This is a genomic window from Rhodospirillaceae bacterium (assembly GCA_040219235.1).
Taxonomy (GTDB): Bacteria; Pseudomonadota; Alphaproteobacteria; order Rhodospirillales; family Rhodospirillaceae; genus WLXB01.
Window position 1 is genome coordinate 57,672 of the sequence record JAVJSV010000004.1, and the last position, 57,671, is coordinate 115,342.

Annotated in this window: 55 protein-coding genes and 1 tRNA gene (2 of these 56 cut by a window edge); 29 read left to right on the forward strand and 27 right to left on the reverse strand. The window is 49.3% G+C overall.

The window, feature by feature from the left end:
- The 4 genes from RIC29_01115 to RIC29_01130 all read right to left on the reverse strand — a co-directional run.
- Positions 1-1,292, reverse strand: the 5' portion of a protein-coding gene (locus RIC29_01115) for a DUF4118 domain-containing protein (GenBank protein MEQ8733496.1). Its footprint begins 802 nt before the window's first position; the window shows 1,292 of its 2,094 coding nt (coding positions 1-1,292); its start codon is at positions 1,290-1,292; its stop codon lies beyond the left edge, outside the window.
- 126 nt (positions 1,293-1,418) lie between these two features.
- Positions 1,419-2,228, reverse strand: coding sequence for an iron chelate uptake ABC transporter family permease subunit (locus tag RIC29_01120; protein MEQ8733497.1), 810 nt, complete (start codon positions 2,226-2,228; stop codon positions 1,419-1,421).
- Between the two features lie 20 nt (positions 2,229-2,248).
- Positions 2,249-3,013, reverse strand: coding sequence for an ATP-binding cassette domain-containing protein (locus RIC29_01125; protein ID MEQ8733498.1), 765 nt, complete (start codon positions 3,011-3,013; stop codon positions 2,249-2,251).
- Between the two features lie 7 nt (positions 3,014-3,020).
- Entirely contained in the window at positions 3,021-3,494 is a 474-nt protein-coding gene (locus tag RIC29_01130) for a Fur family transcriptional regulator (protein MEQ8733499.1), read from the reverse strand.
- Positions 3,495-3,577: 83 nt separating this feature from the next.
- Here RIC29_01130 and RIC29_01135 point away from each other — a divergent pair, with 83 nt between their 5' ends.
- Positions 3,578-4,549, forward strand: a complete 972-nt coding sequence (locus RIC29_01135) for a zinc ABC transporter substrate-binding protein (protein MEQ8733500.1) — start codon at positions 3,578-3,580, stop codon at positions 4,547-4,549.
- Positions 4,550-4,557: 8 nt separating this feature from the next.
- Here RIC29_01135 and RIC29_01140 read toward each other — a convergent pair whose 3' ends face one another.
- On the reverse strand, positions 4,558-5,271 hold the full coding sequence (locus tag RIC29_01140; GenBank protein MEQ8733501.1) for a formyltransferase family protein: 714 nt from the start codon (positions 5,269-5,271) through the stop codon (positions 4,558-4,560).
- A gap of 119 nt (positions 5,272-5,390) precedes the next feature.
- Between RIC29_01140 and RIC29_01145 the strand changes: the two genes are divergently transcribed.
- From RIC29_01145 to RIC29_01180, 8 genes are read left to right on the forward strand one after another with little or no spacing between them, the layout of a single operon-like run.
- Positions 5,391-5,873 (forward strand): SUF system Fe-S cluster assembly regulator, encoded by a 483-nt coding sequence (locus tag RIC29_01145; GenBank protein MEQ8733502.1) that lies wholly within the window; start codon positions 5,391-5,393, stop codon positions 5,871-5,873.
- A gap of 2 nt (positions 5,874-5,875) precedes the next feature.
- Entirely contained in the window at positions 5,876-7,330 is a 1,455-nt protein-coding gene (gene sufB / locus RIC29_01150; GenBank protein MEQ8733503.1) for a Fe-S cluster assembly protein SufB, read from the forward strand.
- 30 nt (positions 7,331-7,360) lie between these two features.
- The gene (sufC, locus tag RIC29_01155; protein MEQ8733504.1) at positions 7,361-8,119 is read left to right on the forward strand and encodes a Fe-S cluster assembly ATPase SufC; all 759 of its coding nucleotides are present in this window, start codon (positions 7,361-7,363) and stop codon (positions 8,117-8,119) included.
- Between the two features lie 14 nt (positions 8,120-8,133).
- On the forward strand, positions 8,134-9,483 hold the full coding sequence (gene sufD, locus RIC29_01160; GenBank protein ID MEQ8733505.1) for a Fe-S cluster assembly protein SufD: 1,350 nt from the start codon (positions 8,134-8,136) through the stop codon (positions 9,481-9,483).
- On the forward strand, positions 9,480-10,736 hold the full coding sequence (locus RIC29_01165) for a cysteine desulfurase (GenBank protein MEQ8733506.1): 1,257 nt from the start codon (positions 9,480-9,482) through the stop codon (positions 10,734-10,736). Before sufD ends, RIC29_01165 begins: the two co-directional genes overlap by 4 nt.
- Positions 10,736-11,233, forward strand: a complete 498-nt coding sequence (locus RIC29_01170; GenBank protein ID MEQ8733507.1) for an SUF system NifU family Fe-S cluster assembly protein — start codon at positions 10,736-10,738, stop codon at positions 11,231-11,233. Before RIC29_01165 ends, RIC29_01170 begins: the two co-directional genes overlap by 1 nt.
- A gap of 35 nt (positions 11,234-11,268) precedes the next feature.
- Positions 11,269-11,670 (forward strand): DUF59 domain-containing protein, encoded by a 402-nt coding sequence (locus tag RIC29_01175; protein ID MEQ8733508.1) that lies wholly within the window; start codon positions 11,269-11,271, stop codon positions 11,668-11,670.
- Between the two features lie 46 nt (positions 11,671-11,716).
- A complete protein-coding gene (locus RIC29_01180; GenBank protein MEQ8733509.1) occupies positions 11,717-12,088 on the forward strand; it encodes an iron-sulfur cluster assembly accessory protein in 372 nt (123 codons plus the stop codon).
- A 10-nt stretch (positions 12,089-12,098) separates the two neighbouring features.
- On the opposite strand, the gene RIC29_01185 is transcribed toward RIC29_01180, so the two are convergent.
- On the reverse strand, positions 12,099-12,557 hold the full coding sequence (locus RIC29_01185; protein ID MEQ8733510.1) for a response regulator: 459 nt from the start codon (positions 12,555-12,557) through the stop codon (positions 12,099-12,101).
- Positions 12,558-12,697: 140 nt separating this feature from the next.
- Between RIC29_01185 and RIC29_01190 the strand changes: the two genes are divergently transcribed.
- Positions 12,698-12,874 (forward strand): twin transmembrane helix small protein, encoded by a 177-nt coding sequence (locus RIC29_01190; GenBank protein MEQ8733511.1) that lies wholly within the window; start codon positions 12,698-12,700, stop codon positions 12,872-12,874.
- A 10-nt stretch (positions 12,875-12,884) separates the two neighbouring features.
- On the opposite strand, the gene RIC29_01195 is transcribed toward RIC29_01190, so the two are convergent.
- The 3 genes from RIC29_01195 to RIC29_01205 form a co-directional block, all read right to left on the reverse strand.
- Positions 12,885-13,736: a sulfite exporter TauE/SafE family protein gene (locus RIC29_01195; GenBank protein ID MEQ8733512.1), complete on the reverse strand. Its 852-nt coding sequence runs from the start codon at positions 13,734-13,736 to the stop codon at positions 12,885-12,887.
- Between the two features lie 40 nt (positions 13,737-13,776).
- Complete coding sequence (locus RIC29_01200) at positions 13,777-14,628, reverse strand: hypothetical protein (GenBank protein ID MEQ8733513.1); 852 nt, start codon at positions 14,626-14,628, stop codon at positions 13,777-13,779.
- A 193-nt stretch (positions 14,629-14,821) separates the two neighbouring features.
- Positions 14,822-15,724, reverse strand: a complete 903-nt coding sequence (locus RIC29_01205; GenBank protein MEQ8733514.1) for an N-formylglutamate amidohydrolase — start codon at positions 15,722-15,724, stop codon at positions 14,822-14,824.
- A gap of 189 nt (positions 15,725-15,913) precedes the next feature.
- On the opposite strand from RIC29_01205, the gene RIC29_01210 reads away from it, so the two are divergent.
- Both RIC29_01210 and RIC29_01215 read left to right on the forward strand, forming a co-directional pair.
- Positions 15,914-15,988 (forward strand) — tRNA-Val (locus RIC29_01210).
- Positions 15,989-16,142: 154 nt separating this feature from the next.
- Positions 16,143-17,183 carry an NADP-dependent oxidoreductase gene (locus tag RIC29_01215; GenBank protein ID MEQ8733515.1) on the forward strand — a complete coding sequence of 347 codons (1,041 nt, stop codon included), beginning with the start codon at positions 16,143-16,145 and terminating at the stop codon, positions 17,181-17,183.
- On the opposite strand, the gene RIC29_01220 is transcribed toward RIC29_01215, so the two are convergent.
- The gene (locus tag RIC29_01220) at positions 17,180-18,691 is read right to left on the reverse strand and encodes an ABC transporter substrate-binding protein (GenBank protein MEQ8733516.1); all 1,512 of its coding nucleotides are present in this window, start codon (positions 18,689-18,691) and stop codon (positions 17,180-17,182) included. The genes RIC29_01215 and RIC29_01220 overlap by 4 nt on opposite strands.
- Positions 18,692-19,261: 570 nt before the next feature.
- On the opposite strand from RIC29_01220, the gene RIC29_01225 reads away from it, so the two are divergent.
- Entirely contained in the window at positions 19,262-20,173 is a 912-nt protein-coding gene (locus tag RIC29_01225; protein MEQ8733517.1) for a DUF1838 family protein, read from the forward strand.
- A gap of 23 nt (positions 20,174-20,196) precedes the next feature.
- Here RIC29_01225 and RIC29_01230 read toward each other — a convergent pair whose 3' ends face one another.
- Both RIC29_01230 and parE read right to left on the reverse strand, forming a co-directional pair.
- A complete protein-coding gene (locus RIC29_01230; GenBank protein ID MEQ8733518.1) occupies positions 20,197-20,607 on the reverse strand; it encodes a hypothetical protein in 411 nt (136 codons plus the stop codon).
- A 45-nt stretch (positions 20,608-20,652) separates the two neighbouring features.
- Positions 20,653-22,638, reverse strand: coding sequence for a DNA topoisomerase IV subunit B (gene parE, locus RIC29_01235; protein MEQ8733519.1), 1,986 nt, complete (start codon positions 22,636-22,638; stop codon positions 20,653-20,655).
- 92 nt (positions 22,639-22,730) lie between these two features.
- Between parE and RIC29_01240 the strand changes: the two genes are divergently transcribed.
- Positions 22,731-23,132: an acyl-CoA thioesterase gene (locus RIC29_01240; GenBank protein MEQ8733520.1), complete on the forward strand. Its 402-nt coding sequence runs from the start codon at positions 22,731-22,733 to the stop codon at positions 23,130-23,132.
- A 21-nt stretch (positions 23,133-23,153) separates the two neighbouring features.
- Entirely contained in the window at positions 23,154-24,710 is a 1,557-nt protein-coding gene (locus RIC29_01245; protein ID MEQ8733521.1) for an FAD-binding oxidoreductase, read from the forward strand.
- A gap of 10 nt (positions 24,711-24,720) precedes the next feature.
- On the opposite strand, the gene RIC29_01250 is transcribed toward RIC29_01245, so the two are convergent.
- Positions 24,721-25,929 (reverse strand): GNAT family N-acetyltransferase, encoded by a 1,209-nt coding sequence (locus tag RIC29_01250; protein MEQ8733522.1) that lies wholly within the window; start codon positions 25,927-25,929, stop codon positions 24,721-24,723.
- Between the two features lie 40 nt (positions 25,930-25,969).
- Positions 25,970-26,437 carry a RidA family protein gene (locus RIC29_01255; GenBank protein ID MEQ8733523.1) on the reverse strand — a complete coding sequence of 156 codons (468 nt, stop codon included), beginning with the start codon at positions 26,435-26,437 and terminating at the stop codon, positions 25,970-25,972.
- 243 nt (positions 26,438-26,680) lie between these two features.
- Between RIC29_01255 and serA the strand changes: the two genes are divergently transcribed.
- Together serA and RIC29_01265 are read left to right on the forward strand one after the other, a co-directional pair.
- Positions 26,681-27,916, forward strand: coding sequence for a phosphoglycerate dehydrogenase (serA, locus tag RIC29_01260; GenBank protein MEQ8733524.1), 1,236 nt, complete (start codon positions 26,681-26,683; stop codon positions 27,914-27,916).
- A gap of 228 nt (positions 27,917-28,144) precedes the next feature.
- Positions 28,145-28,750 (forward strand): hypothetical protein, encoded by a 606-nt coding sequence (locus RIC29_01265; protein ID MEQ8733525.1) that lies wholly within the window; start codon positions 28,145-28,147, stop codon positions 28,748-28,750.
- 20 nt (positions 28,751-28,770) lie between these two features.
- Here RIC29_01265 and RIC29_01270 read toward each other — a convergent pair whose 3' ends face one another.
- The gene (locus tag RIC29_01270; GenBank protein MEQ8733526.1) at positions 28,771-29,757 is read right to left on the reverse strand and encodes a hypothetical protein; all 987 of its coding nucleotides are present in this window, start codon (positions 29,755-29,757) and stop codon (positions 28,771-28,773) included.
- Between the two features lie 91 nt (positions 29,758-29,848).
- The gene (locus RIC29_01275; GenBank protein MEQ8733527.1) at positions 29,849-33,556 is read right to left on the reverse strand and encodes a vitamin B12-dependent ribonucleotide reductase; all 3,708 of its coding nucleotides are present in this window, start codon (positions 33,554-33,556) and stop codon (positions 29,849-29,851) included.
- Positions 33,557-33,950: 394 nt separating this feature from the next.
- Between RIC29_01275 and RIC29_01280 the strand changes: the two genes are divergently transcribed.
- The 4 genes from RIC29_01280 (at position 33,951) to RIC29_01295 (ending at position 35,697) form a co-directional block, all read left to right on the forward strand.
- Positions 33,951-34,301, forward strand: a complete 351-nt coding sequence (locus RIC29_01280) for an NADH:ubiquinone oxidoreductase subunit NDUFA12 (protein ID MEQ8733528.1) — start codon at positions 33,951-33,953, stop codon at positions 34,299-34,301.
- Positions 34,294-34,773, forward strand: a complete 480-nt coding sequence (locus RIC29_01285) for an MlaD family protein (protein MEQ8733529.1) — start codon at positions 34,294-34,296, stop codon at positions 34,771-34,773. The genes RIC29_01280 and RIC29_01285 overlap by 8 nt, the downstream gene beginning before the upstream one ends.
- Positions 34,774-34,775: 2 nt before the next feature.
- Complete coding sequence (mlaD, locus tag RIC29_01290; protein MEQ8733530.1) at positions 34,776-35,228, forward strand: outer membrane lipid asymmetry maintenance protein MlaD; 453 nt, start codon at positions 34,776-34,778, stop codon at positions 35,226-35,228.
- A 130-nt stretch (positions 35,229-35,358) separates the two neighbouring features.
- A complete protein-coding gene (locus RIC29_01295; protein ID MEQ8733531.1) occupies positions 35,359-35,697 on the forward strand; it encodes a DUF2155 domain-containing protein in 339 nt (112 codons plus the stop codon).
- Here the strand turns inward: RIC29_01295 and aat are convergent.
- From aat to aroQ, 4 genes are read right to left on the reverse strand one after another with little or no spacing between them, the layout of a single operon-like run.
- Positions 35,643-36,299 (reverse strand): leucyl/phenylalanyl-tRNA--protein transferase, encoded by a 657-nt coding sequence (gene aat, locus RIC29_01300; protein MEQ8733532.1) that lies wholly within the window; start codon positions 36,297-36,299, stop codon positions 35,643-35,645. The genes RIC29_01295 and aat overlap by 55 nt on opposite strands.
- A gap of 11 nt (positions 36,300-36,310) precedes the next feature.
- Positions 36,311-37,657, reverse strand: a complete 1,347-nt coding sequence (accC, locus tag RIC29_01305) for an acetyl-CoA carboxylase biotin carboxylase subunit (GenBank protein ID MEQ8733533.1) — start codon at positions 37,655-37,657, stop codon at positions 36,311-36,313.
- Positions 37,658-37,672: 15 nt separating this feature from the next.
- The gene (locus RIC29_01310; GenBank protein ID MEQ8733534.1) at positions 37,673-38,167 is read right to left on the reverse strand and encodes an acetyl-CoA carboxylase biotin carboxyl carrier protein subunit; all 495 of its coding nucleotides are present in this window, start codon (positions 38,165-38,167) and stop codon (positions 37,673-37,675) included.
- Positions 38,167-38,616 (reverse strand): type II 3-dehydroquinate dehydratase, encoded by a 450-nt coding sequence (gene aroQ / locus RIC29_01315; GenBank protein ID MEQ8733535.1) that lies wholly within the window; start codon positions 38,614-38,616, stop codon positions 38,167-38,169. The genes RIC29_01310 and aroQ overlap by 1 nt, the downstream gene beginning before the upstream one ends.
- Positions 38,617-38,809: 193 nt before the next feature.
- Here aroQ and thiS point away from each other — a divergent pair, with 193 nt between their 5' ends.
- On the forward strand, positions 38,810-39,790 hold the full coding sequence (gene thiS / locus RIC29_01320; protein MEQ8733536.1) for a sulfur carrier protein ThiS: 981 nt from the start codon (positions 38,810-38,812) through the stop codon (positions 39,788-39,790).
- Positions 39,791-39,812: 22 nt separating this feature from the next.
- On the opposite strand, the gene RIC29_01325 is transcribed toward thiS, so the two are convergent.
- Positions 39,813-40,784 (reverse strand): aldo/keto reductase, encoded by a 972-nt coding sequence (locus RIC29_01325; protein MEQ8733537.1) that lies wholly within the window; start codon positions 40,782-40,784, stop codon positions 39,813-39,815.
- Positions 40,785-41,034: 250 nt separating this feature from the next.
- Here RIC29_01325 and RIC29_01330 point away from each other — a divergent pair, with 250 nt between their 5' ends.
- Positions 41,035-42,306 (forward strand): flagellar hook-basal body complex protein, encoded by a 1,272-nt coding sequence (locus RIC29_01330; protein MEQ8733538.1) that lies wholly within the window; start codon positions 41,035-41,037, stop codon positions 42,304-42,306.
- Positions 42,307-42,313: 7 nt separating this feature from the next.
- Here RIC29_01330 and RIC29_01335 read toward each other — a convergent pair whose 3' ends face one another.
- The 3 genes from RIC29_01335 to RIC29_01345 all read right to left on the reverse strand — a co-directional run bounded on the left by RIC29_01335 (position 42,314) and on the right by RIC29_01345 (position 45,069).
- Entirely contained in the window at positions 42,314-42,868 is a 555-nt protein-coding gene (locus tag RIC29_01335) for a DUF2786 domain-containing protein (protein ID MEQ8733539.1), read from the reverse strand.
- 17 nt (positions 42,869-42,885) lie between these two features.
- On the reverse strand, positions 42,886-43,668 hold the full coding sequence (locus tag RIC29_01340) for a DsbA family protein (GenBank protein ID MEQ8733540.1): 783 nt from the start codon (positions 43,666-43,668) through the stop codon (positions 42,886-42,888).
- A 99-nt stretch (positions 43,669-43,767) separates the two neighbouring features.
- Positions 43,768-45,069 carry a M48 family metalloprotease gene (locus tag RIC29_01345; GenBank protein MEQ8733541.1) on the reverse strand — a complete coding sequence of 434 codons (1,302 nt, stop codon included), beginning with the start codon at positions 45,067-45,069 and terminating at the stop codon, positions 43,768-43,770.
- A gap of 315 nt (positions 45,070-45,384) precedes the next feature.
- Here RIC29_01345 and RIC29_01350 point away from each other — a divergent pair, with 315 nt between their 5' ends.
- Complete coding sequence (locus tag RIC29_01350) at positions 45,385-46,563, forward strand: gamma-glutamyltransferase (GenBank protein MEQ8733542.1); 1,179 nt, start codon at positions 45,385-45,387, stop codon at positions 46,561-46,563.
- Between the two features lie 2 nt (positions 46,564-46,565).
- Positions 46,566-47,726 carry an aminotransferase class I/II-fold pyridoxal phosphate-dependent enzyme gene (locus tag RIC29_01355; protein ID MEQ8733543.1) on the forward strand — a complete coding sequence of 387 codons (1,161 nt, stop codon included), beginning with the start codon at positions 46,566-46,568 and terminating at the stop codon, positions 47,724-47,726.
- Positions 47,727-47,736: 10 nt separating this feature from the next.
- On the opposite strand, the gene RIC29_01360 is transcribed toward RIC29_01355, so the two are convergent.
- Positions 47,737-50,493, reverse strand: a complete 2,757-nt coding sequence (locus RIC29_01360; protein MEQ8733544.1) for an Rne/Rng family ribonuclease — start codon at positions 50,491-50,493, stop codon at positions 47,737-47,739.
- 537 nt (positions 50,494-51,030) lie between these two features.
- Between RIC29_01360 and RIC29_01365 the strand changes: the two genes are divergently transcribed.
- The 4 genes from RIC29_01365 (at position 51,031) to prfB (ending at position 56,889) form a co-directional block, all read left to right on the forward strand.
- Positions 51,031-52,374 carry an N-acetylmuramoyl-L-alanine amidase gene (locus tag RIC29_01365; protein ID MEQ8733545.1) on the forward strand — a complete coding sequence of 448 codons (1,344 nt, stop codon included), beginning with the start codon at positions 51,031-51,033 and terminating at the stop codon, positions 52,372-52,374.
- 169 nt (positions 52,375-52,543) lie between these two features.
- On the forward strand, positions 52,544-54,931 hold the full coding sequence (locus RIC29_01370) for a penicillin-binding protein 1A (GenBank protein MEQ8733546.1): 2,388 nt from the start codon (positions 52,544-52,546) through the stop codon (positions 54,929-54,931).
- A gap of 8 nt (positions 54,932-54,939) precedes the next feature.
- Positions 54,940-55,674: a hypothetical protein gene (locus tag RIC29_01375; protein MEQ8733547.1), complete on the forward strand. Its 735-nt coding sequence runs from the start codon at positions 54,940-54,942 to the stop codon at positions 55,672-55,674.
- A gap of 98 nt (positions 55,675-55,772) precedes the next feature.
- A protein-coding gene (gene prfB, locus RIC29_01380; GenBank protein ID MEQ8733548.1) for a peptide chain release factor 2 occupies positions 55,773-56,889 on the forward strand; the annotation gives its coding sequence in 2 pieces (ribosomal slippage) (positions 55,773-55,841 and positions 55,843-56,889; 1,116 coding nt in all).
- 29 nt (positions 56,890-56,918) lie between these two features.
- Here the strand turns inward: prfB and bcp are convergent.
- Together bcp and RIC29_01390 are read right to left on the reverse strand one after the other, a co-directional pair.
- Entirely contained in the window at positions 56,919-57,383 is a 465-nt protein-coding gene (gene bcp / locus RIC29_01385; GenBank protein ID MEQ8733549.1) for a thioredoxin-dependent thiol peroxidase, read from the reverse strand.
- A 17-nt stretch (positions 57,384-57,400) separates the two neighbouring features.
- A protein-coding gene (locus tag RIC29_01390) for a bifunctional [glutamine synthetase] adenylyltransferase/[glutamine synthetase]-adenylyl-L-tyrosine phosphorylase (protein MEQ8733550.1) crosses the window boundary here: on the reverse strand, positions 57,401-57,671 show its 3' end. Its footprint extends 2,705 nt past the window's final position; the window shows 271 of its 2,976 coding nt (coding positions 2,706-2,976); its start codon lies beyond the right edge, outside the window; it ends in the stop codon at positions 57,401-57,403.

A 57,671-nucleotide genomic window follows, 5' to 3' on the forward strand; every position in this document is an offset into this window, starting at 1 on the left:
CCCGCCTTGGCATCACGAAGTATGCTGGTATTGAAGTGCCTAAAAGCAAGAATACCGACCACACCGCGCGCGGTCATCAAGGGCTGAAAGAACGAATTTAGCACTGAGAACTTGTCAGTTCCCTGACCGCAAGATTGACTATGGGAAAAAGCCCATCGCGCGGCTTCTATTTCATCCAGGTTGAGGCTCGCATCTTCAGGATAGACCGGTTGCAGGACGGTCGGATCAGTTGCCTTGTTTGTGTAATGAGTATCGTCTAAAGACGATAAGTTGGTATCGATTAATTTAGCCTGCTTATGCGGCAGCAGAAGGTGGGTTTCGGTATCAAACAGGGCTGCACTTTGCCGTGCGACAGCGGCATAAGTTTCTTCGGGCGTGTCTGATGTAGCGATGTCACGCGTTAACTGGAAAAGGGCACGTGCCTCACCCTCGCGTTCCCGGGCAGCTTCAGCCTGATCACGCAACCGCCCTGCCAAGTTGCTCGTTATTCCCGCCATGAGGATAAACAGAATCACGAGCAGAATATTGTCTGGTGAACTAAGGGAAAAAGAAAATGAGGGTGGGACGAAGAAGAAGTCGAAGAGGATCACACTGACCACGGAAGCAAAAAGTGCTGCCGCAAAACCGTAAGCCGTGGCGCTAAAAATAACAGCCGTCAAAAAGACGATCGATAGATTTTCCGCTGGCATGAGATTCTTAAGCCATTGGATTGAGAGCGCAGCGATGCATACTCCGAATAGGCTGAGAACGTATTCGTGATACCAGGGCCGATGTTGATCAAGCCTCCAGGCGAGGTTGCTTTGGGTCTCGTTTGCTTGGGAAGATTCTTGTATCGCGGTGATGCCTCTATCGTCTGCGATTGCCTTCAAACGCTTAATGACCTTCTGACTCAGGCCAATATCCCAAGGCCAACGGCGCTTTGGCCCGAAAACGATATGACTAGGCTTTTGCTGCTGCCAGTCGTTCGCAATTACTGAAACAGCATCTTTCGGTGTTGTTATGATGAGGCGGGCATCAAGTCGCGTCGCCAGTCGTTTAATTTGCTCTGCCTGAGGCGTCATCAAAGCGCTCAACCAGGGCGTCGTAGGCCCGACCAAATAGATCGTTAGTGCTGCGCCAGATTCCTTTGCCAGCCAATGCACTTCGCTGACCATACTTACGTCGTAAGCACTTGCTCCGATAATCGCAGCAAAACTTGGATGCGTCGCGTGATTGCTTTGCAATAAGTCGCTGCTGGAGGCGCGTCGATCTTTGTATGTTGTGACGATCTGATTTGAGTCAGCGCCAGACATGTTTAAATGTGCCTCCTTAGGTAGCTAACGATACTTGGATCTGTATAGGAGGCCATCATATTGCGGCATCTAGTGTGAAGATAGTCGATCATTAACGCACTTAATGTCCCTGTCGTTGCAGGGCAACTATGACGATGTGTCCAGCGTGTTTCTTATGGCACCGAAGATCATGCCTGTCGCAAATAGGGCGGCCGCGGCCAAGACAATTGAAGGTCCTGCTGGAATGTCCCATTGGTAGGATGCGAACAAGCCTAAGACCGTTGCGACACATCCTGTAAAGATCGAGGTAAAAGCCATTTGTTCAGGTGTTTTGGAAACATGACGCGCCGTTGCCGGTGGGATAATCAGCATGGCCGTGATGAGGAGAATACCCACGACTTTCATCGAAATGGCCACCACAATCGCAATGAGAACCACGAAGGCAATTTCAATATATCGACCAGCAACGCCTTCTGCTCTGGCCATTTCTTCATTCACCGTCAGAGCAACGAGTGGGTGCCAAAGGATACCAATGATGACCGAAACGACTATAGCGCCTACCCAAGTCCACGCGACGTCAGCGACAGAGACGGCCAGGATGTCACCAAAGAGATAGGCCATCAGATCGATGCGGACACCTTGAAGAAAAGTGACCGCGATTAGACCCGCGGCGAGTGCCGTGTGCGAGAGCAAACCCAATAGGGTATCGCTGGACCAATTCCGTCTCTGTTGCAACCAGACGAGAAGAAGCGCGACGGCAACGCCGGTTGCGACCGTGCCTAGTGTCGGCGCGGTCCCGAGAAAGAAACCAATTGCAACGCCTAAGAGTGCCGCATGTGCGAGTGTGTCTCCGAAGTAGGCCATGCGCCGCCAAACGACGAAGCAGCCTAATGGCCCAGCAGCAACGGCAACGCCCAGGCCGGCTAAGCTGGCGCGAACAAGAAAGTCATCCATCATTCAGGCGGTCCTCATCCGTATTAGTGATCATGACAGTGATGACTATGAAGGACTTCACCATCTGGCCCATGATCGTGATCGTGTTCATGGGTGTAAACCGCCAGCATATCCGCCGCACTTTGCCCAAAAAGTCTTAGAAACTCGGGATGTCGACTGACTTCTGCTGGTTGCCCTGAACAGCAGATATGATTGTTAAGACAGTAGACGCGATTGGTTGCAGACATCACAACGTTGAGGTCGTGTGACACCATGATGACGGCACAGGAAAAGCGGTCGCGTGTTTCCTGAATGAGCCTGTAAAGGTCAATGGCGCCTGCGAGATCGACATTTTGGGTAGGTTCATCAAGCACCAATAACTCCGGATCGCGCAGAATAGCGCGGGCCAACTGCACCCGCTGCATCTCGCCACCCGATAGGACATGAATGCTTTTGTCTAAAATGTTGCCCAGCTTGACATGTTCAAGTGCAGCCCTGAGGTCGTTATCGATTTTGCGCTGCGTGAGCGTGAGGAACCGTCTCACGGTCAGGGGAAGGGTGCCGTCAATGATCAATTTCTGAGCCTGATACCCGACAATGAGACCGTCCTTGCGTGACACCTTGCCGCCATCAATACTTTCGAGGCCGAGAAGAGCCCGCACGAGCGTAGATTTTCCCGCACCATTGGGGCCAATCAGCGTCACAATTTCACCGGCCTGAATATCGAGATTCACGTCACTTAAAATGGTTTGATTGCCACGTTTGACAGTCAAGCCTCGGGCTTCGATCAGAGCGTTGGATATATCCATAAAGCGCCTAAGTCTGGGGCAAGCAGTTTGGGCAAATGCCGGAGATTTCTACGACATGCTGGTGAACCTGAAACCCGGCGGATGCCGCTGTTGCTTCTACAGCTTTCGCAATTGGCTTTGCCTCGACCTCTGCCGCTGTTCCACATTCATCACAAATAAGAAACTGAGCTTCATGGTCATGGGATGGATCAGAGCATCCAATAAAAGCATTCCTGCTGCTGAGTTTATGGGCAAGTCCGGCCTCCATTAAGAAATCAAGTGCCCGGTAGACAACCATGGGCGCGGGACGTCGGCCATCATCGGGCAACAGGTCTAAAATTTCATAGGCGCCAAGGGGTATATGGCTTTGCCAGAGAATTTTTAAGACCCGGCGGCGTATTTCGGTCAGTCTCAGGCCGCACGCCTTGCTTTTTTCTTCAGCCGTATTCATCGCTTTTTGAATACAGTGCCGATGATTATGACGGGGAGCAGGAAAACTCATAGGCCCAATACTTTAGCTTGATAAACGCATTAAACGTTATGATATAACAAAATGTAATTCAAGCTTGCGGGTTTCTCTGTCTTATGTCGTTCCTACGTGCGTTCTTTCGTGTATCTGTTATTTTAGCGTCTTTGCTCAGTCCATCTCTGATTTTAGCGCAAGGTGCTCCGCTTGATGTAACTGGCGCTCCGCCTGATGTCATTGTGAGTGTCAGACCAATACATTCGCTGGTGACAGCGGTGATGGACGGTGTCGCTGTACCAAAACTGTTGCTGGGCCGAGGGGAGACCCCGCACTCCTACAATCTGACGCCATCTGATGCGCGAGTCTTAAGCCAGGCGGATATGGTGGTTTGGGTTGGTGAGCCACTTGAAACGTTCTTGGAGCGCCCCCTCGCGAATTTGGCTTCTGATGCTGTGATCCTAGAACTGATTGAGGCGCCAGGACTAACGTTGCTGGATAACCGAGATGGCGGCGTGTGGGACTTAAGCGAGAGTGGCGATACTCATAAACACGATCATGATCATGATCACGGCCAGATCGATGGGCATATTTGGTTAAGTCCTCAAAATGCGCGCGTCATCGTAAGCTGGGTTGCGCAAGCGCTGGGCGCGCTAGACCCCTCGAATGCCGCACAATACCAAAACAACGCGGCAGCGCTTACCGCGCTCTTACAGACAATGGAAAATGATATTCGGGCAACGTTAGCAACGGTCACACGCCAACCCTTCCTCACTGCCCATGACGCGTTGCAGTACTTTGATCGATATTTTGATTTATCTGCGGTCGGGGCGATCGCGGTTACGCCAGACCGCGCGCCGAGCGCGAAGCGGCTTGCCGAGATCCGTGACCATGCCCAGGCGTTGGGCTCATTGTGCATACTCACTGAACCGGGGTTTGAGCCTGGGGTTATGCGCGTCATTGAGGAGTCCGCAGACGTGCGCGTCGGCAGAATTGATCCTTTGGGTGTAGAGATCGAGCCGGGCCGAACTCTGTATATAGATCTCATGACTGGAATTGCAGGTGCGCTTGTTGCGTGTCTGCAAAACAGATAGGCGAACTTTTAGCTCTTGCTTTTCCCGCCGCGGACAACGGTTTCTTGACCTCTGTTATTGTCCAATTTAAACCGCTGTCCGAACAGGGTGAGCGTTAGCGCATGATCTGGGCCTTCGCCGACCGCGCGATAGCGCTTCTGAAATTCTTCCTCCGAGAGATCACTCGGCAATTGACACAAATCTTCAAAGTCTTTGCGTGTGCGCACGCGCCCAGACCAAGATTCACCAGAAGGCGCTAGTGGAGCCTCTAAGTTCAAAAGGTCAGGGGCTAATCGCGCGAAGAGTTTAGTGACACATTCAAAGGCCAGGGTGTCCGCAGCAAGACGGTCTGCCCACGGCATGAGTGAGGTAAGGCGCGTGCCAACAATCTCTCCGCCATCCACCTGTTCGGTCATGCGGTGTGCTGTGGCGCCAAACATCTCTGCGCCATCGTAAATGGCAAAACAGGAGGGAAACAGACCTGGGTAGGCGGGCGGACCAGGATGAAAGTTATAGGCTCCGCTTGAGAGCGCTTTCAGCACCGGGTTTGGAATGATTACGCCCGTACAAAAGGCCACCAGTCTGCAAGGTCCAGTGACATTGGACAGGGCTGTTTCGATGTCTTGAAGGGTTTCGGCGGTCTTGATCTGAGGTTTATGAGGAAAATTAACGCGCTCTATGACGGCTTCTAAAGTCGCCAGAAACCCAGGCTCAGTCAGGATAATGAGGGTTGATTGGTCCATATCGCTACCTTAGTTAATCTGGCCTCTGCGAGCCAACACTCTTGAAATTACAGCCAGCCTTAACTACAAACAGTATATAAATCAGACCTTTTTAGTCTGAGTTTTAAGGTGAGCAAATAGTGTTTAAAGTCAACAAGTTAACAGACTATGCGACCGTCGTGCTGATTGATATGGCGCGAAGCGGGAAAGTTCACCCCACCCAAGCTATTTCAGATAGCACCGGTATTCCACTTCCGACCGTAGCAAAGCTGATGAAGCACCTCGTAAAGTCTGGTCTGGTGATGTCCCACCGGGGCGTGCACGGCGGGTACCGTCTGACGCGCCCAGCCTCTGAAACCACCATCGCTGACGTTATAGAGGCCGTAGAAGGGCCGATTGCGCTCACAGCGTGTGTAGAGACGTCGGATGAGCACTGTGGGTATGAAAGTTTATGCGCGGCCAGTGGCAAGTGGAATCGCGTGAATAGAGCCGTCACAAACGCCTTAAAAGAAGTGACACTGGCCGAAATGATTGATGATCTGAGTGGATCAAGCCCATTTGCGGTCATCGCCGATGGGGCGGAGAGCCCTTCAGCGTCGGCAAAGCAAGATGAGGTGCACTAACAATGGTTGCGACCAAACAAACTGTTGATGCTGTTCGGGATGTTGAAACCTACAAGCACGGTTGGGCGACGGATATTGAGTCCGATATGGCCCCAAAGGGCCTCAGTGAAGATATTGTCCGTTTTATCTCGGCCAAAAAGGAAGAGCCGGAGTGGATGCTCGAATGGCGTCTGAAAGCTTATCGCCTGTGGCTGACGATGGAAGGCCAGGAGCCAACCTGGGCAAAGGTCTCTTACCCAAAAATTGATTATCAAGACGCGTACTATTATGCCGCACCCAAGTTAGAGGACGGACCAAAGAGTCTTGATGAGGTCGATCCAAAACTCCTGGAGACATACGAAAAGCTTGGGATTCCTTTGCGCGAACAAGAAATGCTGGCGGGTGTGGCTGTTGATGCCGTGTTTGACAGTGTTTCGGTGGCTACGACCTATAAGAAAAAGCTCAATGAGCTTGGCGTGATCTTCTGCTCTATGTCGGAAGCGATCAAGAATCATCCGGAGTTGGTGCAAAAGTATTTGGGTTCGGTTGTTCCGTACAGCGACAACTTTTTTGCAACATTAAACTGTGCCGTTTTTACCGATGGCTCCTTTGTCTACATCCCAAAGGGCTTGCGTTGCCCCATGGAGTTATCCACGTACTTCCGCATTAACGAAAAGAACACAGGGCAATTTGAACGCACGTTGATTATTGCTGATGAAGGCTCCTACGTGAGCTACTTGGAAGGCTGTACGGCACCGCAGAGAGATGAGAATCAACTTCACGCGGCTGTTGTTGAATTGATTGCGCTTGATGATGCTGAAATCAAATATTCAACTGTCCAGAACTGGTATCCCGGTGATGAGGATGGCAAGGGCGGCATTTATAACTTCGTGACCAAACGCGCCGCGTGCCGGGGGCGCAACTCTAAAGTCATGTGGACACAGGTCGAGACTGGCTCCGCTGTGACATGGAAGTATCCGAGCTGTATTTTGCAAGGGGATAATTCCGTTGGGGAGTTTTATTCCGTCGCCATTACAAACAACAAACAGCAGGCTGATACCGGCACGAAGATGATCCATTTGGGCAAAAACACCCGCTCCAAGATTATCGCAAAGGGTATTTCTGCGGGCCGTTCAGACAGTACCTATCGTGGGCTCGTGCGCATTCAACCGAAGGCGGATGGCGCACGGAACTTTACCCAGTGCGACAGCTTACTGATTGGTGATCAATGTGGGGCACATACAATTCCTTACATTGAAAGCCGCAATCCGACGGCGCAGACAGAACATGAAGCAACGACCTCAACCATCAGTGATGATCAGATGTTTTATTGCCAGCAACGCGGCTTGAATCCTGAAGAGGCGGTGTCTCTTATTGTGAACGGCTTCTGCAAGGAAGTCCTGCAAACGTTACCCATGGAATTCGCTGTCGAGGCGCAGAAGCTGGTCGGCATTAGTTTGGAAGGAAGTGTTGGTTAATCCCCCGCACTTAAGTAAAGAGTTATACGTATGTCACTTATCGAAATTAAAGACCTTCACGTCTCCGTGGATGACAAGGAAATTCTGAAAGGGATTGACCTGACAATTAACGGCGGCGAGGTTCATGCAATCATGGGGCCGAATGGAACCGGCAAGAGCACATTGTCTTATGTGTTGGCTGGCCGCAAGGGCTACGAAGTAACAAAGGGAAGTGTGTCCTTTGATGGTAAAGACCTACTGGAGATGGAAGCGGATGAGCGAGCAAGGGCCGGTGTCTTTTTGGCGTTTCAATACCCCTTGGAAATTCCCGGGGTTGCAACGTCGACCTTCTTAAAAACCGCTTTGAATGCAAAAAGACGCGAAAGCGGTCTGGATGAGATCGACGCGATGGAGTTTCTCAATCTTATCAAGGCACAGACTAAAGAACTTGAGATGCCTTACGAGATGATCAAGCGCCAATTGAATGTAGGGTTCTCGGGCGGTGAAAAGAAACGTGCCGAAGTTTTGCAGATGAGTTTGTTGGAGCCCAAGTTTGCCATTCTGGATGAGACAGATTCTGGTCTAGATATTGATGCCCTAAAAGTTGTGTCCAATGGTGTAAACGCCTTGCGTGACCCGGAGCGCGCTTTTTTGGTAATCACCCATTACCAGCGCCTTCTGAAGTACATTATCCCTGACTTTGTCCATGTGATTGTTGATGGAAAAATTGTGGAAAGCGGCGATAAGTCATTGGCTGAAGTTTTAGAAGCTGAGGGTTATGCTCGCTTCGAAAAACGTGCAGCAGCTTAAGGCTGGGTATTGTCATGACCACCGTCGAATCCTCACCAGAGACCACTTTCGGTTCAGCCTATGCAAACGCGGTAGGCGCGCTGCCAGGCGCCAATGAATCCTGGATAGATTCAATACGGCAGACATCCAGAGCCATTGTCGAAGCCGGTGGTTTTCCAGGTCCCAAGACTGAGGCATGGAAGTACACGTCTCTTCGCGAAATTGCTAATACATCATTTATTCCGGCGAGTGAGGCAGATGATGTTGATGTTTCTGCCGCCCCTGTTGGCAGTCCGGTTCTTGAAGGTGCGTTGCAGGTTGTTTTTGTAAATGGTGTCTACCGTCAAGATCTCTCAACGTCGTTTAAAGATGTTCAATCCGGTGTGACGTTTGGGCCGCTTGCTGATGTACTCAAAAACAATCCTGAATATCTCAAAGATATTCTGGCTTCTGCAGCCGTGCCGGCTGAGTCATTCATTGCAGCCCTGAATACCGGCTTCATGGAGCAGGGGATATATCTTCACGTTGAGGCTGGTGTTGAAATGTTACGGCCTCTTCAGGTCGTTTCCATTGGAGCTTCGGGAGCGCAACCAGGTGCTTTTCATCCAAGGTTGCAGCTTGTTCTCGACAAAAATGCAAAAGCGACTGTGCTGGAGACCCATGTTGGGTTGCCGGGGCAACCTTACTTGAGCAATCCTGTTACGGAAGTAATTCTTGGTCTGGGTTCTGCCTTAAAACATTACACTTTGGTTTGCGAAGATAGTGATGCCTACCATCTTGGACGGTCCGCTGTGTGCGTTTCAGAAGGCGCGCAATATGAGTCCTTTCTGTTATCTCTCGGTGGCAAACTTGCGCGCCGTGAAGTCCAGGTTCGGCTGGAAGCTCTTGGTGCCCGCGCGATTGTAGACGGTGCTTATGGATTGTCAGGGTCTGATCATTCAGACATTTCGTCTGAAATTCTACATCTGGCCCCTGAAACGATTTCTAAGCAGACTGTTAAAGGTGTATTGGGCGGAAAATCGAAAGGTGTGTTTCAAGGACGTGTTCATGTGGCTAGAGAAGGGCAGCGCAGTGATGGGCGACAACTTCATAAAGCTATGTTGCTTAATCGTGGACCAGAGGTGGACTGCAAGCCGGAACTGGAAATCTATGCTGATGATGTTCAATGCGCCCATGGCGCGACAACCGGCGAGATGGATTCAGAGCACATTTTTTACCTGTTAAGCCGCGGTATTGATGAGCAAGCAGCCCGCGCCATGCTGGTTGAAGGCTTCTTGGATGATGTCATTTTTGATATCTCCGATGATGCCGCCAGAACCCTGGTTCTGGATATGGTGAAGCGGTGGCTTGTGCGGCAAAGTGCTCTGATTACGGAGGGCGTATGAACGCCATCTCAAAGCAGACAAAAGCAAAAGACATACGCCCATTTGATATCGAATCTGTGCGCGCAGACTTTCCGATTCTGCAACGCACCGTTCATGGAAAGCCCCTCACATATTTAGACAGTGCAGCATCTGCCCAGAAGCCCAAGCAGGTTATCGACGTTATCCGTTATCAGTACGAACATGAGTACGCGAATGTCCACCGCGGTGCTTATTCTTTAAGCGAAGCGTTAACCGGCAAGTATGAAGAAGCGCGCGAAAAAGTGCGTGCCTTTATTAACGCCGGTTCTGATCGCGAGATTGTCTTCACGAAAGGGGCGACCGAAGCGATTAATCTGGTCGCTGCCACATTTGGTCGCATGCTAAAGGCGGGTGATGAAGTTGTGATCACGGGTCTTGAGCACCACTCTAATATTGTTCCGTGGCAGTTGTTGAGGGATCAAATTGGGATCACGCTTAAAGTTGTACCAGTCCTAGCAGATGGCTCGGTTGATCTAAGCGCCTTCGAAGCAGCGATGACGGGTAAAACCAAATTAGTCTCTGTTGCCCATGTGTCTAATGCCCTGGGTACAATACTTCCGGTGAAAGACATCGTTCAGCTTGCTCATTCTGTTGGCGCAAAATGTCTTATTGATGGTTGCCAGGGTGTGGTTCATGAGGTTGTCGATGTCCAAGCTCTGGACTGTGATTTCTACGCCTTTTCAGGTCATAAGCTCTACGGTCCAACCGGCATTGGTGTGCTGTATGGAAAAGAAGAGCTGTTGAGTGAAATGCCACCGTATCAGGGTGGTGGTGAAATGATCAGTACAGTTACGTTTGAGCGCAGCGAGTGGGCAGAGCTTCCGGCAAAATTTGAAGCCGGGACACCGCCAATCGTGCAAGCTGTGGGATTAGGGGCAGCAATAGACTACGTCAGTTTATTTGATCGCGCGGCAGTAGCTGCTCACGAGCAAGATCTACTAAATTATGCAACCGAACAACTCAAAAGCATAAACAGTTTGAGACTTATCGGGACGGCCAAGCATAAAACGGCTGTGGCTTCTTTTGTGCTGGACGGGGCACATCCCCATGATTTAGCGACGATCTTAGACCGGTCTGGTGTCTGTGTTCGTGCGGGACACCACTGTGCGCAACCGCTTATGGATAGCTTTGGCGTTACCGCTACTCTGCGTGCCTCTTTCGGTATGTACAACACGCGAAGTGAAGTCGATGTTCTGATAGAAGCCTTAGGCCGTGCCAGAGAGATTTTAGGTTAATGGAAGCCGCCGCAAAAGATAGCGATCTGCTGGGATTGTACCAAGAGATCATCCTGGATCACGGGAAGTCGCCGCGTAATGCGGGTGTCATTGAAAATGCAGACTGTCGAAGTGATGGCAAAAACCCACTCTGCGGCGACCGTGTTACCGTCACGACTGAACTAGACCAGCAACAGTCCATTGCTGATATCAAGTTTGATGGCAAGGGATGCGCTATTTCGATTGCGTCTGCCTCCATGATGACTGAAGCGGTCAAAGGCTTAAGCATTACAGAGGCCCGATTGATTTTTGAGGCTGTACGCACCATCTGTTCGAAAGAGGCATCCGTTTTGGATGCTATGCAGGATGTCGGTAATAAGTTGGCTCCAAGACTTGAAAAGCTTGCATCTTTGAGCGGGGTTCGCCAATTTCCGGCGCGAGTCAAATGCGCAACGCTTCCGTGGCACACCCTGATGTCATGCCTTGATGGAAAAGCAACGGCCTCGACGGAACGATGAGGCGGAATAATGAAAGTTCTAAGGAGTCTAAAGTTATGATGCCGCCTTATTCGATGCCGGCTATGGAAGGTGACCCACCCGAGGAAGGTGATACCGTGACACGCGGTGCGCCACTGCCCGACGACGCTGATTACATAATAACCGAATCAGCTGCTGTAGAGGCTCTACGGAGTGTTTTTGACCCGGAAATCCCAGTCAATATTTATGATCTCGGATTGATTTATGAGCTCAAAATTGGTGACAGAGGGAACGTTAATGTGCTGATGACTTTAACCGCGCCAGCCTGTCCCGTCGCAGGCACGCTTCCGGGTGAGGTTGCTGATTCTGTTGCGGCCACCAAAGGAGCTGGGGAGGTTGCTGTGACCATTACATGGGATCCTCCTTGGACACCCGAGAATATGTCTGAAGTGGCGCGTGTCGCCCTCGATATGTTTTGAACGTGACATGTTCTAAATAAATTCGACTGCGTTTAGGAGAATTAAAATGACCAGCTTAACGAGGACTGCTCCGATCACAATTACAGATGCTGCCGTTGCGCGTGCAGCACACCTGATTGGGCGGTCGGATCATCCTGTTGCCGGAATACGTGTGGGCATTGATACCAAAGGGTGTTCTGGCTTTTCGTACAAAGTCGAATATGCCGACGAACAAGGTAAGTTTGAGGATGTCGTAGAGCAGAATGGCGTTAAATTTTTTATAGACCCGATGGCGGTTATGTATCTGTTGGGCTCTGAATTGGATTATCAAGAGTCCAAGATGGAGAGTGGGTTTGTGTTCACTAACCCGAATGAAACAGGGCGCTGTGGATGTGGCGAGAGTTTTTCTGCGGCTCCAAACCCTGATGCGAAAGAATAGGCGTTTTACATTACGCCGAAAGTCGTTTCTCAACCTCGGCTAACAACTTCACTGGATGCACGGGCTTCTGTAGCAAGCTGACAGTGCCATATTGAAACTCTAAATCATCTTCGACGAGGCTCTCCACAATTTCAGGCTGTCCAGTAACTAATATAATCGGGATGGACGGCTCACGGTCTGCGAGCACTTGCCGGAGTTGTAGACCACCCATTGTCGGCATCATGATATCTATAATGGCAATCTGTATATCTTCACTTTCAAAGATGATTAGGGCGGCCTCTCCATCTTCAGCCTCGAAGGCAGTATAGCCACGTTCTCTTAGAACATGACTGAGCGACTCGCGCACCAAGGTGTTGTCATCAACGATTAGAACGCGCCCAAGGCTTTCTATTTTAGCCTCCTGTATTGATGAATAGACTCTGCGGTAAAAGTGTTCCTGAGTCCGATCCAGGAACAGCTGAGACAACAAATTTAGGGTGTATTCTATTCATGCTTGTGACTTGTGAACGCTAAGACCATTCAAATTTAAGGACTTAGAGTAAAGATTGGTATTGTAATCTGCAACGTCTCGGCGCACGTATATTAAATATGGAGACAGTTTTAATAATCTTGCTTTCAATATCTATGCTTGCTGTTCTTGGCGTGTTGCTGACGGGCCTCTTCGCTTTCGTAAAGGGCGGGGATTTTCACGATAAATATGGCAATAAACTGATGCAATGGCGTGTGACCACCCAAGCCATTGCAGTGGTTCTTGTCCTGCTTCTGATTGCTGTTCGGGCGGACTAGTTAACCCCAGTTAGCCTGACACCGCAGCGTACGCCATTCGGATGGCTGTCAGCACCAGAAAACCAGAAAAGAGAAACCGCAGAGATTTCTCGGTCAGCGCATGCGCCAGACGGCTTCCAAGGGGAGCGGTTAGGACAGTGGTTGCCGTTATGAATGCTAGCCCTAGTATATTGACGTATCCGATAGAGCCGAGCGGCAGGCCCGCAAGACCCCACCCTCCGATAATGTACCCCGCGGCAGCTGGGATAGAGATGATGAGCCCAAATGCGGCTGACGTTGCGACGGCCCGGTGCATCGGGTAACGGGCAGCATTTAGGATCGGAACGGATAGCGTTCCACCGCCAATTCCCATCAGCGCCGAGAAAGCACCGACCATGGCCGAGACAACAGATGCGGCAGGTTTGTATATCCAGAGCCCTGAAAGAGTGTTGTCATCGCCGTATTGGGGCATTGATCGGTCACGAAACGCGATATCGAGGGCCACACATAAAGCAACAAAAGCGAAGACAAGTGCGAGTATTGTTCCGCTGAGTAGTCGCGTTGCCAGTATGGTTCCCAATAACACGCCAATAACCAAGCCTGGTGCCCATGATTTGAAAAGAGGCCAATCCACGGCCCCCTTTCTGTGATGGGCCCGCACTGAGGCAAGGGACGTTGGCACAATCGTAGCTAAGGATGTACCGATCGCCACATGAAGCCTAACATCCATGGGGACATCGAGCGTTCCGAGCACCGTGAACAGCACGGGTACAATAATGATACCGCCGCCGACGCCTAAAAGCCCGGCAAGAATACCCGCTATAGCGCCCGTTGCTAGAAGGCTCAGTATGAGAGGGTATGCCGTAATCAGAGAGTCTATCAAAAGGCCAGAGTCCTGTCGTAATTAGAGAGGTCTGACCTAACTAGAACGTCGGCCGCTCTGGTCGGTAGGTCACCTTGTGGGTTTTTTCAAAGGCAGAGATTTGATCGATCAAATCTTTTCTACGATTGCGCGCGGCACCAACTTGCGCCGGCGTGATCGGCGTCGACTCAAATGAGTTGTCGTTTACCATAACCTGAATTCTTTGGAGAAACTCGCTCATTGTTAAAGCCTCAATGATGTCTGCTGCGAGGCCGAGGAAGTAGCTATGGCGAACCGGTTTTTTGGGATTCACATGATAAGCTGAAACGGCAAAAGACCCTGTTTTTCCGTTTTTACGTTCGAGCACTGCAGCTCTGTAGTATGTAGGAAATGAGGAAAAAACGAAGGCCGTCTGGCTATCATGTTCGACAACCAGATCGTCCAACGCGCCGACAATATTACTTGAGGCTTCATTGATTATATCTTGGCTGACATCTCCGCCATGGGCCAGCATTTCAATCTCATCAATGACCTCAACGTTTTCTCCGCCACTCGAAAATATGGGTTCGCCATCCAAGTGGATAGAGATCCATAAGGCCGAATTATAGTTGGATTCATAACTTGACTGTCCCCGCATCCAACGGCTTTCCCAATCCATATCTTTGGCGTCATGAACAATGTTCGGATCACGCCGGAACTGGTCAATAACCATACCTGCGAGCCGTAATGTGGCGGGCATGTTTTGCCCCCGCAGCACACAGCTATAGGTTTTATCTTTTAATTTAAGCGGGAGGATGATCCGGTTTGACCGAATTTCCAGGACCTTTTCTTCTTTGGCTCCGTCACCCAATTCATCAAACCGATGAACGGTCGATTTTTCACGGTACAGAGTGAGATTAGCTATTTCTTTCATAACGAATGACGCAGAGACCAATTGTGAGGTGCCAAAGAAGGGCCTGAGATAACGCAGGCTAGTTTATTGTAAATCGGGCTGTGACAAACAACAAGGGAAGTCCCGATCAAGCTCGAAGAGGAGGGTGATAATAAGAACGGAAAATATTCTTATTCTGTAGATACTTAGGGGCGTGCCTCTTGTGGTGGCATGTTCACTCAGCACTTAATCGATGATAGGCAAGTCCGGGCCGCGCTTGTGCACCAAATTCTTCAATCTGTTCGAGAAAAAGGCTCAGATCAGCCATCAGTTTAGCAAATCCCGGCCGCCGGGTTAAGGATCGCTCATCCACATAAAGTGCTCTGTTTATTTCGATTTGGAGCGCGTGGACGCCATTTTCGGGGTCGCCGTAACTTTGTGTCGTGAACCCGCCAGCATATGGGTTGTTGCGGATTACGGAATATCCAAGGCTGCCGAAAACACGTTCCGCTTCCTCGGTCACCAGCGAGGAGCACGACAGTCCATTTCGATCTCCTAGGACAATATCCACGGACTTGTTCATTTTATCTTTGCTATGGGGCAAACCGGCTGAGGGCATGGAATGGCAATCCAACAAAATACAGTAGCCAAACTGATCCCTGGCGGCGTTGACGAGACGGCGTAATGCGTTGTGATAGGGTTTATAAAGCCTGTTAATGCGCTCGTCTGCATCTGCCCACGTCAACTTTCTCGCATAGATTTCTTTTTGATTTGCAACGATCCGGGCAATTGTCCCAAGCCCAGCAGTAACCCTCGGTGATGTCGTATTTGCGAAGTCTGGCAGAGGATCAGAAAACATCTCTTGGTCGAGTTCATAGGGTTCACGATTCAAGTCCAGGTAGGCCCTTGGGTACAAGGCTCTGATTAGCGGAATCCCCATCGTTTTTGCTGCTGAGAACAATTCATCAACGTAACAGTCCTCTGAGCGTCTTAATGCGGCTTTGCTCAAAGCGCTGGCATCTATGAGATCGGCTGGATAATGCGCGCCCGAATGAGGAGAGGACAGAACCAGCGGTGTTGTGAGTTCCGTCGGTTCAACCACTTCAATGGGTTCAGCCATATCTGTAATCTTACTCATACGCATACTTTCTTTAGGGGCAGCTCTGACTTCGCCTTCTTCTTAGCCCAATAGAGGCAGACTCAGGCATACTCCTTATAGCTCCAGCATACCTCAAACCAATCGATCTGAAACACTTGCAATAAGTGCAATCTCCACCTAAAAGACGGGGATACGCCTCGGGGTCAACCCCAGGTAAAATGAATTCATGGACGCGTAGCTCAGCGGGAGAGCACCTCGTTGACATCGAGGGGGTCACTGGTTCAATCCCAGTCGTGTCCACCATTTTCCTCCCACAGTTCCTATATTTTACCCCTCTACCTGAAGGCATCGGGATGTAGACCTGATATCTTTGACGGATAGATACCTTTGATTATTAATCGAAGGCCAATAACCTGTGCCGTTGCATAGTCGGTGCTGAGCAAAAGGATATCAAGCTTTGGAAAAAAATCGGCAATGGCTGCTTGCACGCCACCCAGAACCTGAAGAAGTCATTGGCTTTAAGCACTTTGAATTTACGGAAAACGCTATACCGGACCCAGGCGTTGGTGAGATTGTCTTAAAAACCATTGCTCTTGGAACGTCACCAGCTCAGAGGTCGTATATTTCCAAAGGGCTCAGCATGCATGATAAAATTGCTATTGGTGATGTCATGCGGGGCAGGGGCGTGTGCGTTGTAACCAAGACACGCCATTCTGCATATTCCGAAGGTGACATTGTGATCGCTTCTCCGGGATGGCAGAATTATTCGTTACAGAGTCCCGCGCTCCAGAATCCAAACGTTCTTAGTCTTCAATCTGTTCCTCATCCGGTTAGCCCCTTAACAACACTGCTCGGGGTTTTGGGCAGCGCGGGTGCGACAGCCTATTTTGGTCTTGTCGATGTTGGCGCTGTAAAACCAGGTGACACCGTTGTTGTCTCTGCCGCAGCTGGCGGCGTTGGGTCTGTTGTGGGCCAGATTGCCCGTATTGCCGGGTGCCGTGTTATTGGCATTGCAGGTGGGGCTGAAAAGTGCGCCTGGCTTACGGATGAGCTCGGGTATCATGCGAGTATAGATTATAAAAACGAGGACGTTGGCGAGCGGCTTGATAATCTGTGTCCAGATGGCGTCGATGTCTTTTTTGATAATGTTGGTGGAGAACTATTGGATACGGTTTTGGCGCGGATCGCTCTGAACGCCCGCATCGTCATCTGTGGTTTTATCTCAACCGATTATCGCGATGACCTGAACCAAGGGCCAAGAAACTATAAAAATCTTGTGCGTAAACGCGCGCGCATGGAGGGGTTCTTTATCTTCGATTACCGCCATCGGTTTGCTGAGGCAGAAGGCCGCCTTAGACAATGGTATCGGGATGGCTTTTTGGTGAACTCGGAGGACGTTGATGACGGGCTTGAGAAAATGCCGGGCACCTTGGGTAGCCTGTTCACCGGAGGAAATAGGGGCATAAAGCTGTGCCGTGTGGCTCCAGATCCGGTTTAATTGTCCTCCGCGAACGTTATGGTTTCGTAATTTATTTTACCTTTGTTGGGTGCGTACCCGGTAACGCGTGGCCCCACCCCATCCAGCAGTGGAATTTCGTGCAGCATCAGGGCTGTTGCCTGATCATGATAAAAGCCTAGAACATCGCGGGTGAGGCGTATTCTTTCGTCTAGGTCTGGGGTTTCCATAGCGGCTTTCATGGTAGGCATAATCCGCTCATCGCAGTACCAGGGCGACGGCCAGAGGCAAGAATGAAGACGGAGTGTTCTGAGCGGTTCAAATGTCGGCCACGCCCCAAATACCTGACTGAAGCCATCCCCCTTCCATTGCCCTTGCAAGATAATACGGACCATCTGGGACGTTGGAATTGAGATAATGTTGAGGGTGACGCCAACGTCGGCGAGGTTGGCTGCAACCAATTGATAAATGGCACTGTCCGAAGCGTTGGACCCGATGATCACTTCGATATCAAGTTTAAACCCGGCCTCATAACCGGCTTCTTTCAGAAGGGCGCGAGCTCTGTCAGGATCATAAGGATAAGGCTTTAAGTTTGGATCGTATCCCAAAAGGCCCCGCACGGCCCCTTGCGTTGCCGGTTGGCTCATCCCCGAGAGCAGAATTTCCGTGATGGCATTTTTATTCACTGCGTAATTCAGTGCGCGGCGCACGCGAATATCATTTGCGGGCCGTCCGTCTTGAACCACAAAAGCAATGCTGATGACATCAATAGGATTGCGCTGGTGCATGTAGCCGCCAGCACGCGTAATCAACGGTATGTCGTCAGGCCCCATGCCAATCGCAATATCTATACCCCCCGTAACAATGGCCTGGAGTCTGCTGGTTGATTCCGGCAAGTGCAAAACCTCCATCTTTTCGATTACCGGTTTTCGCCAGGAATACGGATTGGTTTCATAGGACACACGGCCCTGGCGCCAGGCGGTTATTGCAAAGGGTCCACTGCCGATGGGGTCACGCGCAAAAGCGTCGGGGCCGAGTGTCTCCCAATGATCTGGCTCGACGATATATAAAGCGGCAAGCAGCCGCGGCAAAATCGCTGTCGGCGCGGAGGTCGTGACAGCCAGCGTGTAGGCATCAAGTGCTTGTGCACCGGCAATGATATCAAGGTCACGCGCGACGCTAGATGTTTGTCCATGTGGAGTCTTCAGATAGTCGAATGAGCTTACAACATCGGCTGCCGTAAACGGCCTGCCATTAGAAAATGCCGCATCCGACCGCAGTTCAAAGTGCCATGTTGTGGGGGTGATCTGCTGCCAGGATTTTGCGAGCTCGCCTACGAGAGTGCCATCTTCTTGAAAGGTAGTGAGGGTTTCAAAGGTTGGCGACCATGTGTAAGTCGAGAACACACTTACGGACCGATGTGGGTCCCCATCACTGGCTGGAAAGGCGACCACACCAACCCGTAACGGTTCTTGAGCACTCAAAGCCAGAGGGTAAAGGGCACAGGCAAGTGCAACGGCCAGTAAGCGAACATGTATGGTGAATATCATTCGGCGCAATTTCATCTCTTTTGACTGAAAAGCATAAAGACATTGGCTTTGTTCAAAGCCGTTTTGATGTCATGATACCTTTCAACAGACAAATTGGAAATGTGGACAAAGACGTGTGGTGTCAGGCTGTCCCGGTTTTCCAGGCGTTGGGGGATTAAGATGCTTAAGAAATTAGGTGTAATTTTGGTGCTGGCGTTGTCCGCTTCTCAGGCGCAGGCTTTTTGCATCGTAAATCGAAGTTCGGAGACCGTCGCCTTTACCAGAGGTGGCCCTTTTGCGGGTATGGAAACATTATACGCCGGGACCATAAAACCAGGTGTACAACGTTGTACCTTGATCACCGCCAGAGCAGATGGAACATACCCTGTATCTGTTTACACAGTTACGAAGCGCGGCAACTGCGCGGTTGTTCGGGGTTGCTCATACGATTCTCAAGCTGAACAGGTCTTTTTCCAAGGTGCGGGAACAGCAAGTTGCCCTGTCGCGTTTCAGGACAATTCTTGTAGCTGATCCGTAAACGCAATGTTTGCTGCAGTCATTTAGAAATTTTAGTTAAGTAGAGGTGTCGTTATGGTTTTATCAGTGAATGGTCTGTCGTCGTTATCCAGACGGAATATTTTAGCAGGGGTAGCTGGTGTTGCTGCGACACACGTCGCACTACAGAGTCGGACGGGCCAAGCGGCGGGGAATTTCGATCCTAAAGACCCAGTACAGGTGCTACGTACCCTACACCGCATGCGCGGCAGTGAAGATGGACGCATTGCCATGGGCTGGCTCAAGGGCCAGCGCTTCGGTGTGGTCGATGCGGAAATCGTACCCTTGATGGGCATGGTAACAGGCACATTCGCGCGTCATAAAGTCTTGGAAGATGGTTCGATTGAACTGACCAGTTTTGAACTGGCTTTTTATACGGATTTCGAAACGGGCAAACTTATTGATACGCTTAAAATTCCCTACACGGGCAAAACCGTTGAAGTGCCTAAACTGAAGCTCGGCCCAAGCAAGTCTGTCGTGAAGCCGGAGTTTTATTCGTTAAGGGAAGTCGGCGGCGAAACCCAGCGCACCGCTTCCGACGATGCCATGCGGCCTACGGGGTCCATGCGATTTGAGCATTGGCTTGGCCCGGTGACGGTTAAAGATGGTCATGTCTGGATTACAGAGGCGTCCAGCGCGAAAGTTGTCCCTGCAGACCCGCAAGCCAGCAGTGTCATTTATAGCGAAGCTGTAACCTACAAAGGCAATGAAGCTGACGTGAACAATCCAGACCTGCCGACGCTTGACTCCACATTAAGTTACACCGGAATCACAAGTTGGCGTCCCTGGATGGAAATGGGAGATCACCCAGGCCACACCACGTCTCATGCGCTCGGAAGTAAGTCATACGATCTGGATGGTTTACCCGATGACTATCGTGAGATGGCTGAAAAGCACTATCCTGAAGCTATTGTCAATCCCGGCGCGATTCTTGATCAGTTAGGATAAGCACGCAACGTCGCGAAGATGGATCACCTGTTTTTCAAGTCACAAACTTGATTGCGGACTTCGACAGTGATCGTGCGGCGCTCGCAGATGCTAACGTCTTCGGTGCAGATCACACCTTTAGCGTTAGAAATCGTTAGCCGTCCGTTGTCGATGCCCCAATCAACAAGGTAATCGCAACCGGGTAAATTTATCGGGAATTTATAGGTGAGATCACCATCAATTCCGATGTCACGCTCCATGAGTTGCCAGCTGTAGTCTCTAAAGACGTAGGAAAAATCCATCGTCACTGTTTCGTTGCGATAGTTTTGCACCAGCATCACGGCTTTATCTTCGCTTTGCGCGTAAGTTGATTGAGTTGGTAACGCACTGAAAAAGAGCATCACCGCAACAGTCGATGCTGAGGGCTTTAAAGCAGTATTCGCGACAGAAGGCATATTGCCACCTCTTTAAGTTGTAAGCACGCGGGGGCCGACTCATGCTTACACATCAAGGTCTGTAACAAACTCCGCGTTGTCTTGAATAAACTGAAAACGCGCTTCAGGCTTTTTACCCATGAGTTGCTCGACCAGATCAGCTGTCGCCTTGGCGTCGCTGTTTGAAGATGCTGTTGTTTCCGGAAGGGTAACGCGCAGCAGACTTCTCCGCGCAGGGTCCATGGTCGTTTCTTTAAGTTGTGCCGGTGGCATTTCTCCAAGTCCCTTAAACCGGCTGACCTCTACCTTCCCACGGCTGTCAAACTCTGTTGCGACGATCCGCTCTCTGTCGGCATCATCCATCGCATAGAAGGTCTTACCTCTTTGGCTTAGGCGATAGAGTGGCGGCATAGCAAGATAAAGGCGTCCTGCCTGAACCAACTCAGGTAACTCTTGGAAAAAGAAGGTCATCAACAAAGCAGCGATATGTGCACCGTCGACATCGGCGTCCGTCATAATCACGACTTTCTCGTACCGTAGTTTGTCGAGATCGAATTTATCCCCTCGGCCACACCCAAGAGCTTCAAAAAGATCCTGAAGTTCTTGATTGCTGCGCAACTTATCTTGTGACGCTGAAGCCACATTGAGAATTTTACCACGCAGGGGCAGGATAGCCTGGGTTTCCCGATTTCTGGCCTGTTTGGCTGAACCACCGGCTGAGTCTCCTTCCACCAAAAACACTTCGGTGCCTTCGGCGGTGGCTCGACTGCAATCAGAGAGTTTGCCGGGCAGCCTTAACCTCTTGGTTGCGCTTTTGCGGACCAGATCTTTTTCTTGCTTACGGCGCAGACGCACATCGGCCCGTGACAGGGCCAATTCAAGAATGTGGGTGGCCGTATCAGGGTCACCTGAAAGCCAGTGTTCAAAGTGATCCTTAAGGATGCTCTCGACCAGTTTGGTCGCAGAGGCCGAGGACAGTTTTTCTTTGGTTTGGCCCTGAAACTGTGGTTCAGGAATAAATACCGACAGCATGCCGCACGCCCCACCAACAACATCTTCGGCGGTGATCGCGCTGATTTTTTTATTACCAGCCATCTCGCCGAAAGACTTAAGGGCCCGGCCAAGGCTGGTTCTAAACCCGGCTTCATGGGTGCCGCCTTCCGGCGTGGGTATCGTATTACAGTAGGAGTTCAGAAAACCGTCTTGGTCTTCCGGCCAGCAAACGGCCCAATCAACGCGACCGGTTTCATCAGAGGTTTCAACCGAGCCTGAGAAGATGCATTCACCAACCAACTCCCGTCCTGCTGTAACAGAGGATAGATAATCCTTGAGGCCTTGGGGGAAGTGTAACTCTACTTTAGCTGGTGTGTCGTCTTTTCCGCGAATTAAGGATTCATCGCAAGACCATTTGATCTTTACGCCTTCAAACAGATAAGCTTTTGAGCGCGCCATTTTATAAATGGTCGCAGGCTTAAAGGCAGCGTCGGCTCCGAAGATGCTCAGGTCTGGTTTGAAACTGATAACCGTGCCGCGCCGGTTGGCGATTTCTTTTAACTTTTTCAGTTTTGACTTTACTTCGCCGCGACTGAAATTTTGAGTCCATAAGGCTTTATCGCGCGCGACTTCGACAGTCATTTCTTCTGATAAAGCGTTGACGACGGACACGCCGACCCCGTGCAGGCCGCCAGAAGTCTTGTACGCTCCGCCGCCAAACTTTCCGCCGGAATGGAGGGTCGTCATGATGACTTCAAGGGCGGATTTGCTGGGAAACTTTGGGTGCGGGTCAACGGGGATGCCGCGGCCATTGTCGCGCACCGTGACTTCGTTGTTTTTACCCAGGTGAACCTCGATACTGGTGGCATGTCCAGCGACCGCTTCATCCATCGCGTTATCAAGAACTTCAGCAACCAGGTGATGCAGGGCTTTTTCGTCGGTGCCACCGATGTACATGCCCGGCCTGCGGCGCACAGGCTCTAGGCCCTCAAGGACTTCAATGTCCTTGGCGGTGTATTTTGATTTCTTAGCGCCGGTCTGTTGGAAAAGGTCTGACATGGGCGCATTATATACAGAGTGATGCAGCCAACAACTGCATAAGGTAGGAATATTCCCCTTTACTTACAATATGTTGTGGAAAAGGTTCCCGCGTGACTGAGCCCATAGACCCCAAAATCCCTCAAGGCGAACTTTCTATTCGCACCGTTGCCATGCCTGCTGATACCAATCCCGCTGGCCATATTTTTGGCGGCTGGGTCTTAAGCCAGATGGATTTGGCGGGCGCGACGCATGCGGCGAGCTATACCGGAACGCGCGTCGTGACCGTCGCCATTGATGGTATGAAGTTTCATAAACCCATCCATATTGGTGATGAGGTCTCTTGTTACACCACAATCACGCGTATGGGGCGGACGTCTGTGGTGCTGCATGTGGAGACCTGGGTGAGGCGGGCCCGCCACGGATCACCGCTGATGGTCACAGCGGGGCTTTTCACCTACGTTGCAATCGACGAAAATGGCGACGCGACGCCCATCACACCAAAGAACGACTAATCCTAAAGAGGACGCTTCATAATGCCTGATACGGCTCATCCCACCAAAGATATTCAATCGATGCTTGCGGCCATTGTGGGTGACGAATACGTCATCACTGAAGAGGCCGAGCGCAGTGTCTACAGTAATGATATCTTTTTCTGGGATGAGTCTGAAACGGCCGATGTTGTGGTGCAGCCAGGTTCTCCGGACGAGGTTGCCCGTCTGGTCACAGCAGCGGCAGATTTGAACCTGTACATTTCCATTCGTGGTGGGGGCATGTCGTACACCAAGGGCTATGTGCCAGCCGAGCAGGGCTGCATGTTGATGGATTTGCGGCGTCTTAACCGTATCCGGGAGATCAACGTGACAGATCGCTATGTCGTGGTTGATGCGGGCTGCACCTGGATCAGCGTTGCTGATGCCTTGAAAGAGCATGGCCTGAAGCTTGATTTTCCTGCGCCGTTTTCCGGTCTTTATTCCACTGTCGGCGGGGCGATGTCCCAGAATGTGCCGTCGACCATGAAAGGCGTGCTCGGCCTAGAAGTTGTGCGCGCCGATGGGGCAAAGGTACGCACCGGCTCCTGGGGACGGGTGAGTCCAGACACGCCGTTCTTCCGCGACTATGGTCCGGATCTCACAGGTTTGTTTCTCGGCGACACCGGATCCTTTGGAATCAAAACCGGGGTGTCGCTGCATATCAGCAAAAAGGTCGGGGTTACGGCCCACGGCTCGTTTGCCTTTGAAACCTATGAAGATATGGCCGAGACAATGATTGAGCTTGGCCCTTATGACTTTGTCACCCGCCGCGTCGGTCTTGATCCCTTCAAAAGTCAGAACGCCGCCAAGGTCGGCTTCAAGGAGGCGATCAAAACCCTCGGCGATGTCACCACCACCGGCTCAAGCCTAGTGTCGGGCCTTATGGATTCCATGAAGATGGCCACCGCCGGAACCAATTTCATGGATGGGGTGAAGTGGTCGCTTCATCTCACGGTCGAGGGCTTGACCCAGGATGCTGCGGAGGCCGGTCTGCAAATCGTCCGCGACATTTGCCTCAAACGCAGCCGCGAGATTGCCAACATCATGCCCCGGGCGATGGAAGCCCGTGGCTTCTCGGTGCGCGGTTTTCTCGGCAAGGATGGCCAGCGCTGGGTGCCGACCAATTCACTGTGGCCGCTGAGCCGCGCCGTTGAAGTGGCCACTGCGGTGCAGGACTTCTTCAACAGCCGCCGCGCCGAAATGGATCAACACGGCATGTGGGAATCCTACATGACCAACTATGGCCAGGGGTACTTCATGTGTGAGCCCAGTTTTTACTGGGTGGATGAAGTGAGCGAACATCACCTGCGCCATCTGCCCGCTGAGGAAGCGAAAAAGTTCAAGTTCATCCCGGCCAACCCGCACGCCCGCGCCTATGCCCAAAAACTCAGGTTTGAGTTGCGTGATTTCTTTCACGACCTTGGCGCGGTGCATGTCCAGTTGGCCAAATTCTATCGCTATCAGGATGCCCTGGCACCGGAAACCGCACGCCTGTTGTCAGATCTGAAAGGTGTGCTTGATCCAGACCGCCGCTTTAACCGCGCCAATCTGGGTCTTTAAAGCAGCCGGATTAAGATATCCGACCGGTGCGCTTAAACGGTCCCATTTCTGTCAGCGTATCGACATCGTCTTCAACGGCGGGCCGTTCTTGTTTAAGGAACTGCGCCACCGCTTGGCGAAAGCCGTCATCTGCAATCCAATGGGCCGAGTAGGTCTTGCGTGGCAAATAACCCCGCTGCAGTTTGTGCGGCCCCTGCGCCCCGGCTTCGACCCAGGCCAAGCCGTGGTCGATGGCGTAGTCGATGGCGCGGTAATAACAGACCTCGAAGTGCAACATGGGATAATTAACGATCGTCCCCCAATTGCGACCATACAAGGTATCACCGCCCAGTAAGTTTAAGGCGCCGCAGACGATGTCTCCGCCTTCTTCACCCATAATCAAAACAACCTGATCTCCCATGCGCTCCGATAAGAGGTTGAAAAATGATCGGGTCATGTAGGCTTGACCCCATTTACGGTCTGAGGTCAGGCGATAAAAGCGATAGAACGCATCCCAGTGACGGGTGGTGATGCCGTCGCCGCTGACAGCGTAAATATCTACCCCGCTGGCGTTGGCCTTTTCGCGCTCTTTGCGGATGTTCTTGCGTTTGCGCGAAGACAAAGCGTTCAGGAAGCCGTCAAAATCGGCGTAGTTCTCATTCTTCCAGTGAAACTGCTGGCCATACCGCTCCAGCAAGCCGGCCTCGGCCATCAGGGCGAAGTCGTCTTCGCCCGGAAACGTGATGTGCAGCGAGGACACATTCAGCCGGTCGGCCACCTCAATCATTCCGGCCAGCAGGGTGCGTTTCAGTGCAACGATGGTCTGTGCCTCAAGACCGGGGCGAGTCATCAGGCGAGGCCCGGTCACGGGCGTAAAGGGCACGGCACATTGAAGCTTGGGGTAATAATGCCCTCCAGCACGCTCGTAGGCGTTGGCCCAACCCCAGTCAAACACATACTCACCATAAGAGTGATCTTTTAAATACATGGCGGCACAGGCCAAGAGAGTTCCGTCAGGAGTCTCCACGGCGACATGCTGGGATTGCCAGCCCGTGTCTGCCGTAACAGACCCGGAATCTTCAAGCGCACTATAGAACGCATGGCGCACGAAAGGGTTACAGTCGGGGACCCGGGCGCACGCATCCCATTGCGCAGCATCAATGTCGTGTATCGATGGCACGATGCGAACGGTCATCGAGTCAAAATCGATGTTGCGGAAGTCTTGTGAAACGTCAGTCATACCCTAAAGTGTCGTGCCAGATATTGTCTTGCGAGTTGTATTAACTAATTTCAACCACGGCCTCGACTTCGACCGGCGCATCAAGGGGCAGGGAGGGGCAGCCAACAGCCGCGCGGGCATGGCGGCCCGCATCGCCAAAGACATCTACCATCAAATCTGATGCGCCGTTGATCACCTTGGGGTGCTCTGTGAAGTCTGGGCCGCCGGCGACAAATCCACCGAGTTTAATAATACGTTTGACCCGGTCTAAGTCGCCGTCACAGGCGGACTTCAGTTGAGCGATGATATTTAAGGCGCTTTGCCGGGCGCAGATCACAGCTTCTCCGACCGAAACATCATCCCCGACTTTTCCGTAAAACAGCAGTTTTCCATCTTTCATCGGCAACTGGCCTGAAATGAAGACCAGAAAGCCAGAAACCGCGAAGGGAACATAGTTTGCAACCGGTGCTGAAGCCTCAGGCAGAGATAACCCAAGCTCAGTCAAGCGGGCTTCAATACCACTGCTCATTACGATTGTACTCCTGGGGCACGGTTTATGACGTGAGTGCAAATCTGGATCATTGGTTTTGGGGCTCCAAGCTGCAATTGAAATGTGCTAACTCACAGACAGCACAGGTTAAGTATGATCAAGATATACAAGTTATGGGCGGATCGGGAGTGCAAAAGTCACGGTAATCCGTGATAAACCAACAAATAGAAGGGTTTCCTGGGCCGTCAAGGCACCGGACTCGCAAGGCAAGGTCGCAGTGTTATGAATAAGCTTTCTCTCCCGAAAGACAGAATAAAAGTTCTTCTTCTTGAGAATGTCCATGAGAACGCAGTGGCTCTTTTCCAGCGCCATGGCTACGAGTACATTGAGCAGCATAAGGGGGCTTTGGATGAAGAGGACCTGATTGAGAAAATAGCTGATGCCCATATGGTCGGCATTCGGTCTCGCACGCAGATTACGGAACGGGTGCTAAAGGCCGCAGAGAAGCTCATGGCCATTGGTTGCTTTTGTATTGGCACCAATCAGGTGGACACCACTGCGGCTAAGATGCGCGGTATTCCTGTTTTTAACGCCCCTTATTCTAACACCCGGTCTGTTGCCGAACTGGTGCTGGCCGAAGCCATTATGTTGTTGCGCGGTATTCCTGAAAAATCTGCGTTGGCCCATGAAGGGGGGTGGCTTAAGTCGGCTGAAGGGTCTTACGAATTACGTGGCAAAATTCTAGGCATTGTTGGCTATGGCCATATCGGAACACAATTGTCCGTGATGGCCGAGGCGCTTGGCATGCGGGTGGTGTTCTATGACATCGTTGAGAAACTGGCACTCGGCAATGCCACAGCGGTGAGGGACTTGACTGAGCTACTGGAGCAGTCTGATGTGGTATCGCTGCATGTACCCGCCACAGAATTAACGGCAGGTATGATTCATGAACAGTGCTTGATGTCGATGAAGAAAGGCGCACATTTAATTAACGCCTCGCGCGGGAACGTGGTCGATATTGATGCCCTGACGAAATATTTGAAAAATGGTCACCTTGCCGGTGCCGCCATCGACGTTTTTCCCAAAGAACCCGCCACACCAGATGAAGAGTTCATGAGCCCCCTGCGGGGTCTTAAGAATGTCATTCTGACGCCTCATATCGGGGGAAGTACGCTCGAGGCCCAAGCCAACATCGGCACAGAGGTGGCCGATAAGCTGGTAAAGTATTCTGACAACGGCTCAACGCTCGGCGCGGTGAACTTTGTTGAAGTCGCGCTGCCGCCCCAAAAGGATGCCGTGCGTTTCATGCATATTCACCGCGATGTGCCCGGTGTTCTGTCAAAAATCAACAACGTCTTTTCCAGCCGGAATATCAATATCGCTGGGCAGTATCTCAGAACCGATGGTCAAATCGGCTATGTGGTCACGGATGTGCTTGGCGACGTCGCTGTGGGTATGGGCATACGCCAGGATGTCGAGGCCATTGAAGGCACCGTGCGCAGCAGGTTTTTATACTAGCGCAGAAGGTTTCCTGTCCTGAGAGGTCTGCGTAGTCTTGCGGCGACCCTATTCTGCTTGTCGTGCAACGGATTTTTTTAGTTTTGACCTGAAACAAAAATGTCATTTTTTCAACACCTTAGGCATTTTTTCGCGTATTAAGCGCATATGTCTGAGTTTAAAACATCACGCGCACGCGGATCAGTTTCGCGGTCACGCGGAATTGCCATGCCGCAGTTGCAGCGGTGGATGCGGTCACATACAAAACGCCGCCGTACCGCAGGCGAGAATATACGTGCTTTGCTTCTAGGGTGTTTTTTAGTCAGTGGCCTGTTTGGCCTGACGACTTATTGGGTTGGCCTCTCAGTTGAAGAACAACGCGCAGACATGAGCGATCAGTTCGATTTTATTAAGGCCACAGTTCTGGCCCACGCGATGTCTACAGCAATGCAGGAAAACGGCTTACCCCGTTTGCCCTGTCCAGACCTGACCGGTAATGGTGTTGCAGAATACAGTTGCGGCCCAGGCGAATTAGAGGGCTATGTTCCTTGGAAAACGCTCGGCCTGGATGCTGAGGAGACGATCAACGCTTGGGGCATCCCTGTCACTTACAAAATTGACCGCCCAAATGCCCATACCTGTGCTGGCCGGTTGCCAAGGTCCGGGAACTTGATCCTGACGCGTCAATTTGATGGGCAAGTCATGCGTTCAACAGTCAACGCGGTCTTCGTCTTGCAAAGCTTTAAGCCAAAAGCCCGTGGGAAAAGCAGTCTCACATATATCGATGCTGGAACGGGGAGCTTGTTTCTCGGGCTATGCCAGAACGCAGACACAATGCGATCTGTAAGTTTTTGAGTTAAAAACTCTGAATTGCTCTAAGCACAGGCATCTAGAATTGGCGGTGTTGGTGTTCCGGTACTCTCAGGCACCGGAAAATTAATGCCAAGGATGTGACGCCACTCCAAAGCGGCTTTTATCTTATCCGTTGCCGCTGTTTGTTCCGCCAGTGTAATCCGCCAATACGCTGCCTTGGCATTGCCATGCCAAGAGTCATCTAAATCAAGGTTTGTTATCGCTCCAGGAGCTGTAATGCGGCCCGTGGGTTTTGATCGGGCCCACGCGAGGAAGGCTTTGAAGGAATCAGCCAAGGTGGTGCAGCGTTTTTGAGTTGCAAGAAATTCCTGAACGAGGATCTCTAACGTCAAAGAGTCTATTGGTGTTTGGGTATGATCGCGCCACGCTTTGAGCACAGTCAGTAACCGTCTCGTTTGCCCGGTATTGAGGCTATCACTCAAACGCAGTGTTGCAGCTTCAGAGACTGGATTTGTAATGCGCCAGCCGGATGCGCGTTGCATGGTTGTTGGACCGGGAATTTTAAACCCATTTCCTTGCTCAAGAGCTGGAATGATCCGAACACTCCGATCCGACATTGTAATTGTAACACCAAGGTCGGCTGCCGTTATAACACTGGCCTCATATTGGTCAGCCAATCCAGCGTGCAGGACTTTAAGCGCATCTGCTGTGCGGCTTACCCTCAGTTTTGAAGGGAGGAGGTAGAGTACATCAACGCAGGTGACAGGTGACAGGGCTGTGCGTTTTCCAACACTGCCGACCACCAGAGAATCTCCAGTCACACTTCCTGCCATGCGCAGTGGATAGAGTGCGCGGCGCAGGGTGTGAACGACATCTTCTGCCTGTAAGCGGCAGTTGGCATAGGTTTGGGGGGTGGGAATCATCACACGTAAAAAGCCGTTGAACAGCTCGTTCAGCCAAGCCTTGTCAGAATCCTGGCGGGCAATTGAACTAATCGGAGCCAGCGGGTCAGCAAGGGCTCTATGCGAAAGAGAAGAGGGAAACGTCATTGCCCGCTGATCCTTATGGTAAGCCGGTGAGCATTTAACACGCCTTGGAACCCCTTGCGTCACTATACTCTTAGTTCCTTATCCCATAGACCTAAGAGCAGCCGTTTGTTGCGCCGCAGGTGTTGCACTTCATGCAGGTGCCGTTACGCACTAAAGTGAAGTTACCACACTCTCCGCAGGCATCTCCTTCGTAACCCTGCATTTTTGCCTTAGTGACGGCCGCCATTTTATCACTATTGGCTGAAGATGGCGGCGGGCCTGCCATCACCGACGCTCTGCTTTCTCGGGCATCGGTTTGTCCAGAACTCCCAGTTCCCATATGCGATGATGCACCTACAGCCGTATCAAGGGTCATAATGGTTTCTGTTGTGGTAACGCTTTCCACTTTGTCTTTGCGCTGGTCGCCTGGGTTCAGGAAATACAGATTGCTCGAACGGATATAGCCTTGCGATACTGTCCGTTCTGCCATCTCCAGTAGTTTTTCTGCTGCTTCACCTTCGCCCATGGCATCTGGTTTAATATCCGCATGCTCTACATGCCCGAGTTCGTAACGTCCCAAATAAGAGACAGCAAGTTCGCGGAAGATGTAATCAAGAATCGACGTAGCCATTTTGATGGAGCTGTTGCCCTCGACCATGCCTGCCGGCTCGAACCGGGTGAAAGTAAAGGCATCAACGTATTCTTCGAGTGGGACGCCGTATTGCAGACCGATTGAGATGGCGATTGCAAAATTGTTCATGAGACTGCGGAACGCAGCCCCTTCTTTATGCATGTCGATGAAGATCTCGCCGATGTTGCCATCGTCATATTCACCCGTTCGCAGATAGACTTTATGGCCACCGACCAACGCCTTTTGCGTATAACCTTTGCGGCGGTCAGGCAGTTTTAGACGCTCTCTGGCAACCACCCGCTCTACAATGCGCTCCGCAATAATTTCAGCGCGGGCAGGGGCTGACTGTGCGGCAACATCTTCAATCCTTGAGGCTGTGTCGTCTTCATCGTCACCCACCTCATCAAAGACAGCGGAGGCAAGGGGTTGCGAGAGTTTAGAGCCGTCACGATAGAGCGCGTTGGCTTTAAGACCAAGCTGCCAGGATTGAATGTAAGCATTGCGGCAGTCGTCTATGCTTGCTGTATTTGGCATATTGATGGTTTTAGAGATCGCACCTGAAATGAAGGGCTGTGCGGCGGCCATCATCCCGATGTGGCTTGCCGCAGACAGAAAACGTGTGCCGGTTCGCCCACAAGGATTGGCGCAATCAAAGACCGGAAGGTGTTCATCCTTCAATCCGGGTGCCCCTTCAAGGGTCATGGCACCACAGGCATAAATGTTGGCCGCTTCAATCTCTTCTGTCTTGAACCCTAGAGCTAGGAGCATATTAAAATCAAGACGGTTCAAGTCTTCTGCGTCTAACCCTAACCGCTCTGTGCAGAACTCTTCGCCAAGTGTGTATTTGTTGAAGACAAACTTAATGTCGAAAGCATTTGCCAGCGCGTCCTCAACAGCCGCAAGTGCATCGCCGTCAAAGCCGCGGTCCATCAGGGATTTGTGGTTTACGCCTGGGGCATCTTCCAAACTGGCGTGACCAACGGCGTATGCCTGAATCTCTTGAATCTGAGTATCTGTGTAGCCCAGGGTTTGAAGCGAAAGCGGGACGATGCGGTTCATGATTTTGAAGTAGCCGCCACCTGCAAGCTTTTTAAATTTCACCAGGGCAAAATCGGGTTCAATGCCCGTCGTGTCGCAGTCCATCACAAGGCCGATGGTGCCCGTAGGCGCAATGACAGACACTTGTGCATTGCGGAAGCCATGTTCATTGCCGGTTTCAAGTGCTGAGTCCCAGGCTTTTTTAGCTGCAGAAGTGATGTCAGCGTTGGGACAGTCTGCACCATTCAGGGGAACGGGCCGAATACTCAGGCCCTCGTATCCATCTTGATGGCCATAGGCGGCCCGCCGATGATTACGGATAACCCGCAGCATGTCGGCTTTGTTGGTTTCATATCCGGGAAAGGCACCAAGTTCTTCCGCCATTTCGGCCGATGTTGCATAGGACACTCCGGTCATAAGGGCTGTGATCGCGCCGCAGAGGGCTCGGCCCTCATTGCTGTCGTAGGCAATGCCATTTGCCATCAACAACCCGCCGATGTTTGCGTAACCCAAACCTAACGTGCGGAACTGATAAGACCGCTTGGCGATTTCCTTAGAGGGAAACTGCGCCATGAGGACCGAGATCTCGAGGCTGATGGTCCAAAGGCGTGTGGCGTGCGCAAAGCCATCGACATCGAAGCCGTTCCCATTCTGTCGGAATGTCAGCAGGTTCAGGGAAGCAAGGTTGCAGGCGGTATCATCGAGGAACATGTACTCGGAACAGGGGTTTGAGCCATTAATCCGTCCTGAGTTGGGGCATGTGTGCCACTCGTTAACTGTTGTATCGAATTGTAAACCCGGATCAGCACACTGCCAGGCGGCTTCAGCGATGCGGTCCCATAATTCTGCGGCGTCAACAGTCTTTGCGATGCTGCCGTCACTTCTGTTTGTGAGGTTCCAGGGTTTGCCGCTCTGCGCCGCTTCTAAGAAAGCATTGGTAACCCGAACGCTGTTGTTTGAATTTTGTCCGGAAACCGTGAGGTAGGCTTCAGAGTCCCAGTCCGTGTCATAGGTCTCGAATTCGATCTCCGCGTACCCTTGCCGGGCAAACTGGATGGCGCGCTGTAGCGCATTGTCCGGCAACATGGCTTTGCGGGCTGCTCTGACAGTTTTTTTGAGGGCGTCGTTTTTGGCGACATCAAAGCGGCTCTCGCCATCGACCCCATCCCAGTTGCGACAGGCTTGGAGGATGGCATTGAGATGAAACTGGCATTGCTTTGATCCCGTGACCAAAGCAGCAACCTTTTGTTCTTCTTTGACCTTCCAGGTAATGAAAGATTCAATATCGGGGTGATCAACATCTACGATCACCATTTTTGCAGCGCGGCGGGTTGTGCCACCTGATTTGATAGCGCCTGCGGCACGATCTCCGATCTTAAGGAAACTCATCAATCCTGATGATTGTCCGCCGCCCGAGAGTTTTTCTCCTGCACCGCGAACGGCCGAGAAGTTTGTTCCAGTCCCGGAGCCATATTTGAACAGGCGGGCCTCTCGCGTCCACAGGTCCATAATTCCACCGTCATTGACCAGATTGTCGCCAACGGACTGGATGAAGCAGGCATGGGGTTGTGGGTGTTCGTAGGCACCAGTCGACTTGGTCAAGCGGCCCGTTTCAAAGTCGACATAAAAGTGGCCCTGTGCCGGACCGTCGATGCCGTAGGCCCAATGCAGGCCGGTGTTAAACCACTGTGGTGAATTCGGCGCTGACATCTGTTTGCATAGCATGTAGCGCATTTCATCGAAATAAGCTTCGGCGTCTGCGTCGCTGTCGAAATAACCACCTTTCCAACCCCAATAGGCCCAAGTGCCAGCAAGGCGGTCGAAGACCTGGCGGGCATCTGTTTCTCCACCGTATCGATGTGTGGTTTTTAAACGGGTGAGGGCCTTTTCATCTGCTTCTTGGCGCCAGAGGAATTTGGGAACGTCGGCTTCTTCGACGGATTTAAGGCGCGCCGGAATACCGGCCTTGCGGAAGTATTTTTGAGCCAGGACATCGCAGGCCACCTGAGACCATTCCTCAGGGACCATAATGGCGTCCTGGGAAAAAACCACAGATCCGTCAGGGTTTTTGATCTCGCTCTTGATCGTTCGAAACGGGATGTTCTTGTAGGGTGAGGTGCCAGCCGTTGTAAACCTGCGTGTAATCCGCATGTCAAATCCCTCTTTGGCCGTTTCGGCCTCAAACTATGTTCTCTGCCGCCTCAACCGGGCGCAGAATCAAAAAAATCCGCACCATATTCTGGTCCGTCGCGACACATCTGCGATTCAAGCAAACCCCTCAGCCCATCGCGCTGGAAATCAACACATAATCAATATGTAGTAGGCTAAAATCCAGCACACACAAGTTACGCCTTGAGGGCCGATCGTTCAACAATATTTTGTGCTTAAGGGCTGAAAAACAACAATATTTCGCTATATATTGTTGTTCTGGGGCTCACACTCCAGTGATCCATTACCAGCCATTTCTATGGTTCACAGTGCTGGACGACACGTCGGAAAACGGCCATATTCCTGGCCTGTTTCGTATCTCAGGAAAGACCCCGTTATGACTTTAGGCACTAGGCTTTACACCAAATTCAGGGGGCAAAAGGTCGGTGAAGACGATCTGGGTAATACCTATTACCGCTCGAATAAAAAGCGGGCTGGTAACCGGGAAGAGCGTTGGGTGATTTTTGCCGGTGATGCTGAGGCCTCTAAAGTCCCGGCAGAGTGGCATGCCTGGCTGCACCACACCACTGATGAGCCGATTCAGGGTCCTAAGAAGTCCTGGCAGCGGCCTCATCTAGAAAATGTGACAGGCACAGAAACCGCCTACCTTCCCCCCGGACATGATCGTAAAGGGGGCGAGCGTGCCAAGGCGACCGGGGATTATGAAGCCTGGACCCCAGATGGTTGATCTGAACCGCAAAGAAGTATCGGTAGGAGCCGTCACTCTTATTTTAGTCTTAGGTATCCTATCTTTGCTTGTCTCTGGTGCACCGGAATCTCAGACTCCTCAAAGCACCGGGCTCAGGCTAACTGCCGAATTTAATCGCATCGATGGTCTTAGCGTTGATAGTCCGATTAGGATGGCTGGAATTGATGTCGGTCGCGTAAGCCAACTCAAGCTTGGAAATGATAAGCAAGCGATGGTGTCGATTGAGATATTTGATCCGAGTTTAGCTATTCCATCGGATACTGCAGCTGTCATTGAAACCGACGGTATTTTTGGCGAAAAATACATTGAACTTCACCCCGGCGGTGAGCTTGAGTCGCTCAAATCAGGGCAAAAGGTTGCGTACACTCAGGACTCGGTTGTCCTAGAGACGCTGCTTAATCAGGTTGTTGCCCGGGCAAAAACTAACCGCCGCAAAGAGAGTGAGGAGTAAGAATGAAGCGGAACCCCATTGAAACAGTTCTTGGTGCTGTGGTGCTTTTCGTTGCAGCGATTTTTTTGTTTTTTGCCTATTCCACAGCACAAGTTGCGACGCGCGATGGTTATGAGGTTGAAGCGACGTTCTTGAAGGTTGGCGGTTTGCAGGTTGGCAGTGATGTTCGGATCAGTGGGATTAATGTTGGCACTGTGGCCTCTCAATCACTTGACCAACAAACATATGAGGCCCGTGTGAAACTTGTGATTGATCCAACAGTATCTCTGCCAAATGATACCGTTGCCTCAATCGTTGGTGATGGGCTGTTGGGCGGTAAATATGTTGATCTCAGACCCGGAAAATCTGCGGATAATCTGGAAGATGGCGGAGTTATAGAAAATAGTCAGGATTTTCAGTCGCTTGAGGATTTAGTTGGGGAGATCATTTTCCTGGCGACAGGAGGCGACTCATGATGCCTATGTGTGCCTTTCTATCGACATGTTGCTGTGTAAGCTTGATGGTTGTTCATATCGATAGATCTTAAGGCGCTTGGTCTTGTTTCTCCGTTTTTCATTTTTCATTTTTATTTTATTGTTTCCAGGAATGGTTAGCGCGACCTACTTACCAACGGATACAGCTGTTTTACGTTGGTTGGATAAAGTCACTGGCCGGGTGAGCACACTAGAAGCCTGGGTTGGTGATGTTGTTCCGATTGGGACAATTTCGATCGAAATTCAGACATGTATGACTCGGCCGCCGGAGGAGACTCCTGAGAGCGCCGCTTTCTTGACAATCAACGATGAGAAATCCGATGGCTCGGTCGTACAAGTGTTTTCAGGCTGGATGTTTGCGTCTAGCCCGGCTTTATCCGCGATGGATCATGCTGTCTACGATGTATGGGTCTTGGACTGCGAGAATAGAAGGCGTTCAATTTCAGACTGATCCGGAATTGGACCAAATCGCGCCATTTTCTTTAGGGCAGCGCCAAGTTGTTGCATGTAATCTTCGTGCGAGATTTCAATAGCGCCAAACTGTTTAAGATGCTCGGTAATGAATTGGGTGTCTAGCAACAGGTATCCGCCAGTTTTCATTAGCGCGACAAGATAGCAAAGCGCAATTTTTGACGCATTATCCCTTCGAGTGAACATGCTTTCACCAAAGAACACTGCCCCCATTGTCAGCCCATACAATCCCCCGACAAGTTCGTCGTCATCCCAAACTTCAACGCTATGGGCAAGGCCAGCTTCGAAAAGATCGGAGAATAATTCTACAATTTTCTGATTGATCCACGTGTCTTCTCTGTCAGAACTGGATTCTGCACAACCGGATATAACTTCATCGAACGCAGTATCTATTCTAACCGTGAATGCAGAGCGCCTAAGAGCTTTGCGTAAAGATTTCGGAATGTGGAAGTCAACTAACGGTATTATGCCGCGTTCTTTGGGTTGCACCCAATATACATCTTGATCATGGCGAGACTTGGCCATTGGAAAAACTCCAAAAGCATAAGCTTTAAGCAGCAATTCTGGGGTGATTTGTGTCACCTGTGCAGCTGTTACTCCTCAGTCTCAAGCACAAACTTTTCTAGCCAACGAATATCGTATGATCCATCGATAAAATCTGGCGCATTTACAAGTTTTTCGTGCAACGGAATTGTTGTCTTGACGCCACCAATCACAAATTCACCTAAAGCACGCCTCAATCTCATAAGGCACTCGTTTCTATTACGTCCATGGACAATCAGTTTTGCAATCATACTATCGTAGTAAGGTGGCACAACTGCACCAGCAAAAAGGCCTGAGTCCACCCGAACTCCCAAGCCACCGGGCATATGATATTCAACAACTTTCCCAGGGGAGGGCGTAAAAGTAACTGGATCTTCTGCGTTTATTCGACACTCAATGGCGTGCCCTGACATAACGATATCTTCTTGCTTGAAATCTAGCGTTGCGCCGTCAGCAATTCTGATTTGTTCTCGTACCAGATCAATACCCGTCACCATTTCTGTAATGGGATGCTCGACCTGTAGTCTGGTGTTCATCTCAATGAAATAGAATTCTCCATTTTCGTATAGGAATTCGACGGTTCCAGCATTGCGATAACCTATCTCGCGCATTGCGTCGCAAACGACTTTTCCAATTCTTTTGCGTTCGCTGTCATTTAGCGCTGGTGATGGAGATTCCTCTAATACCTTTTGGTGTTTTCGTTGCAATGAACAATCGCGTTCGCCCAAGTGAACAACATTTCCAAAAGAGTCTGCAAGAACCTGAATTTCGATATGTCTCGGGTTAGAAAGGTATTTCTCCATGTAGACTTCGCCATTTCCGAACGCAGACTTTGCTTCACTTGAAGCAACCTTAAAGGCTTCGACAACGTCTTTTTCTGTCTCTGCGACTTTCATTCCGCGCCCACCACCACCTGCGGAGGCTTTAATGAGAACGGGGTAACCGATTTCTGCTCCGACCTTGAGTGCGTCATCCGGTGTTTCTACGGCCCCATCTGAGCCTGGTACGACCGGGATACCACTTCTTTTGGCAGCCAGCTTGGCTTCTACTTTATCGCCCATGATCCGAATATGTTCCGGGGTTGGCCCGATAAAAGTTATCCCATGCTCTTCAATCATTTCAGCGAAATCGGCGTTCTCAGATAGAAAACCGTATCCAGGATGAATAGCATCCGCATTAGTTACCATCGCCGCCGATATGATTGCCGCCTTGTTTAGGTAGCTATCAGTTCCCGGCGGTGGACCAATACATACAGATTCATCAGCCAATCTGACATGCATTGCTTCGGCATCGGCAGTTGAATGAACTGCGACGGTGCGAATGCCCATTTCTCGGCAAGCGCGTAAGATGCGGAGAGCTATTTCCCCCCTGTTGGCAATAAGAATTTTTTCGAACATGACGCCTCGCTTGAGTTAGTTAATTACAACAAGCGTCTGATCGAACTCGACAGGTTGACCATCCGTTACGAGAACAGAGGTAACTGTTCCAGCTTTGTTTGCGCGAACCGGATTAAATGTTTTCATAGCTTCGATAAGGAGAAGAGTTTGTCCTTCTTCAACCTTATCTCCAGTTTTTATAAATGGAGGAGTATCTGGTTCTGCAGCCAAGTAAGCGACACCAACCATTGGGGCTTTAATGGCCCCAGGGTGATTTGAAGGGTCTGCAACTGATTGATCACCATTGGCAGGTACCAAGGCTGCAGAAGCCGGAGATGCCATCGGCGCAGTAGGAGCGGCAACCATATACGAAGCCTCTTTGATTTGGCGGGCTACTCGAATTCTAAGCCCACCCATATCATATTCAATTTCCGAGAGGTTGGTTTCGTCCAGGATTTCGGCCAGTTGCCTTACAAGCTGACTATTAAAATCATCGTCTGAATTAGAAACTTCTTTGGTTGCTTTTGTCATCAGATTTGTTCGCTCTTTAATAGTTTTGCCATTGCATTTACTGCTAGGACATAGCCTTGTGATCCGAATCCGCAGATTACGCCGTTAGCAGCTTTAGATATGTATGAGTGGTGCCGGAATTCTTCTCGTTTGTAAATATTGGATAAATGAACCTCAATGATTGGAATTTGAGTTGCCAGTAAGGCATCCATAATTGCAACTGAAGTGTGGGTGTAACCAGCAGCGTTAATAATCAGTCCGTGCCCGTCTCTTTGCGCTTCATGCACCCAATTTACGATAACGCCTTCTTCATTACTTTGGCGGAATACAATATCTATTTCTAATGTCTTCCCTGCCGTAACGGTCACGTCTTCAATGTCTGCAAGAGTGGTGTGGCCATAGACATCAGGTTCTCGGGTTCCCAGCAGGTTTAGGTTGGGTCCGTTTATGACGAATACCTTGTAACTCACTGAAATCGGCCTTTTCGTAGTGTGAAATAAGAGCTTGCAAGCTCATAAATTGAAGGTAGCTATACCATGTTGTTGTTTAGGGTGAAACGATACAAGACCAATTTATATTTGATCTGGCATGTTGAAATAGCAGCTACTGGGACCCATTATTGACCCAATCGAAACAAGTATACTGGGCGCTACAAGGATGAAAATGCAGATTACGCTTAATGGCGAACATAAGGACCTTGCTGATGCCACAACTATCAGGGTGTTGTTGACAGATTTAGGAATAGATCCCAAAAAAGTTGCGGTTGAGAGAAACCTGGAGATCGTCCCAAAGTCGCAGTTTGAGAGCACGGTCGTTCAAAATGGGGACCGGCTCGAGGTTGTTCACTTTATTGGAGGCGGTGACGGTCCAACGCACTCAGATATCCTTGAGGTTGCGGGAAGGCATTTTCGATCTAGATTATTAGTTGGAACAGGAAAGTATAAAGATTTCGAGCAGACCGCAGAGGCTATTGCTGCTTCAGGCGCAGAGATCGTGACCGTTGCAGTTCGTCGCGTAAACATTTCAGATCCGTCTCAACCAATGCTCATCGATTTTGTGGACCCAGCAAAATACACTTTCTTGCCTAATACAGCAGGTTGTTACACCGCATTAGACGCAGTAAGAACATTGCGGCTGGCCAGAGAGGCTGGAGGTTGGGATTTGGTTAAGCTTGAAGTTTTAGGCGACGACAAAACACTTTATCCGAATGTCATTGAGACATTGGAAGCGGCCAAGCAACTCGTCGATGAAGATTTTAAGGTTATGGTTTACACGAATGATGACCCAATAATGGCAAGGAAGCTAGAAGACATTGGATGTTGCGCTATCATGCCCTTAGCTGCGCCAATAGGCTCCGGACTGGGAGTTCAAAACCCTGTGCAAATACGCCTTATCATTGAGCAGTCATCGGTCCCCGTCTTAGTTGATGCAGGTGTTGGTACAGCGTCCGACGCGGCAATCGCGATGGAGTTAGGATGTGATGGTGTTTTGATGAACACAGCAATCGCGCAAGCGAAAGATCCTATTACCATGGCTAAATCAATGAAGTTGGCCGTAGAGGCGGGCAGGCTTGCTTATCTTGCTGGCCGCATGCCTAAAAAACTCTATGCTGACCCTTCATCACCTTTGGCAGGATTGATTTAGTAGTAATCGTATTTCTGGTTCGTTAGGGGAAACCAGCTCCTGCGTTCGACAATGTTATTGCATTAACATGGCTCAGTTGTTCCGCTGATGGCCTAAACTTGGCAGCGCTGACGTTGCCTTTAATTTGCGATGACTTTGTTGCGCCAGCAATAACACTTGATACATTGGCATTTTCTAACAACCAGCCAAACGCTAATTCAAGCAGGCTGTTACCATAGTTGTCACAAATTTCTTGTAACTTTTGAACTTTGTCAAAGCGAGACTCTGACCAGAAGGCTTCTGCCATGGCACCTCTGTCTTTCCAGGCATGCCACCTAGTTCCTTTTTGCGGTGCTTTATCGCGCTTGTACTTTCCAGTTAGCAAACCGCTTTCGAGCGGAAAAAAAGGTAGAATACCAGCACCATATTTTTTAGCTGCTGGCATAAGGTCGTATTCTATATCTCTGCTGAGTAAGCTGTAACGGTTTTGTGCTGATATAAATTCTTCTAACCCTTCAGATTTGGCAATAAGGTTGGCTTCTACTAATTGCCAACCAGAGAAGTTTGAGCATCCGACATACCGAACCTTACCCTGGTGAACCAAGTCTGTAAGCGCTCTCATGGTTTCTTCTATTGGTGTGCTGAGATCGGGTGTGTGTAGCTGGTATAAATCTATATAGTCAGTGTTTAGGCGTTTGAGACTTGCCTCTGCGGCCTGCATAATGTGTCGGCGTGATGCTCCTGTCTCCAACGGTGTATCGCCCATCGGGTTCCCAAATTTAGTGGCAATGATGGCATTTGGGCGGTCTTTTCCGAGCGCTTTACCGAGGAACACTTCTGATTTGCCTCCACCACCGTAAATGTTAGCGGTATCGAATAATGTTATGCCGCTATTCAATGCGGCCTTCACGACGGCCGTCGCTTTTTGTTGATCTATCAGCATGCCAAAGTTGTTGCAGCCGAGCCCGAGGGCAGAAACTTTGAGCCCAGATTTACCAAGATTCCGATATTCCATGCACTGCTGTCCTCAACTGATTGATGCCCACAACTTGAGTCGCAGTACATCCTGAATGACCTTTGATAACCGGGCAATTGTTGCCTATCTGGTGCACTGAATGTGCGTTGATTGCTGATGTTATCGTAGAGTGATCCCGTTTAACCTATTGATATTATTATATAAATAAAATGGCATCAATATTGCTTCTATAGAGGGGAAGATTTGTGTCTGGTTCCTTCGTGGGCTGGCGCTTTGAGGAGCAAGAGCGATGAGTATCCATGGTACGTTTAGTACAGCGACGTTGGCGTTAACTGCGCAGGCGCAGCATTTGTCGAATATCGCGACGAACATCGCCAATGTTCAGACAAACGGATACAAAGAGCAGACCACGAATTTTAAGACATTGGTGAATCACGTATCCGGTGCTGAGCACCGCAGTTTCTTTGCGGTAAACACAGTTGATACGCGTCAAGTTGATAAGCAGGGTCTGATTCTCACGACTCAACGCCAATTGGATTTGGCAATTGACGGCAAAGGTTTATTTGTCACCAATGTTGAGCCAGACGGAACGGGTGATTGGCAGTTTACGAGAGATGGTGGCTTCATTGGTCGCTCTGTTCAGTTTGATACTGATAGTGATGGCGATGGCCAAAATGACCAGGGGTCAGTTCTGAACACCATCGCTGGTAATACGGTGTTTGGCTGGCCAGCAAATCAAGACGGTACATTTGATGAAGTGAATGATGTTAATGCTTTGCAGCCGGTTACGATCAATTCAAATCAAGTCTTCGCCGCCCGCCCGACAACTCAGATTAGTCTACAAGCCAACGTATCGGCAGAAGACACGGGCAGGCAGTCAGTGGGATTGCCTTTTGTTGATGCGGCAGGAGATAGCAGAACATTAACGTTAGGGTTTAATGCTTCCACAACAAATGACTATACTCTGGATGTATCTAGCATCACAAATGGTAATCAGTCGGTTGCCGTAACTGTGGAGCCAGCCACGGCAAGCTTTACGGGTTTCGGCACGCTTGCTGCGCCAGCAGACGGGCTATTCACTGTAACCATCAATGATGCGACCGGCCCGCAAGTCATAACCATTGATTTGTCAAAAACCACGCAGTTTCAATCGACGGGTAATTTGGAAGTTATCAACCTTGAACAGGATGGGCTGCAGGAGGGATTACTGCGATCCACGTTTTTCGATAAAAATGGTGTGTTGTACGGAAGTTTTACTAACACCGGTTTGGTGCCTCTCTTTAAGCTACCAATGGCGACTTTTCCGTCTCCAAATAATCTTGAAGCAATAAATGGTAATTTCTTTAAGGCGGATCCAAGGGCTGGGCAGTTGGAACTACAAGCTTTGGGTTCTGTAAGTGGTTTGGCCCAAGTAGTAGTAGGCGCGCTTGAACAATCGAACGTCGATCTTGCTGACCAGTTTACTAAGATGATTGTTACCCAGAGAGCCTATTCTAGCTCTGCTACTGTACTTAGAACTGCGGATGAAATGTCACAGCAAGCTCGGGACCTTAAACGCTAGAAGGTTTCTAGCTGGCCCGCCTCATTAATAGCTTCTCTTTATAGACTTCATGGACTGAGACACCAGCTGTTGATGCAATCTCATTCGGAGTCATTCGTGTTTCTCTAAGCAGCACTCGTATGAAGTCAGGACGGGAGCGCCATGAGCCTGAGTTGGTCCGCCGAGATGCGGCAGGTTTCTTTGTGGTTTGTTGTTCTTCATCAAGCTGCAGACCTCTTTTGATGGCGTCTGCTAAAGCTTGGTCGTATTTTTTCTTTTCGGCAGCGAGTTTCTCACTCTCGGAGCGATAGGTTTCTCGCGGCGCTGTAAATGTCTCTCCAAATTCGGCAGAATCTTGTTTCTTCTTTCTTCGTTTGCTTATTGGCTTTTCATCGTGACGGTTTCGTCCACGATCACTCATGCCCGCAGCTTCATGCAAGCTCATGCCACGCGATTTTGCCAACCGAGTTGCAGCTGCCAGCGCTGCTTCTTTTTCGCCCTCATAGGACGTTGAATTGGCGACTTCCAAGAGTTTGCGAAACTTGTCGCGTTCGCGTTCAGTAAAAGTTTCAGGTCCAGTCATAATATCTATCCGATAAATCAACCAGGAGACTGTGCTTGTTCAACCAACTGATTGAACTGTTCCGCAGAAACAGCGCCAGGTATTAAGGCTGACCCCACAATAAACGCTGGTGTGCCGCTTATTTCAAGTTGCTGCGCAATAGCCCGGTTTTTTTCGATAATCTCATCTAGGCTTGGATCTTTCATGTCTTTCTGAAGTTGATCTACATTCAATCCCACGCCTCTTGCTAGGGTCATAATTGTGCTTTCAGTCAAACTACCGCGGTGGCTCATCATTGCTTGGTGAAACGGTCCGTAAAGATCCTGTTCGCGTGAAGCAAGAGCCGCTTTAGAGGCTATTACAGAATTTGGACCGAGAATTGGAAACTCGATCAAAACAAGGCGGATCTCTTCATTATCTTGCATGCTGTCAAGTACGGTCTGAAACATGGACTTACAGTATCCGCAGTTGTAGTCAAAAAACTCAACTACGGTTACTTGGCCGTCAGGATTACCAATGACCGTATTTTCTGGAGGATCAATGAGTTCGGCTTGGAGTTGCGCCAGATTTTGCTGTTGCCGTTCCAGCTTTGCTGATTCTTGGTTTGCTTGCAAAAGTGTTATGGCTTCAGCAATTATTTCTGGATTCTCAAGGATGTATTCACGCACTAATTCTTTAATGCGATCTTCCTGAGGCTGGCTGAAGTTATTGACTTGCGCGGCGGCCGTTACGGCCCATAAGGCACAAGCGGCTGCGGCCAAATATGCCAGGGCAATCCTAATAGCCCTGCTAAAGCCAACTTTTTTTGATAGAAACTCCATCGAAATCACCTTAAATCTATACCTGATTAGAGGGTATGGAGGCTTCACAGCCTTAAGTCCAGCTTGATTGTGACAAGTTCCGTTCACAAATCAGAAAGATTAACGACGTCTGTTGCGTTGATCTTCCATATAGTTGCTGGCAACTGACTTAATGTCTTGCAAGCGAACCCAAACAGGCGTCCCAGTTGGCAAGAATTCCTCAGCCTTTCTAGTGTGGCGGATGACGTCTCCAAATTGACCTAGAAGTAAGGCTCTTTCTGCTGCTGCGTATGACGATAAGCCAGGTTGATCGTTAATCGCGTATGACTTTGCCGACAAATTCCAAGCAAAAATATCAGTTGGATCTTCTTGCAGGGCAACTCTCAGGGCGTTCTGGGTCTCTTCAGTTAATGCAGGATCACCAGATTCAACCATCGCGTGGGCCTGTGCGACTAAAATCAGGGGCGCAAATGGAAGTATTCTGGTCGCCTCCCGATAGGCTTCTATGGCTTCAGGAATACGGCCATTTTCAAGAAGCATTTGACCTTTAAGTTCCCAGAAGTACGGATCGTCGGGGCGTTCTTCGATAAGGCCGTCAATGAGAGGCACCGAAAGATCTAGTCTTCCGCGCCGGTAATGAGCGACAGAGCGTGCGTAGCGTGCAGAAAGACTCATATCGGACTCTGGATATTTCTGTAGCGTTAGATTTTGCGGTTTTAAGAACGAATAGAGTTTTGCAACGACTCTACGATGACGTTCTTCTAAATCCTTGTTTGGTGGAACTGATGAATACTCTGATTGCTCAATGTGAGCCCGGATAGAACTCATACGATTGCGCGTTAGTGGGTGGGTGCGAATGTAAGGGTCTTGGCGATCTGTAATGAGAAGTTCTTGGCCGGAAATACGTTCAAAGAAATTATACAAACCTTCCGCTGACTGCTGTGTCCCTTCTAATGCTTTGAGTGCGAATTGATCTGCTGAAGATTCTTGACCACGGCTATAAGCAAGAAATTGGCGTTGGGCAGTCCCTTGGCCACCCAATGCGACAGCCATACCCAAATCCGAGTTTCCTGTCGCCACGCCTGCCGCTACGCCGAGCAAAGTTGTTAATAAGGTCGTGGTTAATGCGGCGTCAATTTGATCGCTAAACATGACAGCATGTCCGCCGACGATATGCCCAGTTTCGTGTGCAATAACCCCAATAACTTCTGATGAGCTATTGGCCGCCATCAGAGTTCCAGTGTTTAAAAACATGCGATTGCCATTAGTTACAAAGGCATTAAGCGAGTTATCTGCAATTATTCTTATCGTCACAGATTCTGGTGGAATACCGGCTTCCTCAAAAATGGGAGTGGAATAGGCTTGGATCGTGTCCTCAATCTCTGTATCCCGGATCAGGCTAAAGCCTTGTGCGAGAGCCAATTGACTCTGCCACGGGAAACTCATGGCCAGCAGAAAGATTATAAGCTTATGTGTAGTAGTGGCTTGGGTCACAGATTCACCAGATTAGCGTTGATAGGCAAGGTTCTGAAGGATAGCCGTTACCGCCTATTAAGATAAGAGAATGCTATCCAACAATACAGGGATTCCAAAGTGACATTGTGGCGTAACGATGGTCGATATAGAAGAGGTTGGTTTTGCAGCTTCATTTTCCTAGGTTTTTTATCCGGCTGTGAAAGTGCCGAATTAGGCTCTCTTTCTGCCATTTCAGGGTCCCCGACACTTGGTGGAATCGTCGTGGCTGATGATCCGCAGGCTGCTGTTATGGCCCAAAAGATTCTAGACGGCGGTGGTGCAGCGGCAGACGCTGCCGTTGCACTGGGTTTTGGTCTAGCTGTCACGCTTCCCTCCAGAGCTGGCCTTGGTGGTGCTGGCGCGTGTATCGTTTATGATTATAAGACCCGCCTTGCAGAGTATCTTGATTTTAGACCAAAACCTGCAGTTAATTTCCAAGAACTTGCTAGATGGCAGATGTCTATTCCTGCGCTTGCAGCGGGATTGTTCGCTTTGCATGCCAAGTATGGAATTCTTTCATGGGCACAGGTTGTCTCGCCTGCCGAGACTTACTCGCTTTTCAACAGGAAAGTTGGAAGAGCACTCGCAATAGATATCGAAGCGCATTCGCGTGTGTTATCTAACGACCCATCTGCCCTAGACGCTTTCATGTCATCTACCCGAACGCTCGCCGGGGAGGGGGCAAGCGTTCTGCAAGTGAATCTCGCTTCAACACTTAGTCGTATTCGTGAGAGAGCCGCTCCAGATTTTTATAATGGAGATCTTGCTCATGATATCGCTCAAGCTTCAAAGTCTGCGGGTGCATCGCTGGGGATCTCGGATTTGAAAGGTTTCAAGCCAAATTGGTTGCCTTTGAGTGGTGAGGCGGGGCATGGAGTTGTGCATTACAATGTTTTTACATCTCAGGTAGTTGAGTCGCTTACAGATAAGAATTTTGAGAAATTAAAAAGTGATGCCACGACTGGGTTTGCGGTCGCGGATGCTGCTGGTAACGCTGTTGTTTGTCAGCTAACGATGACAACACCTTTCGGTTTAGGTTTGATGTTGAACAAAGTAGGTTTTTTAGCCATCCCGGTTGATGAAAAATTAGTCGAGGGAGAAACCATTTTACCGCCAATGGCTATAGCCATCGATGAGTACAACAATCGGCTTTCTTTTGTTGGTGTGTCGAAACAGTCAGAAGATTTCGAGGTACTCAATATTGCGTTGAAGCAGAGCCTTACCTCGAAAAATTCTTCTCAGCCTAATTCAAGGCAAACGGCAATGCAGGCGCTAGCGGGTTATCCGGGTGTAAATATGCTGCACTGTAAGAATGGATTAGTGCCTTCGTTCGCAAACTGCGAGGTATACAAAGACCCTTTAGGGTATGGATACGGAATTATCAGTTATGGGGAGCCTTAATTATGGCTTTTAAGGTCTCTCAACGCGGACGTGTGCCACCATTTTTAGTTATGGATGTTATGAAGGCTGCTTCGAAACAAGAGGCGGCTGGCAGAGATGTTATACATCTCGAAGTTGGTCAGCCTGAAACTGGTCTTCCAAAAATTGCCGCTGGTCCCGTCAAAAGTTTAATCGATCAGTTGTCGCTAGGTTATACAGTTGCTAGCGGCATTCTAGAATTGCGAACCTGCATTGTTGAGCATTATCGAAAAACATATGGAGTTGTCTTAAGTGAAGACTCAGTATTCGTAACTACTGGCTCGTCTGCTGGATTTCAACTCGCGTTTCTAGCGGCATTTGATCCCGGAGACCGGGTAGCTTTGGCATCTCCAGGCTATCCGGCGTATCGCCACATTCTGACCTCGCTGGGATTAGAGCCAGTTTTACTTGATGTTGGTGAAGGCACCCGTTTTCAACCAAGCGTAGACTTAATAAAAGAATTGGATCGTCCAATTGACGGACTGATTATAGCCAGTCCTTCCAATCCTACAGGAACAATCATCCCAAAATCTGAATTCACAGAGTTGGTTGAGTACTGTCACCGTGAGGGCATAAGACTCATATCGGATGAGATTTATCATGGGATTTCTTTTGATACTGAAACGGCAACGGCGGCAAGGCCGGAAGGCTATGAAATTGTCGTTAATAGTTTTTCCAAATACTTTTGCATGACTGGTTGGCGCATAGGGTGGATAATTGTTCCTCCAGACCTAATGAGATCAGTCGAATGCTTGGCACAAAATCATTACATCTCTCCTCCAACGATCTCTCAGTGGGCCGCTGTTCATGCATTTGAAGGTCTTGAAGAGCTTGAGCAGAACGTTGCTCGCTACCGCCGAAACAGAGATATATTAATTGATCAGTTACGCCAATCAGGACTAAAAAAAATCGCGCCGTCAGATGGTGCATTTTACTTGTATCTCGATATTTCTGACTCGCAGATCAAGAGCGATGTCTACTGTCGTAAACTTCTTGAAGATACAGGCGTTGCTATAACACCGGGGTATGATTTTGACCCCTTGAATGGCGACAAAAACGTCAGAATATCTTTTTCTGTTTCAACAGAAAAAGTCATTGAGGCCGCGAATCGAATCAAGCTCTGGTCACGCTCTTTAATCTACTAACAGTAAAAACTTAATTTGAACCGTTATTCCACCACCCTTTTTTGGGAGGGCCGCTTGGAACTTCTACGGGGATGGGCGCAAGTTTCTCTTGAGCAGGTGGCGTGATGCTCTCTTTCGGAGTTGTATTTGTTATGTCCGGCGATTTTTTCTCAACAGAGTGAGTTGATTTTACTTCTGTCTTTATTTCGGAATCAGAAGCACTGTTATTTGAGTCCGACACGGTTGATCTAAATGCTTCAGCACCCTTTTTAAAGACATCAAGGAAGCGGGAACTTGGTTTTGGTGTAACAGTTGGAGAAGGCTGAACAGGAATCGGCTCAGCTGAGGAAACCTCATTACTTGAATCTGAAAAAGTTTTTTGCTCTTCGTTAGGGTGTGGCTGTTGCGAAGAACTTGATTCTGCACTGTCCGTGATGGAGTCTTCCGTCTTTCTACGTCTTCTCCGTCCGCCTCGTCGTCCGCGTCGACGACTCTTAGTCTGACCTTCGTCATCTTCACGCTTTATATCCGAAATACTTGAATCACCTTGAGATGGGTTTTTATCATCACTCGTGAGATTATCAGAAGATTCTGGGCTAGCGCTGTCCTGATTGACGCTGACTGTTTCAACCTCTTCCGTGCGTTTTTTTCTTCTTCTTCTGCGTTTTTTCTTTGGACCTTCACTTGATGAATCATCGACTTCTTTGGTGTCGTTGGACACAAGAACGTCAGCCTGGGTTTCTGTAACTAATTGCTTTGCAGGTTCGGACTGTTTTTGGGTATCGCCTTTGACGCGTTCCATTCTAACATCGGGCGGAATAAGGCTGTCGTCACCAAGGATGTAAACGTTCATTTCATAGCGTTTTTGAATTTCTTCAAGTCCTAAACGCTTATAGTTCAGTATGTATAATGCGACGTTTGGATGAACAGATACAGTTAACTCTGACGTTCGATGCCTGAGACCTTCTTCTTCAATCGCCCGCAGGGTCTGTATAGAAGTGGATTCAATTGACCGAATCATTCCGGTGCCAGCGCAAGATTTGCAAACCTCGAAATTAGCTTCAATCAGGCTTGGACGCAGACGCTGGCGAGATAACTCGAGCAGTCCAAAATGGCTTATGCGACCGACCTGTATTCTAGCGCGGTCACTCTTGAGTGCTTCCTTTAGCCTGCGCTCAACAGCGTGATTGTTTTTGTTTTCATCCATATCGATGAAGTCAATCACAACAAGCCCGGCCAAATCCCTTAGCCTGAGTTGCCTGGCTATCTCGTCCGCTGCCTCCAAGTTTGTCTTCAGCGCAGTTTCTTCAATATGACGTTCTTTTGTTGACCGACCAGAGTTTACATCAATGGCAACTAATGCCTCAGTTTGGCCAAATACGATTGACCCGCCTGATTTGAGTTGAGCGGTCGGGCTATGCATTGCGTCAAGTTGACTTTCAACTTGATAACGATGAAATAATGGAATGGTGTCGTCTTTGTAGCGCTGCACTTTCTTTGCATGGCTAGGGGTCAAAGTTTTCATGAAATCCTTGGCCGCTTTATATCCTTCCTCTCCTTCCACAAGAATTTCCTCGATATCTTTTGAATAGACATCTCGGATTGACCGTTTGATCAAATTCGCTTCTTCGTGAATTAATGCAGGCGCACGGGATTCCATTGTAACTTCACGAATATGATTCCAGGTACGCTGAAGGTACTCATAATCTCTTTTGACTTCAGCTTTGCTTCTTTCGGCGCCGGCAGTTCTAAGGATGACAGCCATGTGTTCTGGGATTTTCAAATCTGAAACAATTGATTTGAGTCTTCTACGATCTTTTACATTTGTTATTTTGCGCGAGACCCCGCCGCCGCGTGCACTGTTAGGCATAAGAACGCAATAACGCCCAGCGAGTGATAGATAAGTTGTTAATGCGGCTCCTTTATTGCCACGCTCTTCTTTGACGACTTGTATAAGCAGGATTTGCTTGCGTTTAATGACCTCTTGAATCTTGTATCGTCTTGAAGCAACGAATTTTCTCCGGTGAGAATCTAAATTCTCTTCCGTTTCGTCTTCTCCTCCTACTTCCTCTACATTTTTATTTTCGGACTCATCACTCTCATGTTGGTCAGGTTTTTCTGAGTCTGATGCCGCTTGTGTTTCATCATTTGAGTCTGCGGGGTTTTCGTTTGATACATCAGAGACTTTTTCGACTTCGTCGCTTGATTGAGAGTTGCCTGTTTCATTTGAAGAAGGGTTGTCCTGAGTGTTCGTGAGAACATCTTCCTTTTTGCTTACATTTCCATCAGCATCCCGCTCTGTTGGGTCTTCACTTGCTGTCATCTCAGTTGCAGAAGCTGTCTCAGAGCCCTGCGGGACGTCCTCATCAAGGGGCCTTTGATCTGTAACTGCATCCTTTACGGTGACAGGTTCTTGTTTCAGAGCTTCTGTTTTATTGTCATCTGACGTGCTTGAAGACAGGCTTTGATCTAGATCATCATCGTCAGCAATTGCTTCATCGTGGGCTTTTGCTTCGGCGAGAAGGGCTTCTCGGTCAGCGACCGGAATTTGATAATAGTCTGGATGAATTTCGCTAAAAGCCAGAAATCCATGTCGATTGCCACCATAATCGACAAATGCTGCTTGTAATGAAGGCTCTACTCTTACGACTTTCGCGAGGTAAATGTTGCCCTTGTTTTGTTCTTTTGTTGAGGTTTCTAGATCAAACGCTTCAAGCCGCGTCCCATCTATAACGACCACTCGGGTCTCCTCCGGGTGGTTTGCGTCCACCAGCATTCTTTTTACCATGTAAGGTATAACTCCGTTGTATCAAAGCGGTCAGCTCTGCGCGCAGGCGCCCGCCTCGGTGTGATTTTGAAATTAGGGAGAAGTGGTCGCGTGCGTCCGGTGTGTTGTTAATTGAATCCAAGGCAGGTGCCTGAAGAACAAAGCAACGTAAGCTATGTAATGTTTTTTCAGCTTGTAGAACTCTTGCGGAGAGCACGGATACCACTTTCAATCAAATATGTGCCGCTTCTTTGTTTATATAGCCAAGAAGGCGGCGTCTATGTTGTTTTAGCCAGTGCCAGAATGTGAAAGGTGAGACCGATCATAACCTGAACGCGTCCTTAAAAAGGTTGCCTAATATACATTAGGTGTTCAGGGCCCGACTAATCGCTTAACACTCCGAACTTACTTTACTTTTTACCATCTTAACAATCTTTTCTTAAATTCACGGTGCTTTCATCCCAGCATTAGTAGCTTCTTCGCAAACACTGTACGGATTCAGCAAGATTCGCTATATTATCTTAGAATTCCTTAAACAAACACTACATGTTGATCAATATGAAGCGTCGCGCTCACCATGACCCCGCAGGACAGTCTCTCTTTATTGGGCCTGAAAATGCTAATCAACCGTCGAGCCGACGACGAGTTCTTGGGCTCCTTGTGGGCGCAATTGGGGTGTCGGCAACCAATAGCGTATCTGCAGCTCGGCCCACAGCCACATCCTTTAGATTGCATGATCACGGTACTCACACGCGGATCGTGCTTGAGTTAACCAGTGGTGCTGACTTCACAATATTCCAATTAACTGATCCTTGGCGGACAGTCATTGACCTACCAGAAGTCATATGGAATTTACCTAAAGACACAGTTGCATTAAACGAAGGGGTGGTGCGAGATATGCGATACGGGCTGTTCCAGCCTGGACATTCGCGTGTTGTTATTGATCTTGTTAGGCCCGCTAACGTGGATCGTGCTTTTGTGCTCGCTCCCACTGCCACGACTCCCTGGCGTTTGGTCATAGATCTGAAATCCGTTCCGGAAGCACTTTTCATTGAAAAACTGGGTCCGGCCAATCGGATTGTGATTGCCCGCCCCGATACGGGCGCGCCTGTTGCTATCACGCCAAACATAGCCTTCTTGGAAAGCTCAACCGACGAGCGCGGAATTCCATTGCCTCAGCGCAAGCCTGCAGTTAAGCCATCAGAGAGAAAGCCAGTCATAGCTATTGATCCAGGTCATGGTGGTGTTGATCCTGGGGCTATTGGTGTAACTGGTGTTAGAGAAAAAGATGTTACTTTAGCTGCTGCACAGCAATTGAAGGCGTCTCTAGAGAAAACCGGGCGGTACAAAGTTGTGCTGACGCGGAACCGAGATATTTCCTTGCAATTGCGGCAAAGGATTACGCTCGCGCGAAGAGCCTCAGCAGACGTTTTTATTTCTATTCATGCAGATTCCATAAGCCGTCCTGATGTCAGGGGACTGTCAGTATACACATTATCTGAAACCGCATCTGATAAGGAAGCTGCGAAATTAGCGGAGAAGGAAAATAAGGCTGATCTCATAATCGGTATGGACCTTACGCATGAGTCCTCTGACGTCAGAAATATTTTGATTGATTTGGCTCAGAGAGAGAGCATGAACTTGGCGGCCCATTTGGCTGCGACACTCATTTCTCAACTAAAGCGACAGGTTACGTTGCTACGCAACACTCACCGTTTTGCTGGTTTTGCAGTATTAAAGGCTCCCGATGTTCCATCAGTTCTTCTTGAGATGGGGTATCTTTCAAATCGGGAAGAGGAACGGTTATTGAAGCAGTCCTCCTATCGTCAGAAATTGGTCGGCTCTATTGTGCAAGGCTTAGATACATATTTCTCAGAGGCTGACGTCGCAAGTCGGACATAATTCAACCTAGCTCGCCTGCAAAAGGACATGATTTTCCTTTCTATTAGCTAAACAACTATAGAGATGCGAATTAAATCAGGTCTGCTATGATTTCACCAACCACGTTTACTGAACCCAAATACGATAACAGGTAATGTCTAGACTCTTATCGATATTTTTCTGCCTAATTATGCTGGCCATTTTTGTGGCGGGCGCGATCATGGTTTGGGTGTTTTATGAGTTTGGTAGGGATTTGCCTGACTATCGGCAACTTGCTGACTACGAGCCTGCTGTCATGTCCCGGGTTTATGCGGGTGATGGACGGTTGATCGAAGAATATGCGGTGGAAGGTCGTGTATTCGTGCCCTTCTCTGCAATACCTAAGAGTTTGGTGAATGCTTTTTTGTCGGCAGAGGATAAAACATTCTACTCGCACCCGGGCTTAGATTTTTTTGGCATCGCAAGAGCGGTTCTAACTAATTTTGAAGCAAGATTTACCGATAGGCGCATGGTCGGCGCCTCGACAATTACGCAGCAGGTTGCAAAGAACTTTCTTTTAACAAATGAATACAGTTTTGACCGTAAAATTAAAGAAGCAATACTTGCGCTAAGGATTGAGCAGGCATTCGAAAAAGATCAAATTCTCGAGCTCTACTTGAATGAAATTTATTTTGGCTCTGGTTCTTATGGTGTCTCTGCAGCGGCAGTAAACTATTTCAATAAGTCGCTGGAAGAGTTGTCTCTATCTGAAATTGCTTTTCTTGCGGGTTTGCCTAAAGCACCAAATAACTATCACCCGGTTAGGCGCCCCAAAGCAGCTGAAGAACGACGTAACTATGTATTATCGCGAATGGTTGATGATGGACACGTCTCAAGATCTGAAGCCAATTTGGCAAGGCAAGAGACAATAATAGTCCGGCAACGGGATAATACCGAGGCTGTCGAAGGAGGGCAGTATTTTGCAGAAGATGTGCGTCGACAGTTAATTGATCAGTACGGATCTACATCACTATATGAGGGTGGTTTAGCGGTCAGGACATCATTGGAGCCAGACCTGCAATCAATCGCCGACAGGGTTTTAAGAGCCGGGCTGCTAGATTATGACCGAAGACATGGTTGGCGCGGCCCAGTAGAACGGATGTCAGTTGGTGCTGGCTGGGCTGAACGATTATCGCGTTTGTCGCTTCCCCCGGGATCATTGGAACAGTGGTCACTTGCTGTTGTTCGGCGGGTTAACCCTCAATCTGCTGAATTGGTTCTCGGTGATGGGAGTGCAGGTCAAATCCAACTCTCTGATGTGTTGTGGGCACGCGAATGGCGTAAAGGCCAGAAACTTGGTCCTCAAGTGGAACGTATGGGTCAAGTTTTTATGGAAGGCGACGTTATCCTCGTTGAGAGTTTAGGTGAAGAGGCATCTGAAGGGGTTGCCTTATATAGTCTTAGGCAGATTCCAGATGTCGGTGGCGCTATAGTTGCTCTAGACCCACATACTGGGCGCGTGTTGGCCGTAACAGGAGGTTTTTCATATGAACTTTCTGAATTTAACAGAGCCACCCAGGCTAAACGTCAGCCAGGTTCTTCGTTTAAACCTTTCGTTTACTTGGCCGCATTGGATAACGGCTATACACCCTCAACACTGATTTTAGATGCGCCATTTGTTATTGATCAGGGGCCGGGTTTGCCTAAATGGAAGCCAAAAAATTATAGCGGCAGGTATTACGGTGAATCGACAATACGCACTGGAATTGAACAGTCTCAAAATTTAATGACTGTACGTTTGGCGCAGGCCATTGGTATGGATACTATCGCTGACTATGCTAAACGGTTTGGGTTAGTAGAAGAAATGCCTGCTAATTTATCGGCAGCATTAGGGTCGCAAGAAACAACTCTTCTTAATCTCACTGCAGCGTATGCAATGCTTGTGAACGGCGGTAAAAAAATTACGCCAAGTCTAATTGACCGTGTACAAGATCGAAACGGCAAAACGATAACCAGAATTGACAACCGTGATTGTGAGAAGTGCAACCAATTGGACTGGGCGACAGGAGCACCTCCTGAATTGCCGGATTTAAGACAGCCACTAACTGACCCTGCTAGCGCATACCAAATGGTTTCGATTCTACAAGGTGCTGTTGAGAGAGGGACTGGCCGCCGCGTGTCTGCTGTTGGTAAGCCAATTGCGGGTAAAACAGGGACGACAAATGATAGTTTTGACTCATGGTTTTTGGGCTTTTCTCCTGATTTGGCTGTTGGGGTTTTTGTAGGGTTTGATGAACCCAAAACACTTGGTTCTAACGAAACGGGTGGAACAGTTGCGGCGCCAATTTTTCGCGATTTCATGGCAGATGCACTGGCTGATGAACCAGCAACACCATTTAGAATACCACCTGGCATCATAATGGTCAGAGTTACCCCTGAGACAGGCTTGGTGGCACCATCTGGTACAAGAAATGCAATTTTGGAAGCTTTCAAACCAGGAACTGTGCCCGCCCAGCGTACTGCTGTAGTTGGTTCTGACTCCTTTCCCAATTTTGGAAATTCAACATCAGATCAGCCAAGTGCTGGCGGGCTTTATTAGGAAATAGAATGACGGCAACCAAGAGGGATTTTAAGGTTATCTACGATATGTTTTCAGCAGCGATAGCGACCAAGTTAGATTGTGGTCGTATATGCGCACCATTGAATGATGGAGTTCCTGTCTGTTGCTCAACCGAGAATGCCATTCCAATCGTAGAAAATGAAGAGTGGAAGTTACTTCAATCAAGAACTGATCTGTGGAAACCTTTTAAGCCTTTTGACAAAGTTTCTAAAAAGATCGTCAAAGAGCTTCCAGATACGGCTTGTGCGGTTGAATGCAAAGGGGCAGCTTTTTGCGAGCGCGACAATAGATCCTTGGCTTGCAGATCATTTCCGTTCTTTCCTTATTTCACTAAAGATGGTGAGTTAATTGGGCTAGCATACTACTGGAGCTTTGAGGACCGCTGCTGGGTTATATCCAATGTACACGTTGCCGATAAGAAGTTTGTTACCGAGATGATTTCTGCCTACGAGTACCTTTTTGAGAAAGATGACGAGCAGTATGAAGCTTACTATGAAGAATCTGCTAAAATGAGGCGCGTCTTTTCCAAAAGAAATCAGCCGATACAGATTGTTGGGCGCAACATGGAATACTTTCTTATTTTACCAAAATCAGGTGGGCGTGTGGTTCCGACAAAGAAGTCTGCTTTTCTACCTACGAAACCATTCACATCTGATAAAGCTTATAAAAAGGCCATAATGGAAGCTGGCGGGGACCCAAGAGGACATCATTTACCAAAGTAATTATTGCAAGTGAATGATGTATACTTTGTAGTTCTCATATTGAGAGAAATCCTTAAAATTTCATTTTTTTGGCCTTTTCTAAAATAGAAGAAATATAAATGCGCGCAGATATTGAAAATGTTGTAACCGAAATTAAGCAGTCAATGATCCTGCTGAGGAGGCATCTTTGACTGGGACAATGCACTACTACGACTAGAGGAGCTTAATGCCAAAGCGGAAGACCCCGAGCTTTGGTCTGACCAGGCTTCGGCTCAAAAAATAATGCGCGAGCGCACACTACTGGATACTTCAATAAAGCAGTATCAAGAGCTTGAGTTAGGGATAGAAGATGCCGCAACCCTCATCGAGCTTGGGGAAGCTGAAGGTGACGACACAGCTATAAAAGACGGCGAGAATTCTCTTGAGAGTCTAAGGTTATTAGCACGTAAACTGGAACTAGAAAGTCTGCTTTCAGGTGAAGCAGATAGTAATGATAGCTACATTGAGATTCATGCCGGTGCTGGAGGCACTGAGGCCCAAGACTGGGCTGAGATGATCTCTAGAATGTACGTTCGTTGGTCAGAGTCTCATGGTTATAAAGTTGAACTCGTTGAAGAAAGTCCCGGAGAAGAAGCTGGCATTAAATCGGCAACATATAAAGTTAGCGGGTTAAATGCGTATGGTTGGCTTAAAACTGAGAGCGGAGTTCACCGGTTGGTCAGAATCTCACCTTACGATTCTTCAGCACGACGACATACAAGCTTTGCATCTGTTTGGGTCTTTCCAGTTATCGACGATACAATTGAGATTGAAATTGATGAAAAAGACTGCCGAATTGATACCTACCGTTCTTCTGGGGCTGGTGGTCAGCATGTTAATAAGACAGACAGCGCTGTCCGCATAACGCACATTCCAACCGGAATCGCTGTTCAGTGCCAGAGCGAGAGGTCACAGCATCAAAACCGCGCGAAGTGCTGGGATATGCTCAGAGCTCGGTTGTATGAGCGCGAACTTAAAGAAAGAGAAGATAAGGCTCAGGCAACGGAGGACTCTAAGTCTGATATAGGATGGGGGCACCAAATAAGATCTTATGTATTGCAGCCATACCAAATGATTAAAGACCTAAGAACAAATGTCGAGACATCTGATACTCAGGGTGTTTTGGATGGTGACTTAGATCAGTTCATGTCTGCTTCGTTAGCAGCTAAAGTTCAGCCGCAGTCTGATAGTCCTTGATTTTTTTAGAAATCCAGCTACGACAACGCTTAAATTTCACTACAGGCACTTAGAACTTCTTCCACATGACCGGGCACTTTTACTTTGCGCCATTCGGCACGGAGGATACCTTTTTCGTCAATGAGAAAGGTGGATCTCTCGATGCCCATATATTTTCGACCATACATATTTTTTTCTTTCCAAACACCATAGTCCTCGCATGTGGCAGTTTCTTCATCAGAAGCGAGTGGAAAGTTTAAATCATATTTAGCGGAAAATTTCTCATGCTTGGAAATTGTATCCTTTGATATACCGATAACTTCTGCACCTGATTTTTTAAACGCACTGATGTTATCCCTGAACCCACACGATTCTTTTGTGCAACCCGGTGTGTCATCTTTGGGATAGAAATATATTATTACCTTCTTTCCGCGTAAGGATTTAAGGCTGATTTTTTTCTTCCCAGTCGCAGGCAGGTTAAAGTCCGGCGCTTTTTTACCAATTTCTGTGGTCATAATTATCACCTCAATTTTTATTCATTTTCGGACGAGCGTGTTTCTTTTATAAAAAAGACATCATTGAAAATAGCTAGTACACCTTCTCTGGTGATGTCGATAAACTTTTCAAGTGCTTCCATTGATGTTTGGTCGGTTTCTTTAAGAAGCCTACGTTGTAAACCGAGAGGCACATCCGACGGACTTGAGGTTGAGCTTAAAGTTAGCCTTAAAAGCCATAGTACTGTGCTCCATAATTTAATAGCTTGGGACAAAGTTATTGTGGCTTTACTATCAAGGAAACCGTGT

Excerpts from the sequence above, each read along its gene's own strand:
- RIC29_01120 (MEQ8733497.1), bottom strand. The coding sequence starts at position 2,228 with ATGATGGATGACTTTCTTGTTCGCGCCAGCTTAGCCGGCCTGGGCGTT.
- RIC29_01125 (MEQ8733498.1), bottom strand. The coding sequence starts at position 3,013 with ATGGATATATCCAACGCTCTGATCGAAGCCCGAGGCTTGACTGTCAAA.
- RIC29_01130 (MEQ8733499.1), bottom strand. The coding sequence starts at position 3,494 with ATGAGTTTTCCTGCTCCCCGTCATAATCATCGGCACTGTATTCAAAAA.
- RIC29_01135 (MEQ8733500.1), top strand. The coding sequence starts at position 3,578 with ATGTCGTTCCTACGTGCGTTCTTTCGTGTATCTGTTATTTTAGCGTCT.
- RIC29_01140 (MEQ8733501.1), bottom strand. The coding sequence starts at position 5,271 with ATGGACCAATCAACCCTCATTATCCTGACTGAGCCTGGGTTTCTGGCG.
- sufB (MEQ8733503.1), top strand. The coding sequence starts at position 5,876 with ATGGTTGCGACCAAACAAACTGTTGATGCTGTTCGGGATGTTGAAACC.
- sufC (MEQ8733504.1), top strand. The coding sequence starts at position 7,361 with ATGTCACTTATCGAAATTAAAGACCTTCACGTCTCCGTGGATGACAAG.
- sufD (MEQ8733505.1), top strand. The coding sequence starts at position 8,134 with ATGACCACCGTCGAATCCTCACCAGAGACCACTTTCGGTTCAGCCTAT.
- RIC29_01165 (MEQ8733506.1), top strand. The coding sequence starts at position 9,480 with ATGAACGCCATCTCAAAGCAGACAAAAGCAAAAGACATACGCCCATTT.
- RIC29_01170 (MEQ8733507.1), top strand. The coding sequence starts at position 10,736 with ATGGAAGCCGCCGCAAAAGATAGCGATCTGCTGGGATTGTACCAAGAG.
- RIC29_01175 (MEQ8733508.1), top strand. The coding sequence starts at position 11,269 with ATGATGCCGCCTTATTCGATGCCGGCTATGGAAGGTGACCCACCCGAG.
- RIC29_01180 (MEQ8733509.1), top strand. The coding sequence starts at position 11,717 with ATGACCAGCTTAACGAGGACTGCTCCGATCACAATTACAGATGCTGCC.
- RIC29_01200 (MEQ8733513.1), bottom strand. The coding sequence starts at position 14,628 with ATGAAAGAAATAGCTAATCTCACTCTGTACCGTGAAAAATCGACCGTT.
- RIC29_01205 (MEQ8733514.1), bottom strand. The coding sequence starts at position 15,724 with ATGAGTAAGATTACAGATATGGCTGAACCCATTGAAGTGGTTGAACCG.
- RIC29_01220 (MEQ8733516.1), bottom strand. The coding sequence starts at position 18,691 with ATGATATTCACCATACATGTTCGCTTACTGGCCGTTGCACTTGCCTGT.
- RIC29_01225 (MEQ8733517.1), top strand. The coding sequence starts at position 19,262 with ATGGTTTTATCAGTGAATGGTCTGTCGTCGTTATCCAGACGGAATATT.
- RIC29_01230 (MEQ8733518.1), bottom strand. The coding sequence starts at position 20,607 with ATGCCTTCTGTCGCGAATACTGCTTTAAAGCCCTCAGCATCGACTGTT.
- parE (MEQ8733519.1), bottom strand. The coding sequence starts at position 22,638 with ATGTCAGACCTTTTCCAACAGACCGGCGCTAAGAAATCAAAATACACC.
- RIC29_01245 (MEQ8733521.1), top strand. The coding sequence starts at position 23,154 with ATGCCTGATACGGCTCATCCCACCAAAGATATTCAATCGATGCTTGCG.
- RIC29_01250 (MEQ8733522.1), bottom strand. The coding sequence starts at position 25,929 with ATGACTGACGTTTCACAAGACTTCCGCAACATCGATTTTGACTCGATG.
- RIC29_01255 (MEQ8733523.1), bottom strand. The coding sequence starts at position 26,437 with ATGAGCAGTGGTATTGAAGCCCGCTTGACTGAGCTTGGGTTATCTCTG.
- serA (MEQ8733524.1), top strand. The coding sequence starts at position 26,681 with ATGAATAAGCTTTCTCTCCCGAAAGACAGAATAAAAGTTCTTCTTCTT.
- RIC29_01265 (MEQ8733525.1), top strand. The coding sequence starts at position 28,145 with ATGCGGTCACATACAAAACGCCGCCGTACCGCAGGCGAGAATATACGT.
- RIC29_01270 (MEQ8733526.1), bottom strand. The coding sequence starts at position 29,757 with ATGACGTTTCCCTCTTCTCTTTCGCATAGAGCCCTTGCTGACCCGCTG.
- RIC29_01275 (MEQ8733527.1), bottom strand. The coding sequence starts at position 33,556 with ATGCGGATTACACGCAGGTTTACAACGGCTGGCACCTCACCCTACAAG.
- RIC29_01280 (MEQ8733528.1), top strand. The coding sequence starts at position 33,951 with ATGACTTTAGGCACTAGGCTTTACACCAAATTCAGGGGGCAAAAGGTC.
- RIC29_01285 (MEQ8733529.1), top strand. The coding sequence starts at position 34,294 with ATGGTTGATCTGAACCGCAAAGAAGTATCGGTAGGAGCCGTCACTCTT.
- mlaD (MEQ8733530.1), top strand. The coding sequence starts at position 34,776 with ATGAAGCGGAACCCCATTGAAACAGTTCTTGGTGCTGTGGTGCTTTTC.
- RIC29_01295 (MEQ8733531.1), top strand. The coding sequence starts at position 35,359 with ATGGTTAGCGCGACCTACTTACCAACGGATACAGCTGTTTTACGTTGG.
- accC (MEQ8733533.1), bottom strand. The coding sequence starts at position 37,657 with ATGTTCGAAAAAATTCTTATTGCCAACAGGGGGGAAATAGCTCTCCGC.
- RIC29_01310 (MEQ8733534.1), bottom strand. The coding sequence starts at position 38,167 with ATGACAAAAGCAACCAAAGAAGTTTCTAATTCAGACGATGATTTTAAT.
- thiS (MEQ8733536.1), top strand. The coding sequence starts at position 38,810 with ATGCAGATTACGCTTAATGGCGAACATAAGGACCTTGCTGATGCCACA.
- RIC29_01325 (MEQ8733537.1), bottom strand. The coding sequence starts at position 40,784 with ATGGAATATCGGAATCTTGGTAAATCTGGGCTCAAAGTTTCTGCCCTC.
- RIC29_01330 (MEQ8733538.1), top strand. The coding sequence starts at position 41,035 with ATGAGTATCCATGGTACGTTTAGTACAGCGACGTTGGCGTTAACTGCG.
- RIC29_01335 (MEQ8733539.1), bottom strand. The coding sequence starts at position 42,868 with ATGACTGGACCTGAAACTTTTACTGAACGCGAACGCGACAAGTTTCGC.
- RIC29_01340 (MEQ8733540.1), bottom strand. The coding sequence starts at position 43,668 with ATGGAGTTTCTATCAAAAAAAGTTGGCTTTAGCAGGGCTATTAGGATT.
- RIC29_01355 (MEQ8733543.1), top strand. The coding sequence starts at position 46,566 with ATGGCTTTTAAGGTCTCTCAACGCGGACGTGTGCCACCATTTTTAGTT.
- RIC29_01360 (MEQ8733544.1), bottom strand. The coding sequence starts at position 50,493 with ATGGTAAAAAGAATGCTGGTGGACGCAAACCACCCGGAGGAGACCCGA.
- RIC29_01365 (MEQ8733545.1), top strand. The coding sequence starts at position 51,031 with ATGAAGCGTCGCGCTCACCATGACCCCGCAGGACAGTCTCTCTTTATT.
- RIC29_01370 (MEQ8733546.1), top strand. The coding sequence starts at position 52,544 with ATGCTGGCCATTTTTGTGGCGGGCGCGATCATGGTTTGGGTGTTTTAT.
- RIC29_01375 (MEQ8733547.1), top strand. The coding sequence starts at position 54,940 with ATGACGGCAACCAAGAGGGATTTTAAGGTTATCTACGATATGTTTTCA.
- bcp (MEQ8733549.1), bottom strand. The coding sequence starts at position 57,383 with ATGACCACAGAAATTGGTAAAAAAGCGCCGGACTTTAACCTGCCTGCG.